52 protein-coding genes and 2 pseudogenes (1 of these 54 cut by a window edge) are annotated in these 55,498 nt (G+C 62.8%); 24 read left to right on the forward strand and 30 right to left on the reverse strand.

Annotation, left to right across the window (positions count from 1 at the left end):
* The first annotated feature begins 404 nt into the window (after positions 1–404).
* Both rhtA and AC3WLP_RS21140 read left to right on the forward strand, forming a co-directional pair.
* On the forward strand, positions 405–1,292 hold the full coding sequence (rhtA, locus tag AC3WLP_RS21135; protein ID WP_012053090.1) for a threonine/homoserine exporter RhtA: 888 nt from the start codon (positions 405–407) through the stop codon (positions 1,290–1,292).
* Positions 1,293–1,484: 192 nt separating this feature from the next.
* On the forward strand, positions 1,485–1,766 hold the full coding sequence (locus tag AC3WLP_RS21140; protein WP_012053092.1) for a hypothetical protein: 282 nt from the start codon (positions 1,485–1,487) through the stop codon (positions 1,764–1,766).
* Between the two features lie 39 nt (positions 1,767–1,805).
* On the opposite strand, the gene AC3WLP_RS21145 is transcribed toward AC3WLP_RS21140, so the two are convergent.
* Entirely contained in the window at positions 1,806–3,614 is a 1,809-nt protein-coding gene (locus tag AC3WLP_RS21145) for an aminopeptidase P family protein (protein WP_017147782.1), read from the reverse strand.
* A 220-nt stretch (positions 3,615–3,834) separates the two neighbouring features.
* Between AC3WLP_RS21145 and AC3WLP_RS21150 the strand changes: the two genes are divergently transcribed.
* On the forward strand, positions 3,835–4,953 hold the full coding sequence (locus AC3WLP_RS21150) for a DUF3182 family protein (protein ID WP_014753862.1): 1,119 nt from the start codon (positions 3,835–3,837) through the stop codon (positions 4,951–4,953).
* A complete protein-coding gene (locus AC3WLP_RS21155; RefSeq protein WP_012053095.1) occupies positions 4,937–5,707 on the forward strand; it encodes an alpha/beta hydrolase family protein in 771 nt (256 codons plus the stop codon). The genes AC3WLP_RS21150 and AC3WLP_RS21155 overlap by 17 nt, the downstream gene beginning before the upstream one ends.
* Here the strand turns inward: AC3WLP_RS21155 and AC3WLP_RS21160 are convergent.
* Positions 5,686–6,066: an antibiotic biosynthesis monooxygenase gene (locus AC3WLP_RS21160; protein WP_014753863.1), complete on the reverse strand. Its 381-nt coding sequence runs from the start codon at positions 6,064–6,066 to the stop codon at positions 5,686–5,688. The two genes, AC3WLP_RS21155 and AC3WLP_RS21160, sit on opposite strands and share 22 nt — an antisense overlap.
* Positions 6,067–6,147: 81 nt before the next feature.
* Positions 6,148–7,137, reverse strand: a complete 990-nt coding sequence (locus AC3WLP_RS21165) for a GlxA family transcriptional regulator (RefSeq protein ID WP_017147783.1) — start codon at positions 7,135–7,137, stop codon at positions 6,148–6,150.
* A gap of 82 nt (positions 7,138–7,219) precedes the next feature.
* On the opposite strand from AC3WLP_RS21165, the gene AC3WLP_RS21170 reads away from it, so the two are divergent.
* Positions 7,220–7,768 carry a cysteine hydrolase family protein gene (locus tag AC3WLP_RS21170; RefSeq protein WP_003250137.1) on the forward strand — a complete coding sequence of 183 codons (549 nt, stop codon included), beginning with the start codon at positions 7,220–7,222 and terminating at the stop codon, positions 7,766–7,768.
* A gap of 48 nt (positions 7,769–7,816) precedes the next feature.
* On the opposite strand, the gene AC3WLP_RS21175 is transcribed toward AC3WLP_RS21170, so the two are convergent.
* Positions 7,817–8,380 carry a helix-turn-helix domain-containing protein gene (locus AC3WLP_RS21175; protein ID WP_088513369.1) on the reverse strand — a complete coding sequence of 188 codons (564 nt, stop codon included), beginning with the start codon at positions 8,378–8,380 and terminating at the stop codon, positions 7,817–7,819.
* An 84-nt stretch (positions 8,381–8,464) separates the two neighbouring features.
* Between AC3WLP_RS21175 and AC3WLP_RS21180 the strand changes: the two genes are divergently transcribed.
* From AC3WLP_RS21180 to AC3WLP_RS21210, 7 genes are all read left to right on the forward strand, one after another.
* Positions 8,465–9,415, forward strand: a complete 951-nt coding sequence (locus AC3WLP_RS21180; RefSeq protein ID WP_017147785.1) for a DMT family transporter — start codon at positions 8,465–8,467, stop codon at positions 9,413–9,415.
* 150 nt (positions 9,416–9,565) lie between these two features.
* Positions 9,566–12,481, forward strand: coding sequence for a monovalent cation/H+ antiporter subunit A (locus tag AC3WLP_RS21185; protein ID WP_012053099.1), 2,916 nt, complete (start codon positions 9,566–9,568; stop codon positions 12,479–12,481).
* Positions 12,481–12,825 carry a Na+/H+ antiporter subunit C gene (locus AC3WLP_RS21190; protein ID WP_003250128.1) on the forward strand — a complete coding sequence of 115 codons (345 nt, stop codon included), beginning with the start codon at positions 12,481–12,483 and terminating at the stop codon, positions 12,823–12,825. Before AC3WLP_RS21185 ends, AC3WLP_RS21190 begins: the two co-directional genes overlap by 1 nt.
* Positions 12,822–14,501, forward strand: a complete 1,680-nt coding sequence (locus tag AC3WLP_RS21195) for a monovalent cation/H+ antiporter subunit D (RefSeq protein WP_088513370.1) — start codon at positions 12,822–12,824, stop codon at positions 14,499–14,501. Before AC3WLP_RS21190 ends, AC3WLP_RS21195 begins: the two co-directional genes overlap by 4 nt.
* Positions 14,498–14,986, forward strand: a complete 489-nt coding sequence (locus tag AC3WLP_RS21200; RefSeq protein WP_014753869.1) for a Na+/H+ antiporter subunit E — start codon at positions 14,498–14,500, stop codon at positions 14,984–14,986. The genes AC3WLP_RS21195 and AC3WLP_RS21200 overlap by 4 nt, the downstream gene beginning before the upstream one ends.
* Positions 14,983–15,261, forward strand: coding sequence for a K+/H+ antiporter subunit F (locus AC3WLP_RS21205; RefSeq protein WP_003250109.1), 279 nt, complete (start codon positions 14,983–14,985; stop codon positions 15,259–15,261). Before AC3WLP_RS21200 ends, AC3WLP_RS21205 begins: the two co-directional genes overlap by 4 nt.
* Positions 15,258–15,623, forward strand: a complete 366-nt coding sequence (locus tag AC3WLP_RS21210) for a Na+/H+ antiporter subunit G (RefSeq protein ID WP_012053102.1) — start codon at positions 15,258–15,260, stop codon at positions 15,621–15,623. Before AC3WLP_RS21205 ends, AC3WLP_RS21210 begins: the two co-directional genes overlap by 4 nt.
* A gap of 12 nt (positions 15,624–15,635) precedes the next feature.
* On the opposite strand, the gene AC3WLP_RS21215 is transcribed toward AC3WLP_RS21210, so the two are convergent.
* The 4 genes from AC3WLP_RS21215 to AC3WLP_RS21230 all read right to left on the reverse strand — a co-directional run bounded on the left by AC3WLP_RS21215 (position 15,636) and on the right by AC3WLP_RS21230 (position 17,438).
* Positions 15,636–15,848: a hypothetical protein gene (locus tag AC3WLP_RS21215; protein WP_014753870.1), complete on the reverse strand. Its 213-nt coding sequence runs from the start codon at positions 15,846–15,848 to the stop codon at positions 15,636–15,638.
* Positions 15,845–16,315 (reverse strand): hypothetical protein, encoded by a 471-nt coding sequence (locus tag AC3WLP_RS21220; RefSeq protein WP_014591718.1) that lies wholly within the window; start codon positions 16,313–16,315, stop codon positions 15,845–15,847. The genes AC3WLP_RS21215 and AC3WLP_RS21220 overlap by 4 nt, the downstream gene beginning before the upstream one ends.
* 346 nt (positions 16,316–16,661) lie before the next feature.
* A complete protein-coding gene (locus AC3WLP_RS21225) occupies positions 16,662–16,856 on the reverse strand; it encodes a hypothetical protein (RefSeq protein ID WP_003250100.1) in 195 nt (64 codons plus the stop codon).
* A 177-nt stretch (positions 16,857–17,033) separates the two neighbouring features.
* Positions 17,034–17,438 carry a TraR/DksA family transcriptional regulator gene (locus AC3WLP_RS21230; protein WP_003250099.1) on the reverse strand — a complete coding sequence of 135 codons (405 nt, stop codon included), beginning with the start codon at positions 17,436–17,438 and terminating at the stop codon, positions 17,034–17,036.
* Positions 17,439–17,673: 235 nt separating this feature from the next.
* Between AC3WLP_RS21230 and AC3WLP_RS21235 the strand changes: the two genes are divergently transcribed.
* On the forward strand, positions 17,674–17,901 hold the full coding sequence (locus tag AC3WLP_RS21235) for a hypothetical protein (RefSeq protein WP_088513371.1): 228 nt from the start codon (positions 17,674–17,676) through the stop codon (positions 17,899–17,901).
* Between the two features lie 555 nt (positions 17,902–18,456).
* Here the strand turns inward: AC3WLP_RS21235 and AC3WLP_RS21240 are convergent.
* From AC3WLP_RS21240 to AC3WLP_RS21275, 8 genes are all read right to left on the reverse strand, one after another.
* Complete coding sequence (locus tag AC3WLP_RS21240) at positions 18,457–19,230, reverse strand: enoyl-CoA hydratase (RefSeq protein WP_003250095.1); 774 nt, start codon at positions 19,228–19,230, stop codon at positions 18,457–18,459.
* A gap of 13 nt (positions 19,231–19,243) precedes the next feature.
* Positions 19,244–20,371 (reverse strand): acyl-CoA dehydrogenase, encoded by a 1,128-nt coding sequence (locus AC3WLP_RS21245; protein ID WP_047603533.1) that lies wholly within the window; start codon positions 20,369–20,371, stop codon positions 19,244–19,246.
* Positions 20,372–20,379: 8 nt separating this feature from the next.
* Positions 20,380–21,573, reverse strand: a complete 1,194-nt coding sequence (locus tag AC3WLP_RS21250) for an acetyl-CoA C-acyltransferase (RefSeq protein ID WP_012053108.1) — start codon at positions 21,571–21,573, stop codon at positions 20,380–20,382.
* An 11-nt stretch (positions 21,574–21,584) separates the two neighbouring features.
* Entirely contained in the window at positions 21,585–22,352 is a 768-nt protein-coding gene (locus AC3WLP_RS21255; RefSeq protein WP_014753875.1) for an SDR family NAD(P)-dependent oxidoreductase, read from the reverse strand.
* Positions 22,353–22,365: 13 nt separating this feature from the next.
* Positions 22,366–24,012, reverse strand: coding sequence for an AMP-binding protein (locus AC3WLP_RS21260; protein WP_088513727.1), 1,647 nt, complete (start codon positions 24,010–24,012; stop codon positions 22,366–22,368).
* A gap of 122 nt (positions 24,013–24,134) precedes the next feature.
* The gene (locus tag AC3WLP_RS21265) at positions 24,135–28,580 is read right to left on the reverse strand and encodes an NEL-type E3 ubiquitin ligase domain-containing protein (protein ID WP_088513726.1); all 4,446 of its coding nucleotides are present in this window, start codon (positions 28,578–28,580) and stop codon (positions 24,135–24,137) included.
* Positions 28,581–28,726: 146 nt separating this feature from the next.
* On the reverse strand, positions 28,727–29,749 hold the full coding sequence (locus AC3WLP_RS21270; RefSeq protein WP_012053111.1) for an AraC family transcriptional regulator: 1,023 nt from the start codon (positions 29,747–29,749) through the stop codon (positions 28,727–28,729).
* A 200-nt stretch (positions 29,750–29,949) separates the two neighbouring features.
* The gene (locus AC3WLP_RS21275; protein WP_014753878.1) at positions 29,950–30,813 is read right to left on the reverse strand and encodes a LysR substrate-binding domain-containing protein; all 864 of its coding nucleotides are present in this window, start codon (positions 30,811–30,813) and stop codon (positions 29,950–29,952) included.
* Positions 30,814–30,925: 112 nt separating this feature from the next.
* On the opposite strand from AC3WLP_RS21275, the gene AC3WLP_RS21280 reads away from it, so the two are divergent.
* Both AC3WLP_RS21280 and phnX read left to right on the forward strand, forming a co-directional pair.
* A complete protein-coding gene (locus AC3WLP_RS21280; protein WP_014753879.1) occupies positions 30,926–32,032 on the forward strand; it encodes a 2-aminoethylphosphonate--pyruvate transaminase in 1,107 nt (368 codons plus the stop codon).
* A 34-nt stretch (positions 32,033–32,066) separates the two neighbouring features.
* A complete protein-coding gene (phnX, locus tag AC3WLP_RS21285; RefSeq protein ID WP_003250077.1) occupies positions 32,067–32,894 on the forward strand; it encodes a phosphonoacetaldehyde hydrolase in 828 nt (275 codons plus the stop codon).
* 426 nt (positions 32,895–33,320) lie between these two features.
* Here the strand turns inward: phnX and AC3WLP_RS21290 are convergent, their stop codons facing one another.
* Positions 33,321–34,385, reverse strand: a complete 1,065-nt coding sequence (locus AC3WLP_RS21290; RefSeq protein ID WP_004576775.1) for an AI-2E family transporter — start codon at positions 34,383–34,385, stop codon at positions 33,321–33,323.
* Positions 34,386–34,518: 133 nt separating this feature from the next.
* Here AC3WLP_RS21290 and trhP point away from each other — a divergent pair, with 133 nt between their 5' ends.
* The 5 genes and pseudogenes from trhP (at position 34,519) to AC3WLP_RS21315 (ending at position 38,250) form a co-directional block, all read left to right on the forward strand.
* Entirely contained in the window at positions 34,519–35,853 is a 1,335-nt protein-coding gene (gene trhP / locus AC3WLP_RS21295) for a prephenate-dependent tRNA uridine(34) hydroxylase TrhP (RefSeq protein ID WP_012053113.1), read from the forward strand.
* 144 nt (positions 35,854–35,997) lie between these two features.
* Positions 35,998–36,296 (forward strand): annotated as a pseudogene (locus tag AC3WLP_RS21300) (copper resistance protein B); the annotation flags it as partial.
* A gap of 14 nt (positions 36,297–36,310) precedes the next feature.
* Positions 36,311–36,739 (forward strand): DUF411 domain-containing protein, encoded by a 429-nt coding sequence (locus AC3WLP_RS21305; protein ID WP_003248913.1) that lies wholly within the window; start codon positions 36,311–36,313, stop codon positions 36,737–36,739.
* Positions 36,739–37,176: a YqaA family protein gene (locus tag AC3WLP_RS21310; protein WP_003248912.1), complete on the forward strand. Its 438-nt coding sequence runs from the start codon at positions 36,739–36,741 to the stop codon at positions 37,174–37,176. The genes AC3WLP_RS21305 and AC3WLP_RS21310 overlap by 1 nt, the downstream gene beginning before the upstream one ends.
* Before the next feature lie 75 nt (positions 37,177–37,251).
* Entirely contained in the window at positions 37,252–38,250 is a 999-nt protein-coding gene (locus tag AC3WLP_RS21315; RefSeq protein WP_014753884.1) for an alpha/beta fold hydrolase, read from the forward strand.
* Between the two features lie 74 nt (positions 38,251–38,324).
* On the opposite strand, the gene AC3WLP_RS21320 is transcribed toward AC3WLP_RS21315, so the two are convergent.
* The 6 genes from AC3WLP_RS21320 to AC3WLP_RS21345 all read right to left on the reverse strand — a co-directional run bounded on the left by AC3WLP_RS21320 (position 38,325) and on the right by AC3WLP_RS21345 (position 43,780).
* The gene (locus AC3WLP_RS21320) at positions 38,325–38,906 is read right to left on the reverse strand and encodes a DinB family protein (protein WP_014753885.1); all 582 of its coding nucleotides are present in this window, start codon (positions 38,904–38,906) and stop codon (positions 38,325–38,327) included.
* Positions 38,907–38,919: 13 nt separating this feature from the next.
* The gene (zapE, locus tag AC3WLP_RS21325; RefSeq protein WP_088513725.1) at positions 38,920–40,026 is read right to left on the reverse strand and encodes a cell division protein ZapE; all 1,107 of its coding nucleotides are present in this window, start codon (positions 40,024–40,026) and stop codon (positions 38,920–38,922) included.
* A gap of 42 nt (positions 40,027–40,068) precedes the next feature.
* Positions 40,069–41,214: a PQQ-dependent sugar dehydrogenase gene (locus AC3WLP_RS21330; protein ID WP_088513724.1), complete on the reverse strand. Its 1,146-nt coding sequence runs from the start codon at positions 41,212–41,214 to the stop codon at positions 40,069–40,071.
* A gap of 22 nt (positions 41,215–41,236) precedes the next feature.
* Positions 41,237–41,554, reverse strand: coding sequence for a hypothetical protein (locus AC3WLP_RS21335; RefSeq protein WP_012053118.1), 318 nt, complete (start codon positions 41,552–41,554; stop codon positions 41,237–41,239).
* 155 nt (positions 41,555–41,709) lie between these two features.
* Entirely contained in the window at positions 41,710–42,675 is a 966-nt protein-coding gene (speB, locus tag AC3WLP_RS21340) for an agmatinase (protein ID WP_004576768.1), read from the reverse strand.
* Between the two features lie 25 nt (positions 42,676–42,700).
* The gene (locus AC3WLP_RS21345; protein ID WP_004576767.1) at positions 42,701–43,780 is read right to left on the reverse strand and encodes an extracellular solute-binding protein; all 1,080 of its coding nucleotides are present in this window, start codon (positions 43,778–43,780) and stop codon (positions 42,701–42,703) included.
* 102 nt (positions 43,781–43,882) lie between these two features.
* On the opposite strand from AC3WLP_RS21345, the pseudogene AC3WLP_RS21350 reads away from it, so the two are divergent.
* Positions 43,883–44,770 (forward strand): annotated as a pseudogene (locus AC3WLP_RS21350) (LysR family transcriptional regulator); the annotation flags it as partial.
* A 131-nt stretch (positions 44,771–44,901) separates the two neighbouring features.
* Here the strand turns inward: AC3WLP_RS21350 and AC3WLP_RS21355 are convergent.
* Positions 44,902–47,328, reverse strand: a complete 2,427-nt coding sequence (locus AC3WLP_RS21355) for a TonB-dependent receptor (protein WP_088513723.1) — start codon at positions 47,326–47,328, stop codon at positions 44,902–44,904.
* Positions 47,329–47,555: 227 nt separating this feature from the next.
* Positions 47,556–48,680, reverse strand: coding sequence for a sigma-70 family RNA polymerase sigma factor (locus AC3WLP_RS21360; RefSeq protein WP_014753891.1), 1,125 nt, complete (start codon positions 48,678–48,680; stop codon positions 47,556–47,558).
* A 131-nt stretch (positions 48,681–48,811) separates the two neighbouring features.
* Here AC3WLP_RS21360 and AC3WLP_RS21365 point away from each other — a divergent pair, with 131 nt between their 5' ends.
* On the forward strand, positions 48,812–49,291 hold the full coding sequence (locus AC3WLP_RS21365) for an LEA/WHy family protein (RefSeq protein WP_014753892.1): 480 nt from the start codon (positions 48,812–48,814) through the stop codon (positions 49,289–49,291).
* 20 nt (positions 49,292–49,311) lie between these two features.
* Here AC3WLP_RS21365 and AC3WLP_RS21370 read toward each other — a convergent pair whose 3' ends face one another.
* Positions 49,312–49,575 (reverse strand): hypothetical protein, encoded by a 264-nt coding sequence (locus AC3WLP_RS21370; protein WP_003248880.1) that lies wholly within the window; start codon positions 49,573–49,575, stop codon positions 49,312–49,314.
* A gap of 127 nt (positions 49,576–49,702) precedes the next feature.
* Between AC3WLP_RS21370 and AC3WLP_RS21375 the strand changes: the two genes are divergently transcribed.
* On the forward strand, positions 49,703–50,023 hold the full coding sequence (locus tag AC3WLP_RS21375; protein WP_003248878.1) for an ElaB/YgaM/YqjD family protein: 321 nt from the start codon (positions 49,703–49,705) through the stop codon (positions 50,021–50,023).
* Positions 50,024–50,045: 22 nt separating this feature from the next.
* Here AC3WLP_RS21375 and AC3WLP_RS21380 read toward each other — a convergent pair whose 3' ends face one another.
* On the reverse strand, positions 50,046–50,663 hold the full coding sequence (locus AC3WLP_RS21380; protein WP_003248869.1) for a MiaE family protein: 618 nt from the start codon (positions 50,661–50,663) through the stop codon (positions 50,046–50,048).
* A 154-nt stretch (positions 50,664–50,817) separates the two neighbouring features.
* On the opposite strand from AC3WLP_RS21380, the gene AC3WLP_RS21385 reads away from it, so the two are divergent.
* Entirely contained in the window at positions 50,818–51,681 is an 864-nt protein-coding gene (locus AC3WLP_RS21385; RefSeq protein WP_014753894.1) for a universal stress protein, read from the forward strand.
* Between the two features lie 113 nt (positions 51,682–51,794).
* On the opposite strand, the gene AC3WLP_RS21390 is transcribed toward AC3WLP_RS21385, so the two are convergent.
* The 3 genes in view from AC3WLP_RS21390 to AC3WLP_RS21400 are tightly spaced (each overlapping or abutting the next) and all read right to left on the reverse strand, a layout consistent with a single transcriptional unit that may run on beyond the window.
* The gene (locus AC3WLP_RS21390; RefSeq protein ID WP_088513722.1) at positions 51,795–51,998 is read right to left on the reverse strand and encodes a formate dehydrogenase subunit delta; all 204 of its coding nucleotides are present in this window, start codon (positions 51,996–51,998) and stop codon (positions 51,795–51,797) included.
* On the reverse strand, positions 51,995–54,877 hold the full coding sequence (fdhF, locus tag AC3WLP_RS21395) for a formate dehydrogenase subunit alpha (protein WP_088513721.1): 2,883 nt from the start codon (positions 54,875–54,877) through the stop codon (positions 51,995–51,997). The genes AC3WLP_RS21390 and fdhF overlap by 4 nt, the downstream gene beginning before the upstream one ends.
* A protein-coding gene (locus AC3WLP_RS21400; RefSeq protein ID WP_088513720.1) for a formate dehydrogenase beta subunit crosses the window boundary here: on the reverse strand, positions 54,874–55,498 show its 3' end. 935 nt of this gene lie beyond the right edge of the window; the window shows 625 of its 1,560 coding nt (coding positions 936–1,560); the start codon falls outside the window, past its right edge — the gene reads right to left on this strand; the stop codon is at positions 54,874–54,876. The genes fdhF and AC3WLP_RS21400 overlap by 4 nt, the downstream gene beginning before the upstream one ends.

The raw sequence follows: 55,498 nt of genomic DNA on the forward strand, positions 1-55,498 counted from the left end.
CATGGTCACTTGTGATGCTGATAATCTTTTTGACTATCAGTCCGTACTCACAAGCACCCACACGAATTGCTTGATTCGATTTGTTAAAGAGCGTTTGGTTAAGAGCTTTTCGCCTCAACCGAGGCGCGCATTCTACGCTTTCCTCAGAACCTGTCAAGCGTTTATTTTGAAGTTTTTGCGAGAAACTCGTTTAGCTTCAAACACTTGACTCAACACAGTGGCTAGCTTTGCTTCGCTACCGCGTTGGAGTGGTGCGCATTATAGGGAGGTCATCGAGAAGGTCAACCTTTAATTTCAATGATTTGAAATATTTCTGGCAAAGCCACTTGAGGGCTACCACCCACCCCACCAATTGCGCACTATATTGCTCACCACCTCCCTCGCCAAAGGATTGCCGCACCTAAATGAACACCCAGCCCCGCAGCCTGGCCGCCACCCTCTTCCCGATCGGCCTACTGCTTATCGCCATGGCATCGATTCAGTCCGGCGCCTCTCTGGCCAAAAGCATGTTCCCCATCATCGGCGCACAAGGCACCACCACCCTGCGCCTGATCTTCGCCAGCATCATCATGCTGCTTATATTGCGCCCGTGGCGGGTACGCATGACCGCCAACACGTTGCGCAACGTGGTCATCTACGGCATGGCACTGGGCGGCATGAACTTCCTCTTCTATATGGCCCTGCAAACGGTACCCATCGGTATCGCCGTGGCCCTGGAATTCACCGGCCCGTTGGCCGTGGCGATCTTCTCCTCGCGCCGACCGATCGATTTCCTGTGGATTGCCCTCGCCATCGCTGGGCTGCTGCTGTTGCTGCCAGCAGGTCACAGCGGCCAGGCACTCGACCCAGTGGGCGCCGCCTATGCGCTGGGGGCGGGTGTGTGCTGGGCGCTGTACATCCTGTTCGGACAACGTGCAGGGGCCGAACACGGCATCCAGAGCGCAGCCCTGGGGGTAGTAGTCGCGGCCCTGTTCGTCGCCCCCATCGGTATCGCCCACGCCGGTAGCGCTCTGCTCACACCTGCCGTAATCCCCATGGCGTTGGCCGTTGCAATACTGTCCACCGCCCTGCCATACAGCCTGGAAATGGTTGCCCTCACGCGAATCCCGGCGCGCACGTTCGGCACCCTGATGAGCATCGAACCGGCATTTGGGGCACTGTCAGGCCTGCTTTTCCTCGGCGAGGTGCTGACGCTTACTCAATGGCTGGCGATTCTGGCAATCATTACCGCCTCGGTCGGCACCACCCTGTCCATGCGCAAGGCACCCAGCCCGGCCATCGCAGCAGACTGATATGAGAAATATTTTCATTTGAGAAAGGATTAGTGATTGTAGCAGCCCGCCTCGCTGATTAAGCTGTCACAGAATCATCATCTTTACGCTATCTACTGGGCCGAACACGGACGCTGGGGGAAGGTTCAGGAAGAACCGAAGCGACAACGACAGGGTCGTGACAACTGATTTGCCCTGCATTTAAGGACAGGAATGAAACAAATTTTTCTCATCCTGGCCATCTTGGCTATTGCTGGATGTGCCGCCACAGCCAAGACCGAGGTCAAAAGGGGCAAGAAGGGCCTGCATATCAATTGCTCCGGCCTTTCTTCCTCGTGGGACAATTGCTACAGCAAGGCCGCAAGTTCCTGCAGCACGCGTGGCTACCGGGTTGTTGCGCGCTCGGGCGATAGCGATGAAGAAGCCGGTGACTACTTGTTCGGCATCAACCCGGCGGGTTATACCAGCCGTAGCATGATCGTCATCTGTAAATAGAGAAAAGGGCAGCTCGTTAACTGCCCTTTTTCATCTGCGTTACAGTGGTGCAGTACGCACCTCCAACCAGGCTCGCGCATCCCCTTTGAGCAAGGGCGCCAGGCGCTCACGTACGCGGGCGTGATAGCCGTTCAGCCACTCCACCTCTTCCTTGGTCAGCAACTCGGGCAACAGACAGCGGGTGTCGATAGGGCACAGCGTCAAGGTCTCGAATTGCAGGAAGTCACCAAAGGCACTCCTCCCCGCTTCGCGGTTGACCACCAGGTTCTCGATGCGAACGCCCCACTGCCCCGGGCGGTACGTACCCGGCTCGATCGAGCTGATCATGCCCGCTTGCATGGCCGTCTGCGGTGCGGGTGCCGCCTGGTAGGCGATCACTTGAGGCCCCTCGTGCACGTTCATGAAGTAGCCCACCCCGTGGCCGGTACCATGGCCGTAGTCGACCTGGTCAGCCCAGATCGGCGCCCGGGCAATGGCGTCGAGCAACGGCGACAGTACCCCTCGCGGGAACGTGGCACGGGACAGGGCAATCATGCCCTTGAGTACACGGGTGCAGTCCTGCTTCTGTGCCAGACTGGGGTTACCGACCGGCACCATGCGGGTGATGTCGGTAGTGCCGCCCAGGTATTGACCGCCCGAGTCGATCAGCAGCAAGCCATTGCCCTCGATGAGCGCATGCGACTGCTCGGTGGCACGGTAGTGTGGCATCGCGCCATTGCCATTGAAGGCGGCAATGGTAGAAAAGCTCAGTGACACGAAATCAGGGCGTCGAGCACGCGCGGCACTCAATTGCTCGTCAACCGTCAGCTCCGTAATGACCTCCCGGCCGAGGTTCGCCTCGAACCAGGCGAAAAACTCGCACAAGGCTGCGCCGTCCTGCTCCATGACGTGGCGAATATGCACCAGGTCGTCGTCACCCTTGCAGGACTTGCTCAGCGTGGAGGGGTTGAGCCCCTCGACAACCACCACCTCTGCCGCCAGGTTGTCCAGCAGGCCGCAGGTGACCCGGGCCGGGTCCACCAGCAGCCGCGCCCCCGCAGGAACGGTGCCAAGCGCCTTGCCTGCTTCGCTGTAGTCGCGCACCTCGATGCCGTCGACCTCCAGCACATGACGCAGGTGCTCGTCCACCTTGTCCTGGCCCACGAACAGGATGGCCTGCTGCTGATTGATCAGGGCAAAGGCCAGGAAAACCGGATTGTAGGAGACATCGCTGCCGCGCAGGTTGAACAGCCAGGCAATGTCATCCAGGGTAGCGATGAAGTGCCAGTCGGCACCCTTGGCCTGGATGCCCTGGCGCAATTGCGCGAGCTTTTCCGCCCGGCTCACCGTGGCGTGGGGCGGCAGGTGCTGGTACACCGGGTTACCTGGCAGCGCCGGGCGCCCGTCCCAGACCTGACCCAGCAGGTCCATGTCTGTTACCAGCTGCGCTCCACGCGCCTTCAGCCGCTCGGCCAGCTGGCGCGCCGAAGCCAGGGCCATGACCGCACCATCCACTGCCACGCGACCGTTGGGCTCGACGTTTTCGGCCAACCATTCCAACGCTCCGGGTTTACCCGGCAACAGTTTCATCAGTTCGATGCCGCTGCCCTCCAGCTCCTGAGCTGCCTGCTCCCAGTAGCGGCTATCGACCCACAGCCCGGCAAACCCAGGCGTCACCACCAGCGTGCCGACCGAGCCCTGGAACCCCGAAAGCCACTGGCGCCCCTGCCAGTAACCGGGCAGGTATTCGGAAAGATGGGGGTCGGCCGAAGGTACCAGCAAGGCATCGATGCCCGCTGCCGCCATGGCTTGGCGCACGTGCACCAGTCGCTGCGGCACGCTTTGCTCAAGGGTGGTCTGGACGTTCATGCGCTCTCCTGCGACTTCATAACGGTTGATCCAATAGGCCGATAATGGAACAGCCACCAAGGCGCTGCAATCGCGACGACCAAGATACGGCATGCATTGCCCACCACGCCCTGTGCCAATAGGACGCTTCCTACAACAGGACCAGGACCACCGATCAAGTTCACCTGAACTTACCCAAGACACCGGCTTCACACACAGTACACTCATTGCACACAGGCAAATGACCATGCCCAGTGCCATCGAACCGAAAGCCGGCGTGGTGTTGCTTGACACCCGCGACCACACGCCGGAACACGAGCACGGCGTTCATCTCAAGCTTGCCGAAGGCCTGGCACGTTTGCTGGGCTGCCCACTTATACAGCCCATGCGGCCGCCAGATGCTGCCGATGCCTACTATTATCTGCCAACCGAGACCCTGATCGACCCCAGGCGATATGCCGCCTTGGGTATTTGCAGCGAACAGGACCTATTTGGCGGCATGGTGCCGCACCCCTACATGGCAACCAAGGCGATCTCTCACCCGTTACCCGCCGAGGCCAGCTTCCCGCCGGGCTGGACCGACGCCTTTGCCCGACAGGCCAGCGATGCGCTGCTGCGCGGCTACACCGTGTTCAGCAAAGCCGACGCTCGCACTGCCGCACAGTTGCTGCTGCTCGACGGCCCGCTGAGGGTCAAACCGGTACTGGCTTGCGCAGGACGTGGGCAACAGGTCATCACCACTGCAGACGCCCTGGAGCCTCTGCTGGCCGGTATGGATGACCAAACGTTGGCGCTGTGGGGCCTGGTGCTCGAAGAAGACCTGAGCCAGGTGCAAACCTTCAGCGTCGGCCAGGTGCGCGTCGCCGGCTTGACCTGCAGCTACTATGGCACCCAGCAACTGACACGTGACCATCAGGGCACCGAGGTCTACGGCGGTTCTGACCTGGTGGTGGTACGTGGCGACTATCAGGCGTTGCTACAGCTCCCACTGGAAGACCACCTGCGCCTTGCCATCAACCAGGCCATGGTTTACGAACAAGCCGCCGAGCAACACTTCCCGGGCTTCGTCGCCTCTCGTCGCAACTATGACATCGCCCGCGGCATCAGCCCTTCGGGCCACCTGTGCAGCGGGGTGCTCGAACAATCCTGGCGCCTGGGTGGTGCCAGCACTGCCGAACTGTTGGCCCTGCAGGCATTTGCCGATGACCCCGCATTGCAACGGGTGCGTGCCTCCACCCACGAAGTATTCGGCAACCCCGACCTGCCCACTGACGCCACCCTCTTTTACCAAGGAAACGACAGTGAACTCGGACAACTCAGTAAATTTGCGCGGATTCGCGAACATGGCCATTCAGAGTGAAACCGTTGAACTGCAGGTCGAGAATGACCGCATCGCCGGCACCTTGGTCAGCCCGGGCACCAAAATGCCGGGCATTCTCTTCGTACACGGCTGGGGCGGCAGCCAGCAACGTGACCTGGCCCGCGCCCGGCATATCACCGGATTGGGATGCGTGTGCATGACCTTCGACCTGCGCGGTCACGAAAAGACCGAAAGCCAACGCCTCACGGTCACCCGTGAACAAAACCTGCAGGACTTGCTGGTGGCTTACGATCGACTGGTCAGCCACCCGGCTGTCGACAGCAGCGCCATCGCCATTATCGGCAGCAGCTATGGCGGTTACCTGGCGACTCTGCTGACCCGCGAACGGCCGGTCAGATGGCTGGCCCTGCGGGTACCTGCCATGTACTGGGATGACGAATGGGGCACCCCGAAGCAAACCCTTGACCGTCAACGCCTGAATGCCTATCGCCAACGCCACCTGGGCCCGGCCGACAACCGCGCGCTGGCCGCGTGCGCCGAATTCGGCGGGGATGTGCTGCTGGTTGAGTCAGAGCAGGATGACTACGTGCCGCACAGTACCTTGATGAACTACCGCTCGGCGTTCGTCAACGCCCACTCGCTCACCCATCGCATCGTCGACGGCGCCGACCACGCACTGTCCAGCGAAGAGAGCCAGAAAGCGTACAGCTCGCTCCTGGCGGCATGGATCAGCGAAATGGTCATAGGTGCCCGCCTGGATCGCTACCCGCACTACGCACCTTGGTATGCCTGAGGACCGCCCACCTGGCAATGCAGGACGCCATCGTCGCCGCGCACCAGGCTGCGCAGGGCCTGGTAGGCGGCGAAGTTGACGCCGCGTGCCTGATGCTGGCCCAGCAGGTCAAGAAAGGATTCCTCGATGAAGTGCACGGCCGCCGCCGCCCAGGCCTGGCGTGACTGCCATTGCAAGTACTGCAACACCCGGCTGCCATCGTCGCTGGCCTGGATGCTCACACCCTGCAGCCCTTCGCAACGCGCAGCCAACGCTTCACTACGCGCCACCAGGGCCTGAGCCAACGCTTGCTGGCACATACTGGGCACTTCGTATTCGATCATCTGGGTAAACCACAAGGCATGAGGTGATGCCAACATCGACAGTCTCCTGGCTACGTACGCATGCAGCGCGATGCCGAGCAGGGTAAAACCTCAAGCAAAGTCAAGGTCAAGTGGTTTCTATCCCTGGCCGGATACCGCAAACCGCCGCCGATAGTCACTCGGGGTAAGGCCGGTGACACGCTGGAATACCTTGCGAAACGCGCCCGGATCCTGATAGCCGACACCCCACGCGATCTGTTCGACGTTGCGCCGGGTAAACTCCAGCAAGCGGCATGCACGCCCCACCCTCACCTGCTGGCAATACTCGGTCGGGCGCAGCCCGGTAGCGGCACGAAAGCGCCGCAAGAAAGTGCGCGCCTCCAGCCCCGCGCAGGCCGCCATCGTGGCCAGGTCAGCATCCTGCCCGCCATTGCCCTGCAACCAGTGCTGCACCTTCAACACGGCCTCGTCGCCGTGGTCCAGGCGCGGGTTGAACACAGCGCCGGGCAGCGGCGCCGCGACCGGATCGACGGCCAGATAGCGAGCGGTCTCCTGAGCCACCGTCGCCCCCAAAAAGCGCTCCAGCAAGCGCAAGCCGAGGTCCGTCCAGGCCATCAACCCTGCCGAGGTCACGATGTCGCCGTCATCCAGCAACGGCTGCTGGGCCTCTACCCGCACCCTGGGGAAGCGCTGGGCAAGCGCATGCACATAATTCCAGTGCGTGCAGGCCGGGCGCCCGTCGAGCAAACCGCTGGCGGCAATGAAAAATACACCGATGCATACCGACGCCAGCACCGTACCACGCCCGTGCAGCAGGCACAGCGGCGCGCGATGACGTTCGAGCAACTCGGCTTGCGGAGCTGACTCCAGGCTTGGCGGAATGATCAGGACGCGCAGGCCCGGCACGGTGACAGCTGAGTTATCCGGCGCAGGCAACAACTGCCCCGCCTCATCTGCCTGCCAGCAACTGACGCGAATGTGCGGCAGCTCGACGGCCCCCAGCTCGGCCGCAACCCGGTTGGCCACCAGGAACAGGTCGGCCAGGCCATGCACAGCGGCGCGCTGCACGCCGGGGTATAGCAGCAAGCCGATATCCAGGTTAGCGCCGGTGTCAGTTTTTGCCCGCATAGTGTCGTTCGCGCCAATCCTCAGGTGAGTGAACACAGCCTATAACTAACGTCTCTCGACGACTACTGCCACAGGAGGCAGCATGAGCAAGCAGGCACTGATCATCATCGACATCCAGAACGACTACTTCCCGGGCGGCAAGTGGCCCCTCGATGGCGCCGACCAGGCGGCCGACAACGCCGCCCGCCTGCTGGCAGCCGCACGCCAGCGCGGCGACCTGGTGGTCCATGTACGGCATGAGTTCGACACTGCCGATGCACCCTTCTTTGCCCCCGGCTCGCAGGGTGCGGCCATCCACGCCAAGGTCGAGCCATTGCCGAGCGAGCCGGTGGTGCTCAAGCACAAGGTCAACGCCTTCCTCGGTACCGATCTAGAGCACACGCTGGACCGGCATGGCGTCGAGGCGCTGACCATCGTCGGCAGCATGAGCCACATGTGCATTGACGCCGCCACCCGGGCTGCAGCCGACCTGGGCTATCAAGTGACTGTGGCGCACGATGCCTGCGCAACCCTGCCCCTGGCGTTCGACGGCAAGCAGGTGCCGGCGGCTCATGTGCACGATTCGGCGATGGCGGCGTTGGCGTTTGCCTATGCCAATGTGGTGAAGACCGACGAGCTGCTGAAAAGCTGATCGGCTTGAGACCTTTGGGGCTGCACAGCAGCCCCAAAGCCTGCAGCCTCAAATCGCCACATTGCGCACAAACCGAACAGCCACCACGCCATCGTTACGGTAGGCATACCGGCAGTTGCTGGGGAACACATGGAACTGCCCCACCTGCAAGCGATGCTCGACCTCTTCGATGATCAGCGTCAGCTGCCCATCGACCACATAAATCTGCTCGCTCCAGCCTTCGGCATCGGCCTCACTGTGATAGCACTCCCCCGGTGCCAGGGTCCATTCCCAAAGTTCCACCTCGCGCCTTGCCGGGCTGGTGCCCAGCAACACCGCTCGGCTCTGCGGGTGTTCGCCAGCCCACGCCAGCTCTTCAATGCGCCCGGGGTCGCGCAGGTCTGGCGCCTGGATCAGGGTACTGAAAGCCACGCCCAAGGCTTCGGCAATCAGGTCCAATGTGGTCAGGCTGACATTCTTCTCGCCCGCCTCGATCGCGACCAGCATGCGCCGGCTGACCCCTGAACGCTCGGCCAGCGCCGCCTGACTCAAGCCGGCGGCGTTGCGCAGACTGCGCACATTGAGGCTGACATGTTGCAGCACCGATGCCCGGTGCGAAGAATCCTTGTGCACTATATTGCTCACTGGTCAAGATTGCGCAGTATACTGCCCACTTTTGCGGCGATTGTGCGCCGCCCTTTCCGAGTGTGCAAGACCATGAATCAGCCCAGCAGCAAGCCTACCCCTGCCGTCACCTTCCGCCTGAGCAAGGCCGAACTGGTGCTGGTATTCATCACCATGTTGTGGGGCGGCACTTTCCTGTTGGTGCATAACGTAATGACCGTCAGCGGCCCGATGTTCTTCGTCGGCCTGCGTTTTGCGGCAGCCGCGCTGTTCGTTGGTGTGGTCTCGGCGCGAGCGCTGCCCGGCCTGACCTTCACCGAACTGAAGGCCGGCATGCTGATCGGCGTGTCGATCATGCTCGGCTATGGCCTGCAGACCATGGGCCTGCAAACCATCAGCAGCAGCCAGTCAGCGTTCATCACTGCGCTGTACGTCCCGTTCGTGCCGCTGCTGCAGTGGCTGGTGCTGGGGCGGCGGCCTGGCCTGATGCCCAGCATGGGTATCTGCCTGGCATTCATCGGCCTGATGCTGCTGGCCGGGCCGGAAGGCGGCAGCCTGCGTTTCAGCGAGGGCGAACTGGTCACCCTGATCAGCGCCGTGGCCATCGCCGGTGAAATCATTCTGATCAGCCGCTACGCCGGTCAGGTCGATGTGCGCCGGGTTACGGTGGTACAACTTGCGACCGCATCGCTGCTGGCGTTTCTCATGATCGTGCCGACCCAGGAGCGCCTCCCCGACTTCTCCTGGCTGTTGCTTGCCAGCGCAGTGGGCCTGGGCGCAATGAGTGCGGTGATCCAAGTGGCAATGAACTGGGCACAGAAGTCGGTCTCGCCTACCCGCGCCACACTCATCTATGCCGGTGAACCGGTGTGGGCCGGCATCGTCGGGCGTCTGGCTGGCGAGCGCCTGCCTGGCGTGGCGCTACTCGGCGGCCTGCTGATCGTGGTTGCCGTGGTGGTCAGTGAACTCAAGGTGCGGCGCCCTCTCGAAACCGTCGAAACACGTGATGTGCAGAACCCTGGCGAAGGCCAGGCGGGGCTGTAAAACAGTCAACAGCGGCTATTCTTTGTAAAAAACTGTTATAAAAAAACCGCTTGTCACAGCCGGTTTGTAGGATTCTGCGACAGCTTGCGTGTTGGTGATAAACACCTCGGCACGTATGATTCTTTGCAAACTTCTCCAGAATAGGCCGCTATGTCCTTGATAGTGCTATTGCTTCTGCCGTTCGTGGGCAGTTGCCTGGCAGCTGTGCTGCCGCACAACGCACGTAACGCCGAGTCCATTCTTGCCGGGCTCGTAGCCCTGGTCGGCACCGTCCAGGTAGCACTTCTGTACCCTCAGATTGCCCATGGTGGCGTCATTCGCGAAGAGTTCCTGTGGTTACCCAGCCTGGGGCTGAACCTGGTGTTGCGCATGGACGGCTTTGCCTGGCTGTTCTCGTTGCTGGTACTGGGCATTGGCACGCTGGTATCGCTGTATGCGCGCTACTACATGTCACCGCAAGACCCGGTACCACGCTTCTTCGCGTTCTTCCTGGCCTTCATGGGCGCCATGCTCGGCCTGGTCATCTCCGGCAACCTGATCCAACTGGTGTTCTTCTGGGAACTGACCAGCCTGTTCTCCTTCCTGCTGATCGGCTACTGGCACCACCGCGCCGACGCCCGTCGCGGCGCCTACATGGCGCTGATGGTAACCGGTGCAGGCGGCTTGTGCCTGCTGGTAGGGGCCCTGCTGCTCGGCCATGTGGTCGGCAGCTATGACCTGGACAAGGTCCTGGCTGCCGGGCATACCATCCGCCAGCATGCGCTTTACCCGGTGCTGCTGCCCCTGATACTCATCGGCGCCCTGACCAAGAGCGCACAGTTTCCCTTCCAGTTCTGGCTGCCCCACGCCATGGCAGCGCCCACACCGGTGTCGGCCTATTTGCATTCGGCCACCATGGTCAAGGCCGGGGTGTTCCTGCTGGCACGCCTGTGGCCGGTACTCTCCGGTAGCGAGGAGTGGTTCTGGATCGTCGGCGGTGCCGGCGCCCTCACCCTGCTGCTCGGCGCTTTCGCCGCCATGTTCCAAAATGACCTCAAGGGCCTGCTGGCCTATTCGACCATCAGCCACCTGGGCCTGATTACCCTGCTGCTGGGCCTTAACAGCCCGCTGGCTGCCGTCGCCGCGGTATTCCACATTCTCAACCATGCCACCTTCAAGGCCTCGCTGTTCATGGCCGCCGGCATCATCGACCACGAGAGCGGCACCCGTGACATTCGCCGCCTCAGCGGCCTGATCCGCCTGGTGCCCTACACCGCGACCCTGGCCATGGTCGCCAGCGCCTCGATGGCCGGCGTGCCGCTGATGAACGGCTTCCTGTCGAAGGAAATGTTCTTCGCCGAAACGGTATTCATCAGCTCCACCGCCTGGGTCGAGGCCACGCTGCCGGTGATCGCCACCCTGGCCGGCACCTTCAGCGTGGCGTATGCCCTGCGCTTTACCGTCGATGTGTTCTTCGGGCCGACGGCCCAGGACCTGCCCCATACCCCGCACGAGCCGCCACGCTGGATGCGTGCTCCGGTGGAACTGCTGGTGCTCACGTGCCTGGTCGTGGGCATCTTCCCCACACAGTCGGTCGGCCCCCTGTTGGCCGCTGCGGCCCTGCCGGTGGTTGGCGGCACCCTGCCGGAATACAGCCTGGCCATCTGGCATGGCTGGAACGCGCCGATGATCATGAGCCTGGTCGCCATGAGCGGCGGCATCGTCCTGTACCTGTTGCTGCGCAAACAACTGCGCCTGGGTCGCTTCCCCTACCCGCCCGTGATCGAGCGCTTCAATGGCAAGCGGCTGTTCGAGCACGGCCAGGTTCACCTGATGTTGCTGGCGCGTCGCATCGAACGCCTGTTCACCACCCGGCGGCTGCAGTCGCAGCTGTTCATGCTGGTATTCGCCGCGTTCCTCGCGGGCCTCACGCCGATGCTCCATAGCGGCCTGAGCTGGGGTGATCGCCCGAAGATTCCGGGTTCCGGTGTATTCGTCGCCCTGTGGCTGATCGCCATTGCCTGCGCCATCGGCGCCGCCTACCAGGCCAAGTACCACCGCCTGGCGGCACTGATCATGGTCAGCGTCTGCGGCCTGATGACCTGCATCACCTTCGTCTGGTTCTCTGCGCCCGACCTGGCACTGACCCAGTTGGTGGTGGAAGTGGTCACCACCGTGCTGATCCTGCTCGGCCTGCGCTGGCTGCCACGGCGTATCGAAGGCGTGTCACCGCTGCCGGGTAGCCTGGAGCGCGCGCGCATGCGCCGCCTGCGCGACTTGCTGCTGGCCGTGCTGGTGGGTGGCGGCATGGCCGTGCTGTCGTACGCCATGCTGACCCGACCCACGCCCAACGACATTTCCTCGTTCTATTTGAGCCGTGCGTTGCCTCAGGGCGGCGGCACCAATGTGGTCAATGTCATGCTGGTCGACTTCCGCGGCTTCGATACCCTCGGTGAAATCACCGTGTTGGTGGCTGTGGCACTGACGGTGTTCGCCCTGCTACGGCGCTTCCGTCCTCCAAAAGAGAGCATGCAGCTGCCGGCGCAACAACGCCAGCTGGCGCCGGACGTAGTCACCGACCTGATCAACCCGCGGCATGCCACCGATACCGCGCTGGGCTTCATGATGGTGCCGGCAGCGCTGGTGCGCCTGCTGCTGCCGATCGCCTTGCTGGTGTCGATGTACCTGTTCATGCGCGGGCACAACCAGCCCGGTGGCGGGTTTGTCGCTGGCTTGGTCATGTCGGTGGCGTTCATCCTCCAGTACATGGTGGCCGGCACCCAGTGGGTCGAGGCGCAGATGAGCCTGCGGCCGCTGCGCTGGATGGGTACCGGGCTGCTGTGCGCGACCCTGACCGGCGTCGGCGCCATGCTGCTGGGTTACCCGTTCCTCACCACCCATACCGCCCACTTGCACCTGCCGTTGCTGGGTGATGTGCACGTGGCCAGCGCGCTGTTCTTCGATATTGGCGTATACACCGTCGTGGTCGGCTCGACCCTGCTGATCCTCACGGCCCTGGCGCACCAGTCGGTGCGCGCCTACCGCCCGGGCAACCCGGCAAAAACCAGCCAAGCAGGAGCCGCCTGATGGAAGAAGTGATTGCAGTCGCCATCGGCGTGCTGGCTGCCTCCGGAGTGTGGCTGATCCTGCGCCCGCGTACCTACCAGGTGATCATGGGCCTGTGCCTGCTTTCTTACGGGGTCAACCTGTTCATCTTCAGCATGGGCAGCCTGTTCATCGGCAAGGAGCCAATCATCAAGGATGGTGTTACCCAGGACCTGTTGCATTACACCGACCCGCTGCCACAGGCACTGGTGCTCACCGCCATCGTCATCAGTTTCGCCATGACCGCGCTGTTCCTGGTGGTGCTGCTGGCCTCGCGAGGGCTGACCGGTACCGACCACGTGGATGGCCGGGAGCGTGACGAATGAGTGATATCAGTCAACTGATTGTCGCCCCCATCCTGCTGCCGCTGATTACGGCGGCGATGATGTTGTTGCTGGGTGAAAAGCACAGACACATCAAGGCCAGGCTGAACCTGCTGTCTACCTTCTCCGGCCTGTTGATCGCGGTCTGTCTGCTGCTGTGGGTGCGCACCCAGGGCCAGGCAGCGTCGATCGGCGTGTACCTGCCAGGCAACTGGCCGGCGCCATTCGGCATCGTGCTGGTGGTGGACCACCTGTCCGCGCTCTTGCTGACCCTGACCGGGGTCATCGGTTTCAGCGCGCTGCTATTTGCCCGTGCCCGCTGGGACGGCGCGGGGGCCAGCTTCCATGCGCTTTTCCAGATCCAGCTGATGGGGCTGTACGGCGCCTTCCTCACCGCCGACCTGTTCAACCTGTTCGTCTTCTTCGAAGTGCTGCTGGCCGCCTCCTATGGCCTGCTGCTGCATGGTTCGGGGCGTGCGCGGGTGCGCGCCGGCCTGCACTACATCGCTATCAACCTGTTCGCCTCGTCGCTGTTCCTGATCGGCGCAGCGATGCTGTATGGCGTGACCGGCACCCTGAACATGGCGGACCTGGCGCTGAAGATTCCACTGGTACCGGAGGCCGACCGTGGCCTGCTGCATGCCGGCGCGGCAATCCTGGCCATGGCCTTCCTGGTCAAGGCCGGTATCTGGCCGCTGAACTTCTGGCTGGTGCCAGCTTACGCGTCTGCCAGCGCGCCGGTGGCTGCACTGTTCGCCATCATGACCAAAGTCGGCCTGTACGCCGTGCTGCGCCTGTGGACGTTACTGTTCTCCGGGCAGGCCGGGGCCTCGGCACATTTCGGCGGCGAATGGCTGGTTTACGGCGGCCTGGTTACCCTGGCGGTGGCAGCGGTATCAATCCTGGCGGCACAGCGCCTGGAGCGTATGGCGGCACTCAGTATCCTGGTCTCGGCCGGCACGCTGCTGGGTGCGGTGGGTTTTGCCCAGGCGGCTCTGACCGGCGCGGCGCTGTTCTATCTGGTCAACTCGACCCTTGCGCTGTGCGCACTGTTCCTGCTCGCCGAACTGGTCGAACGCTCGCGCTCGGCCAATGAAGCGCCGCTGGACGAAGAAGAAGACGCCATGCCGCCGCCACTGGAATCGCTGCACCCGCCCAAGGGCATCAACCTCGACGATGAACAGCAGGTGGTAATCGGCCAGATCATCCCGTGGACCATGGCCTTCCTCGGCCTCAGCTTCATCGCCTGTGCACTACTGATCATCGGCATGCCGCCGCTGTCGGGCTTTGTCGGCAAGCTCAACCTGATCAGTGCGCTGTTCAATCCACTGGGCCTCGGCGTACCGGCCAAGCAGCCCCTGAGTGCCGCCGGCTGGGGCCTGGTGGTGTTGCTGATCCTATCCGGCATGGCCTCGCTGATCGCCTTCGGCCGCGTCGGCATCCAGCGTTTCTGGAAGCCCGAAGAGCGTCCGTCCCCGGTCCTGCGGCGCTATGAATGCCTGCCCATTGTCATCCTGCTCGGCCTGTGCCTCATCCTCAGCCTCAAGGCCGAGCCGTTGCTGCGCTACACCCAGGACACTGCCGCCAGCCTGCAGGCCCCCGATGCCTATATCGACGCTGTGATGGCCGCCCGGCCGATTCCTGGCCCCACCTCGCGCGACGCACAGGTGCAGCCATGAACCGACTGTTCCCCGCCCCACTGCTATCGGTCTCGCTGTTCGGCCTGTGGCTGCTGCTGAACCTCTCGGTCAGCCCTGGCAACCTGCTGCTGGGCGCCGCACTTGGCATACTGGCGCCACTGTTGATGGCGCCCCTGCGCCCGCAGCATGCACACGTACGGCGCCCCCTGGCCATCGCCCGCCTGATTGGCCGGGTCGGCATCGATGTGATCACCTCCAACCTGCTGGTAGCCCGTGGTGTGCTGCGGGCCGGCAAGCAGCCGCCACGCTCTGCGTTCGTTCACATACCACTGTCATTGCGTGACCCTCACGGCCTGGCAGCGCTGTCGATGATCACCACGGTGGTGCCTGGCACCGTCTGGTCCGAACTGGCACTGGACCGCAGTGTGCTGTTGCTGCATGTGTTTGAGCTGGACGATGAAGCGGCCTTCATACAGCACTTCAAGGACACTTACGAACGCCCGCTTATGGAGATTTTCCAATGACAGGCCTGCTCGCCAATGCCGTCCTCGCCAGCCTGTTCATCTTCGCCCTGGCCATGGGCCTGGCGCTGATCCGGCTGTTCCGTGGCCCGTCCGCCCAAGACCGCGTGCTGGCCCTGGACTACCTGTACATCCTGGCCATGCTCACCATGTTGGTGCTGGGTATCCGTTATGCCAGTGACACCTACTTCGAAGGGGCCCTGCTGATTGCACTGTTTGGTTTCGTCGGCTCGTTTGCCTTGGCCAAGTTTCTGCTGCGCGGTGAGGTGATCGAATGACTGAAGCCCTGGTACTGCCACTCTGGCTGGAGTTGGTCACCGCCGCGCTACTGCTTACCGGCAGCCTGTTCGCCCTGGTCGGTGCTATAGGCCTGGTACGCCTGAAAGACTACTTCCAGCGCATGCACCCGCCAGCGCTGGCCTCGACCCTTGGTGCCTGGTGCGTTGCACTGGCCTCGATCATCTACTTTTCGTGGCTCAAGGGCACCCCTGTGCTACACGCGTGGCTGATTCCGATCCTGCTGTCGATCACCGTGCCGATAACCACGCTGTTGCTGGCGCGGGCGGCGCTGTTTCGCAAACGCATGTCGAAAGAGCCGGTGCCTGAAGAGGTCAGCAGCGGCCGAGACCGTGGCAATTGAAGGTCTGCCGTCTCAACCTTGGCTGAGGCGCTGCAACTCGCGCCGGACCATGGCGGCATATGGCGGCGGGCTGAGGCGATAGAGCTCAGCCGCTACCCAAGTCAACCAGGCGCCTTGCAGCTTCTCACGCCCGGCCAGCAAACGTTCTGCCTCAGCCACGGCATCTGCCTGGTGCTGCCGATGAAACTCGGCCCGCGAGGCTGGTGCGTCGTGACTGTCGGTCATTCACTGGCCTTGAAGGTGGTCAGTTCACCCTTGCGCCATTTGGCGACTTTGCCAGTCACTGCTTTAAGCAACTTGCCCAGGCCTTCCTGCACTTGCTGCTGCGCGGCGAATACCAGCATCACGCCATGGCCTTCACGAAATACGATGCCCTCGCCTTCCGGCACAGAAACGAAGGCGTAATCACCCACGCCATACACATTCAACTTGATGTCGCGAAAGCGCATTTCCAGCTTGCCACCTTCGCGGCTGGGCAATACGGCAGCACGAAAGTGGTCGCCGACTTTCAGTTCAAGGCGCTGCTTGTCATCGACCACCAGTGCACTCTCGGTGTCGATTTCGGCCATGTACAGGCCTTCAGGACTCTGTTCGGTGACATAGATGAAGCGGCCCTGAAACAGTTGGGCCAATTTACCGCGCAAGTCGCCCAGGGCGAACAACGCATGCGTATCAAGTGTGCTGACTGCCAATGAAGTAATCCTCAATCGGTTACAACCCGCCCTCACCCCAAGCTCGGGGAGGCACGGCCATTTCTTATCGATAGGCAAAAAGAGTAATAAAGCGATATGCGAAATGTCTGTGCTCGCTGACGATGCAGCGTGCAGGAATCTTTACTCTGGTTTGCCAGACTCGCCCTCAACCGAAGGCGTTTGGCTCATTCCCGGCTTGGGAAGCGTGATGCCTGAAATCACTCGCCAGAAATCGCAACCAATGGCGTGAGCCTGCAAGAAGACAAGCCCTAGCATCCATGTGCGCATTACTGTAGGACAAATATGCCCGAAAACACCGAAACCCGTCGAGAGGCAATAAACATTTTCAGGCAGCCAGGCCTTTCTTCAGTTGCAGTTGCCAGGCAGCCTGACACTCAAGCGCTTCTTCGCGCGTGGCGAAGGCGGTGCCGCGGCGCTCGCCATTGACCAGCACGACCCAGCAAATGCGCTTGCCCAGCGCCTGCAAGGTGGCCGGCACACCCGACCCTATCATCACAGCCACATCGACTCGGCTATTCATCATTCCCTCCGGAATTTAATTAGCACCCTAACGATAAAGCTATGATACGCCCGACAGTGACGCGGAAACAGCGCATCCCGGTACATCAGTGTTTCGTAAGGCGTAACAAAAACGGTATCGACAAGAAACGCAAAAAGCCCCAGGAATTGCTTCGAGGGGCTTGCACCACGCGCGGGGTTATACCTGACGCTGGTGGCGGTCGAGCTGCTCGTGGCGCTCCTGGGCTTCGATGCAGTATTTGGTGGTCGGGCTGATCAGCAAGCGCTTCAGGCCGATAGGCTCACCACTGTCATCGCACCAGCCGAAGCTTTCGTCGGCAATACGGTCCAGGGCCATTTCCAGCTGTGGCAGCAGGCGCTGGTCGCGGTCGATGGCATTTACCAGCCAGCTACGTTCTTCTTCGACCGAAGCCACGTCGGCGGGGTCTGACGGGGTGTCCAGGCCTTCGATGGTGGTGCGGCTGAGTTCGATGCGTTCATGGGTTTCGACTTTCATCGCCTGCAGCAGCTCAGTAAAGAAGGCAAGCTGGTCGGCGTTCATGTAGTCATCGGCCGACATGGCCAGCAACTGTTCCTTGGTCATCGATTTCTCTATGAAAAAATGTGCATTTGGGCGATTCATGTGCCGTCGATGCCTATGCATCGCCAGCGGAATTCTTCAAGCGCCAACCGGCACTCTTTTACAGGGGGCGGCAGTCTAAGGCGCCACGCCGCGTGGAGCAACTGCAAATGGGTGCGAATTTGCTTCCACTGCTCACAATCCGCCGGTCGGCACCCCAGCTCAGCTGCTGGGCCAGCAGTAAACTGAGATTCTGGCAGTGCCCATCCGCCTGCTGTTGCTGTTGCTGTTGCTGTTGCTGTTGCTGTTGCTGTTGCTGTTGCTGTTGCTGTTGATCTTGATCTTGATCTTGATCTTGATCTTCGCGACTTCAGGAGGCCGAACGCAGGCCTTGCGGAGGCAGGTGACGGGCATGGATGCCCGTCAAGCGCTGAGGCCCCAGGATGGGGCCTTCGGCGCGGTCCTGCCGGGAGCAAGGCCGGAGTGAGGGGACCCCGGAGCGTAGCGCAGGGGCCGGATGATGGGAGCGCAGCGTTTTTTGGTTACTTTTTGTCGCGTTTGACAAAAAGTGACTCGCCGTAAGGGCGAAAAGGTGAGTCAGCGTCGCCATCGCAAATGGACTGTTCGCTGAGTCAAAACAGACGAGTTCGCTTCTTGCTTCTTGCTTCTTGCTTCTTGGATGTGGGCATTCACATCGAGTAGGTATTCATTCACGCAGGTGGCGCACAGTCACCTTTCCGCCCTTACGGCGGGTCACTTTTTGTCAAACGCGACAAAAAGTAACCAAAAAACGCTGGCTCCTATCATCCGGCCCCTGCGCTACGCTCCGGGGTTCCCTCGCTACGGTCTTGCTCCCGGGAGTACGCGCTGCAGGCCCCATCCATGGGGCCTCAGCGCTTGACGGGCATCCATGCCCGTCACCTCCCTTCGCAAGCCCTACGCTCGGCCTCCTGAAGTCGCAACCCGCGTCGTCTGAACTATCGCGCACTTAGAAGCAAAAGCCACAGCCACGGCAACGGCAACGGCAACGAACCGAGTCTGATCAACGGTCCTTGAACTGTGCCTCACGCTTGGCGATGAATGCGGCCATGCCTTCTTTCTGGTCTTCGGTGGAGAACGCCGCATGGAAGACCCGACGCTCAAAACGAACCCCCTCGCTGAGGGTGACTTCAAATGCTCGGTTGACGCTCTCCTTGACCATCATGCTCACCGGAATCGACTTGCTGGCAATGGTCGCCGCCACCTTCAGCGCCTCTTCCACCAGCTCTGCCTGCGGCACGATCCGCGCCACCAAACCTGCACGCTCGGCTTCTTCCGCCCCCATCAGGCGGCCGGTCAGGCAAAGCTCCATGGCCTTCGCCTTGCCCACCGCACGCGTCAGGCGCTGGGTACCGCCCATGCCCGGCAGCACGCCCAGGTTGATTTCCGGTTGACCAAATTTGGCATTGTCCGCCGCGAGGATAAAGTCGCACATCATCGCCAACTCACAGCCGCCGCCCAGGGCAAATCCAGACACTGCAGCAATGATCGGCTTACGGCGATTGGCAATGCGGTCGGCGTCGCTGAACAGGTCGTCGACGTAGATCTGCGGGTATTGCAGCTCAGCCATTTCCTTGATGTCGGCGCCAGCGGCAAAGGCTTTGGCCGAGCCTGTCAGCACCACGCAGCCGATGTTCGGGTCGCGCTCAAGCTGGTCCAAGGCCTGGTTGATCTCACCGACAATCTGCGCGTTCAGCGCATTGAGCGCCTGCGGCCGGTTGAGGGTGATCAGGCCGACCTTGCCGTGGATGTCCAACAGGATGGTTTCGAATGCCATGCAGTCTGCTCCTTCAAAGATTGCGCGCAATGACCATGCGCTGAATGTCGCTGGTGCCTTCGTAGATCTGGCAAACCCGAACGTCGCGGTAGATCCGCTCCAGCGGGAAGTCACTCAGATAGCCATAACCACCCAGGGTCTGCAAGGCATCCGAACAGACCTTTTCGGCCATTTCCGAGGCGAACAGCTTGGCCATCGACGCTTCCACCAGTGCCGGACGCCCCGCATCACGAAGGGCAGCGGCGTGCAATACCATCTGCCGGGCAACGGAAATTTTCGTTGCCATGTCAGCCAGGCGAAACGCCACGGCCTGGTGCTCGATCAGCGGTTTGCCAAAGCTTTGGCGCTCGTTGGCATAGTCGCGCGCCACTTCGAACGCCGCGCGGGCCATACCCACCGCTTGCGAGGCGATGCCGATACGGCCGCCTTCAAGATTGGCCAGGGCGATCTTGTAGCCTTCACCCTCCGCACCCAGCCGGTTGGCCACTGGCACGTGCACATTGTCGAAAACGATCTGGCAGGTGTCGGAGGCGTGCTGGCCGAGTTTGTCCTCGACCCGCGCTACCTGGTAGCCCGGCGAATCGGTCGGCACGATGAAGGCGCTGATGCCACGCTTGCCAGCCTCCGGGTCGGTGACTGCAAACACGATCACGACGCCGGCGTTCTGCCCCGAGGTAATGAACTGTTTGCTGCCATTGAGCACGTAATGGTCGCCCTCCAGGCGTGCACGGGTCTTCAGGCTGCTGGCATCGGAGCCAGCCTGCGGCTCGGTCAGGGCGAAAGCACCGAGCATCGCACCTGTCGCCAGCGGGGTGAGGAATTGCTCTTTCTGCTGCTCGTTGCCGAAGCGCAGGATCGGCACGCAACCCACCGAGTTGTGCACGCTCATGATGGTCGAGCAGGCACCATCACCCGCAGCGATTTCCTCCAGCGCCATGGCATAGGCCACATAACCCGTGTCGCTGCCGCCCCACTGCTCCGGCACCAGCATGCCGAACAGGCCCAGTTCGGCCATTTCGTCGATGGCCTCTTTCGGAAAGCGATGGTCCTTGTCCCATTGCTCGGCAAACGGCTTCAGGCGTTCCTGGGCGAACGCACGTACCGCGTCGGCGATCTGTTGTTGCTCGTCATTTACCAGCATGGTTCACCTCAGTACAGGCATTCAACAGCCATGGCCGTGGCCTCGCCACCGCCGATGCAGATGGCCGCCACACCCCGACGCAGATTGTTCTGGCGCAAGGCCGACAACAGGGTGACCAGAATACGTGCGCCAGAAGCGCCGATCGGGTGACCGAGGGCGCAGGCGCCGCCGTGGATATTGACCTTGTCGTGTGGCAGGTCGAGGTGTTTCATGGCCGCCAGGGTGACCACGGCGAAGGCCTCGTTGATCTCGAACAGGTCGACTTCGGCCAGGTTCCAGCCGGTGCGCTTCATCAGTTTGTCGATCGCGCCGATCGGGGCGGTCGGGAACAACGCCGGGGTGTCGGCAAAGGCGGCGTGACCGTGGATGACGGCCAATGGCTTGAGGCCACGTTTGTCGGCCTCGGAGCGGCGCATCAGCACCAGCGCCGCAGCGCCGTCGGAAATCGAACTGGCGTTGGCCGCCGTCACGGTGCCGCCTTCACGAAACGCCGGTTTGAGCTGCGCTATCTTGTCCAGGCGTGCCTTGGGCGGCTGCTCGTCATCCTTGATGACGCGCTTTTCCTTGCCCTCGGTGACTTCCACCGGCACGATCTCGGCGGCAAAACGGCCGCTGCTGATGGCTTCCTGCGCTCGGGTCAGCGAGGCGATGGCGAACTGGTCCTGGGCCTCGCGACTGAAAGAATTGGCCTGGGCACAGTCCTCGGCAAAGGTGCCCATCAGGCGGCCTTTGTCGTAGGCGTCTTCGAGGCCGTCCATGAACATGTGGTCGATGATCTTGCCGTGGCCCATGCGGTAGCCGCCACGGGCTTTGTCCAGCAGGTACGGCGCGTTGGTCATGCTTTCCATGCCACCCGCCACTACCACATCTGCGGTGCCGACCAGCAGCAGATCATGGGCCATGATCGCGGCTTGCATACCCGAGCCGCACATCTTGTTCAGGGTGGTGCAGGTGGTGTGTTTGTCCAGCCCGGCGCCCAGCGCGGCCTGGCGTGCCGGCGCCTGGCCCTGGCCGGCCGGCAGCACGCAGCCGAACAGTACCTGCTCGACACAGGCGGCATCGATGCCGGCACGTTCCACGGCAGCACGAATGGCGGCGCTGCCCAGTTGCGGCGCAGTCAGGCTCTTGAGGTCGCCCTGCAACCCGCCCATGGGCGTGCGCACGGCGCTGACGATAACGATGGGGTCATTGGCGAGGGTCATGTTCGCTCTCCTTACTTGGCAGCCATGCGCAGCGCACCGTCGAGGCGGATGACCTCACCGTTGAGCATGCTGTTCTCGATGATGTGGCGGGCCAGCGCGGCGTATTCCTGCGGGCGGCCCAAGCGGGGCGGGAACGGCACGCCGGCAGCCAGTGAAGCACGCACCTCATCGCTCATGCCGGCCATCATAGGGGTTTCAAAGATACCCGGAGCGATGGTCATCACACGGATGCCGAAGCGTGCCAGTTCGCGCGCGGCCGGCAAGGTCAGGCTGGCAATGGCACCCTTGGAGGCGGCGTAGGCGGCCTGACCAATCTGGCCGTCATAGGCGGCAATGGAGGCCGTGTTGATGATGACCCCACGCTCGCCGCTCTCATCGGCAGCCCCTTCGGCCATGGCCGCCGCAGCCAGACGCAACAGGTTGAAGCTGCCGATCAGGTTGACGTTGATGACCTTGGTGAAGCTGGCCAGGCCATGCGGGCCCTGCTTGCCCAGCACCTTCTCGGCACCGACGATACCGGCACAATTGACCAACCCATGCAAGCTGCCAAAGGCGCTGACAGCTGCATCGACAGCCGACTGGGCCGCCTGCTCGTCACTGATATCGGCCACGGCGAAACGGGCGTTGTCGCCCAGTTCGCGGGCCTTGGCTTCGACAGCCTGGGCATTGAGGTCGACCAGCATGACCTTGGCGCCAGCCTCGACCAGCATCTGTGCAGTCGCGGCACCCAGCCCGGAAGCGGCGCCACTGACGATGAAATGTTTATTGGCTATGTGCATGAGTACTTTCCTTTCAGACGCTGACAGGGGTGGCCTGTTGCGCTTGTTGTTTGGCGACTTCCTGGTTGCGCAGGATGAAGCGTTGGAGCTTGCCGCTCGGGGTCTTGGGCAGCTCGCTGACGAATTCGATTTCCCTGGGGTAGGCATGCGCGTAGAGGCGCTGGCGCACGTACTGGCGCAAGGTTTCTTCCAGCTCGACGCTGCCGGCGTAGCCGCTGGCCAATACCACGAACGCCTTGATCAGCTCGGTGCGCTCCGGGTCGGGCTTGCCGATCACCGCGGCTTCGATCACCGCCGGGTGCTCGATCAACGCGCTTTCCACATCGAACGGCCCCACCCGGTAACCGGAGGTGGTGATCACGTCGTCGCTACGGCCAACGAAGCTGATGCTGCCATCCGGGTTCAGCTCGACAGTGTCGCCGCTGAGGTAGTACTTGCCGACGAAGGCTTTGGTCGGCAGGCCGTGGTAACCACCGAACCAGCATAGCGGCGACTGCTCGCGGTCAACGGCGAGGATGCCTGGCTGGCCGGCTGGCCGCTCGTTGCCCTGCTCGTCCAGCACCACGATGCGGTGGCCGGGGATGGCATAGCCGGCAGAGCCCAGGTGCACCGGGTGCTGCAGACCATGGTGATTGCACAGCACCATGCCCAGTTCGGTCTGGCCGTAGTGATCGTGAATGGTCACGCCCAGCTCGTCGGCGAACCAGCGGATCACCTCGGGGTTAAGCGGTTCGCCGGCACTGCTGACCACCCGCAGGCGGCCCTTGATCGGTACCGAAAAATCTTTGCCCGCCGCAATCAGCAAGCGATACGCGGTCGGCGAGCCGGCCAGGTTGGTGATACCCAGCTTGTCGATCACCCGGGCGCAGCTCTCGACACTGAACGGGCCATCGTAGAACGTGGTGGCATGCCCCAGCGACAATGGGCCGGTAACGGCGTAATACAAGCCGTACGCCCAACCCGGGTCGGCCAGGTTCCAGAAGTTGTCCTCGGGCAGCAGCTCGATGGCATCACGCATGTAGCCCTGAAACGCGACGATCGCACGCAGTGGCACTTCCAGGGGTTTTGCCGGGCCAGTGGTTCCAGAAGTGAACATCAGCAGGAATGGATCGTTGCCTGAGCGCATCACCGGCTCACATACGTCCGCTGCGCGCTCCAGGCATTGCTGGAAGTCCAGCTCACCACTGCGGGCCTTGACAGTGATGATGGTCGGGCAGGCGTGCACGTCGTCCAGCTTGGCGCGGTTGTGGCTATCGGTGACCACCACTCGGGCATGGGATTGCTCAAGCCGGTGCTCGATGGCCTTGGGGCCGAACGCGGTGAACAAGGGCTGGTAAACCGCCCCGAGGCGCCAGGTAGCGAGGATGGCCACCAACAGTTCGGGGGTGCGCGGCATCAAGCCGGCAACCCGGTCGCCTGCGCCTACCCCCTGCGCCTTTAGCACATTGGCGAACCGGGCAGCCTGCACCTGAAGCTGATCGAAGCTATAGCGCGCGCTGTTACCATCGCGGTCTTCATGAATCAGTGCCAGCTTGCCGTCACCGGCATGGCGGTCACAGCATTCGACACAGGCATTAAGGGCTTCAAGGTTGCCGTGCAATGCCGCCACAACGGCCTGGTCATGGTCAAACGTGCGAGCGGCCTCGGCGTAATCGCGCATCATCGGACTCCTGGTTTCTTGTTTTTGGAGTTGAAGCATCGGTCCGACGATGTTCGCGCCGCTCATGCGCGGCGGCAATGGCCAAAGCTGTCAATCTGGATGACTGGTTTGGCCGCCGCCCGTCACCCCTCCGCGCGCTCGGCTGCACGCAGGTAGGACTGGGTGAGCCCTGCGACCAGGCGTTCGATGTCGAGGTCCTGCTGTGCCTGCAGCCCGTGTAGTTGCTGCTCGAAGGCCGCCGGCGCCAAGGCAGGACGTTGAGCCTGCAGCTCAAGCGTGCGTCGCGTGTAGTCCGCACTGAGGGCATCGAACATCTGGTCATGTTGCTGGCGCAGGTAACGTCGCCAGAACGCGCGCTGGCTCAGGCTATCGGTCAGGCCCTCGATGGTCTGCGCGCGCGTAACCCGCAGGAACGCATCCTCTATCTGGGCCTGTGTCAGCGCGACAGCTTCGGGATAGCGCATGGCATATGGCTGGTTGGGCAGCTGCAACCGGCTACGAAGTTGCACCCTGTAAGCCAGCCCCAATGCCAACTGGTCAATATGTTCACTGGCAGCCAGACGCTGCCGGCCATCCTGGTAGGCAATCCCTTCCAGTTGATCCAGCCGGAACAGTTGCCTACCCAGTTCGAGCAACTCACCCCTGCTTTCAGGGTTGGCTGCGGCGGTTTCTGCCTGCGCCTGCCTCAGCGATACTTGCAGTGCACTGAAGTGACTGGCAACGGCGTCCGAACATGACAGTGGCAGGCCGGCCTGCTCAAAGATCCGCCGGCACAGCACCGGGTCGCCGTCCAGCGTAGCCAGCAGTGTCCATACGCCGTCAACCAGCGCATCCCGCCCTTCACCCGCTTCGCTGTAGTCCGCTGTCATCTCCAGGCGAGCCAACAACCTGAACAACCCGCTGCTACCCGCTTGCTCCAGCAACCGCAGCCACACGTCCTCCCGCTCGGCCTGAACCGTCGCATCCGTATGGCCTACCCAACGCGTACGGGCCCTGACCAGGTCAACTGACCCCAACTGCTCAGGTGAGTGCCGGTGCTCTTCGATCACATCGAGTGCATACAACCCTCTTTGCTGCATGACCGACAAGGGGTTGTTTTCTATCAGAATGGCGCGTCGAAATGCATAAGGCATCAGCTGGATCTCGGTGGGCACTTCGCGGAGTTGATTGTTGCGCAGGTCAGCACACTCGAGTAGACCACAGAGCTCCAGGCGACGCGGCCAACTGCCCAGGCGACAATGACGCAGGTTCAGGCTAGTCAGCCGAGAAAGTTGATGAAAGCTCATGTCCAGCGCTTCCAGCCGGTTATGGCTGAGATCAAGATGCGCAAGGTTGGACAAACCATGCAAAACGCCGATCGCCTGGGCATCGAGGCGTATCTCGTTATGCGCCAACCGAAGCGATTGAAGATTCGGTAAATGGGCAATGCCTGTTGGTAGACGCATCAACGCGTTGTTGTTGAGGTTCAGGTGCGTCAGGGCAGTGAAGGGGCGAAGGAAGTCGACCGGTATGTCAGTAATCCGGGTGTCGTTCACGCTCAGCAGGGTAATACGATGGAAATCGATGTTCGGCGGCAGTGCCGGCAGTGTGCGCAAACTCAAACCGCTCATCGACAAGCGCTGCCCTTGTGTTTGCCCCTCGCCGGCCGAACCAGGCTCGCCCTGCAGTCGCCAGGCTCGCAGGATGCTATCGGCCGTCAACCTGCGGGCGGCGCGTCGACCCTCCTGCAACTCGGCACCGACCCAGCGATTCAGGTACAGCACCAGTTGGTCATGGGCTTCCTGCAGTTCTACCAGGCGCTCGAAGACTGGCTGCGGGCCTTGTTGCACACGCGCCAGCTCCACATCGAGCGCGGCCTCGTCCAGGCCAGGATAAAGCGACCGTAGCTGGTCACGAATGATCGCCCGCTCATCTCTGGGTGCAGCGCCAGGGCGGCCACTGAGCGGGTATCCTACGCGCCCATCGTCCATGCGACGCCCTGGATTGAGCCAGGCCTGCTCCTCTGGCCAGCCGAGCATGCGCGCGATATCCCAATGGGAAGCGGGTAACCGCGCCAGAAGTTTCTCACGCAATTGGCTCGCCGCAGCACTGCCCACCCGTTGCATCGCTGCCCGCTGCTCTGATGTCAGTGCGGCAAAAAGCGCCTCGAAGATACATCCCGGCTCGTCAGCAATAAGCACGTGTGGCACACCTGACCCGTTGTAGATCAGAAACCTGCCTTCATGCCGGACCACTATTCTTCTTGCCTCGGTTTGCCCGCCGCTACCGAGGCGCCTGATAGACCGCCCATCCAGCCCGCTGTCACGCAAGTCAAGGTCAAGGTGCTCGAGTTCGAAGCTATCCAGCAACGCAAGGGCCAACTCGCCGGTGACATCACTGTACGCTGTGCTCAGATACAATCCCGCCAGCCCCCGGCTCAGGCGAGCCAGACGCAAGAGCGAACGGGCGTTGTTCGCGCACGGCAATGGCAGCCGCCGCTCGACCCGCGCCATTTGGTGCTCAAGCTCATGCGCTTGGTCGGTTACTTCATTTATGTAGGCCGAAGGCAAACCCGGAAAGTCCCGCTTTACCAACATGCTCAGCGGGTCTGCTGCAAGTGGCTGCTCTGTCAGGTGGGCAAACAATTGCGGCCGCAACCCGGCCTCATGCACCCGGATCTGCTCCAGTCCGGCGCCCACGTCTGGCCTTGCTTCACACCAGGCCAGCAGTTCACTGTCCGATGGCACCAACGCCTTCAGCCGAACACGCTCGAAAAACGTTTGAATGCGTGCATGCGCCTGGAAGGCGCGCAAGGTTTGGCCAAGGCTCACCGGCGCCGGGCGATTTTCCACGAGAACGCCGCGCAACAAATCTGCATCGATACCTGCCACCCGCATGATCTGCTCGGCCTGATGTGCGTCGACAGGGGGATGCTGAGGCCATAATGCATCCAGCATGCGAGCAGGCGCCTGCCAGCTGAGTGGTTGCTCACGCATCAGCTGCCAGCCACGCTCACCATTGTGCAACACGACCGGCCCGTAGCCGCCCTCACTCGCTACATGGCGCAGGCGATAGGGGCCATCGGCGATAGGCTGATGCACTTCGAAGTTGCGCCCATCGATACGGACCCAGCGGCGGCCCACCTCGCCATAGCGTCCCTCTTCAAACAGGTCGATAGCGCCCGGCAGTGATCGATAATTCCTGGCGTTGAACTGCCACAGGCGACCGCGCCCATTCCCAAGGCTTACCGGCTCCAGGCCCGCGACAAACGCACTGCGCACAAAACTGACACCCGCCACCGTCGCAGCGGTAGCCGCCAAGGTTTCGGCAACCCCCAGCAGATGCTGCAGCGCTTCGTGTTGGTGCCCTCTCGACCAATCCCGTGTCCCTTCGAACACTTCAGCGCACGTCTGGGCAACCACCTGACCCAGCAGCACGCCGCCCACAGCCGGGATGAACAAGCCGGCGAGGTTTACCAGGTCCAGACCTGCCGCTTTCCACTCAGCGTGTCTGGCGCTTACCGCCAGGCTATCAGCGTCGGCAGTCGGTACCAGCAGCAACCGGGCATCTTCCTTGGCCCGTTGCACTTGCCGAGTCGCCAGTTGCGTGAAGATCCCTCCTTCAGGAGTTTCACCCTCAAGCTCCAGGTCCGGCAGCTTGTCTTTCAAGCGCTTGCCCAGGGTACTGACAAAACCTGCACGGTGCTCAAGGCTGATGAGCTGTGTGAAGTACTGCCAGTAACCGGGATCTGGCAACAACATCGCCACGGTACTGTTCATGGAGGCGGCATTATCGAAGAACCGCAATGCCTGCCGGGGATCACCAGGCAGGTAAAGTACGATGCCCCGTTCATTTCCCGTCTTGTCTTGCAGGTGGATCAGCAAGCCATCGACCACAGGTTTCCCTAGTGCCCTCAGCAGCATGGGTTTGCCTTCAAGCCCTTGTTGTCGCTGCTCCTGACCGTGGTCCACGAGCTCGCGCAGTGCAAGCTGCACATCGACGCTTATGTTTCCCTGCAAAGCCGCAAGCTCGGTCGCCAGCTTCAGCCCCGAACGTTTGTCTTCAGCCAGCACCGCCTGGGTAGCTGGCTGGAAGATCCTTTGCAACGCGTCCTGATAGCACTGACCAACGTCCAGATTGCGACAGGCCGTAATCAATGCTTCCAGCGATGCATTCAATGGTTTATCGCTGCCTGGCAAAACCAGCCCCGTGCCCTCGTAGTAGCGGGTATTCGCAGCAAAGTTGCGCATCAGCCGCAGTAACCCGTTTTCACGCGTCTGGCTGTACCCGTATGTCTGTTGCAAGGTACCTGGCAGTGTGCCGAAGCGCGGCGCTACCCGCAGCCATTCGAGCTGGGCAAATACCTGCCCGTCCGGCAACGGTGCATCCAGCAAAGCCGCCAGGTGCTTCTCGGCAAACTGCTGGAGCGGCAGTAACTCAAGCGTCAGGCCACTCAAGCGTGCCTGGCTGGCGTGGTGCGCGTTCAGGCTGGTGCGCAGGGTGTTGATCTGGCCCCGTGACGCGCGTTTGAGCCACTCAGGTAATCGGGCACCGATGAATGGGTCATGGCCCGTCGCGTTGATAATCATGGTGGGTTCCCCCCGCTATTTGACGAAGCCAACCATGTTGTTCAAATGCCGGGCCAGGATGCAGAGGGAACGGGTTCGATCGGCGCCTGCTCGGTAAGCCTTCTGGGCCCGCGCGGTAATGCACTACGACGGGAAGTGTTCGCCCTTCAGTGCCCTGCCCCTCGCGCCTGGATCAATGCCCGATAATGCCCTGGGTTGCAGCCAAACCACTTGCGAAATGCCTTATAGAACGAGCTGCTGTCGGCGAACCCCAAGCGCTCGGCAAGCTCGCCCATGGCCAGGTCTTCCTGGCTGAGCCAGGCGATCGCCAGCTCCCGTCGTACGCTGTCCTTCAAGCCCTGGTAGTTCTGCCCCTCTTCTGCCAGGCGCCGCCGCAGGGTCGATGGCGACAGGCACAGCTGCCGGGCCAGGCGGTCAGCATCGGGCCACTGCGCAGGGGCCAGGCGCAGCAGGTCGGTGCGGATACGCCGCCCGAGGCTGGCCGGGTCACGGTATTTGACCAGGATATTGCCCGGCGCTTCGGCCAGAAAACGCTGCAGTTCCTCTTCACTGCGCCGCAGGGGCAAGTCGAGGCATTGCGAAGCGATGATCATGCGTGTGCGTGGACGCTCAAAATGCAGGTTTTCCGAAAACATGACCCGGTAGTCGTCGCAAAAGGGTGGTTCGGTACACCGCAGATCAATGCTCAGAATCGGGATACGCCGTCCGGCCAGCCAGCAGGTCACGCCATGCACGATCATCCAGAACGTGAAATAGGTGAACGCGCGGCGCGGTTCGTCACGCGGCTCATTGATGACAATTTCGGCCAGGCCTTGCTGGCGCACCAGGCTGGGCTGCATGTCTTGAAGCATCAGCGACAGAAATGCCAGCGAGGTTTCCAGGCCTGCACCCAGAGTTGGTTGGCCCATGCTGGCACGGCACATGAATGCCAGGCTGCCACTGCGCAGACCGCGCGGGTCCATCGCGAAAAATTCGTCGTTGCAGCGCCGGGCCAGCAAGCGCCACAGGCGGGCATAGGACTCGGCACTGACCCTTGCCTCTGGCAGGTGCAATTGTTCAACGGCGATGCCCGCCCTGGCCAGCAAGCCACTGTCAGGCTCACCGGCAGGGCAGGTCTGCAACAGCGCTTCGCGCACCAGCTGCATGGAAATGGTGTCTTTGTCGCTCATCGACGGTCCTGTCGGCTGATTGCCGGCCATATTAGGGTCTGTATGAAAAGCCTCGAGACGAAGGTCAGGCAAGGCGAAAACAGCCGAGGAAGCGGAGTTTACGGGTTGTAAATGAGCATTCCGAGGCTGTTTTCAACGCAGCATCACCGAGTATCAAGGCTTTTCATACAGAGCCTAGGGTGCCCCGCAGCAAACAGCCATCATAGCCCCGCTGCCAGGCTCAGGAATGCCTGAATCAGGCGCAGTTCGCGACGGCGTTCCAGGCAGCCGATCACGTGTTGGTTGACAAGGCCCTCGCCGGCCAAGGGTCGTGCCACCACACGGGGATCATTGGCCACTTCAGTGGAAGAAACAACGCCAATACCCAGCTGCGAGGCCACTGCCTCGGTTACCGCCTCCCGGCTGTCCAGCTCCAGCAATACACGCGGTTGCACGCCCGCCTTCATGCAGGCCTTGTCGAAGGTGCGCCGGGTGGTGGAGCTGGGTTCGCGCAGCACCATGATCTGCTGGTGCAGCTCGGCCAACGGCAAGTCCTCCTGCTCGCTGGCCCAGGCGTGCCCCACGGGTAACAACGCACACAGGCGCGACTCACAGAGATTTTGCAGGTGCAGCCCTTTGCGCGGCTCGATTTCGGTCAGCACTGCCACGTCGGCATGCTCGCCGAGCAGCGCAGCCAACGTCTCCTGTGCATTGCCCAGACGCAAGTTGACGGTGACGCCAGGGTACCGCTCACGCAGCAGCGCCAGCATCGGCATGACCCGGTGCGGGCCGTCGGCGGCTACCTCCAGGCGCCCGGTCAGCAACTGGCGGTTGGCCTCGAGCATGGCCTGCGCTTCTTCAGCCAGGCCGAACATGGCGCGCGTGATGGCCGCCAGGCGCGTGCCCTCTTCGGTCAGTTCCACGCGCCGTGCAGTACGCCGCAGCAAGGTGATCTGGTAGTGCTCCTCCAGAGCCTTGACGTGCCCGGTCACCGCCGGCTGGCTGATGAAGAGGCGCTCGGCAGCACGGGTAAAGCTGCCCTCACGGGCCACGGCGTCGAAGGCGCGTAGCTGGAACAGGTTCATATTTATCGGCCTGACTTATAGCTGAGATAACAACAAACAATTTGATTGATGGCAGCGCGAATTGCAACCTAGGCCTCGTAGTTTCAGCCCACCGCTTGTGAGGAATAACGGAATGAGCAACGCCCCGATTCTGCTGACCCCAGGTCCCCTGACCACATCAATCCGCACCCGCCAAGCCATGCTGGTGGACTGGGGCTCCTGGGACCGTGACTTCAACCAATTGACTGCCAGCGTCTGCGAACAACTGCTGGCCATCATCGACGGCGCCAGCAGCCACCACTGCGTGCCCCTGCAAGGCAGCGGCACCTTCGCCGTGGAAGCGGCCATCGGCACCTTGGTGCCACGCGATGGCAAGGTTCTGGTACTGATCAACGGCGCGTACGGCCAGCGCCTGGCGAAGATCTGCAAAGTGCTGGGTCGCACTTACAGCACCTTCGAAACGGCAGAAGACCAGCCGACCACCGCCGCCGACGTCGACCGGCTGCTGGCCGAAGACTCGGCCATCACCCATGTGGCGCTGATCCACTGTGAAACCAGCACCGGCATCCTGAACCCGCTGCCCGAAATCGCCCAGGTGATCAAACACCATGGCAAGCGCCTGATCATCGATGCCATGAGCTCGTTCGGTGCGCTGCCGATCGATGCCCGCGAAATCCCCTTCGAAGCGCTGATCGCAGCCTCCGGCAAGTGCCTGGAAGGCGTACCCGGCATGGGCTTCGTCTTCGCCGAAAAAAACGCCCTGGCGTCCGCCGAAGGCAATGCCCACTCGCTGGCCATGGACCTGCACGACCAGCACGCCTACATGGCCAAGACCGGGCAATGGCGCTTCACCCCGCCTACCCACGTGGTCGCGGCCCTGCACGAAGCACTGCAGCAATACAACGAGGAAGGTGGCCTTCCGGCCCGCCACCAGCGCTACGCAGACAACTGCAAGACGCTGCTCGACGGCATGGCAGCCATCGGCCTGCGCAGTTTCCTGCCTGCTGAGATCCAGGCGCCAATCATCGTCACCTTCCACGCCCCCACCGATGCCCGCTACCAGTTCAAGGACTTCTACGAGCGGGTCAAGGCCAAGGGTTTCATTCTCTACCCGGGCAAGTTGACCCAGGTCGAAACCTTCCGCGTCGGCTGCATCGGCGTGGTCGGGGCGGACGGCATGCAGGCCGCCGTGAATGCCGTGGCCGAGGTGCTGCGGGAAATGGAAGTGCTGGACATCTGACGCTTTGCCCACCCGAATTCAGGAGTTAGCGCACATGAACTACAACAACCCCACCCAACTGCAAGCCGCCATCCTCGACTGGGCTGGCACCGTGGTCGATTTCGGCTCATTCGCCCCCACCCAGATCTTTGTCGAGGCCTTTGCCGAGTTCGACGTGCAGGTGTCCATCGAAGAAGCCCGAGGCCCGATGGGCATGGGCAAATGGGACCATATCCGCACCCTGTGCGACGTACCGGAAATTGCCGAGCGCTACCGCAAGGTGTTCGGCCGTACCCCGACCGATGATGACGTCACCGCCATCTACAACCGCTTCATGCCGCTGCAGATCGAGAAGATCGCCGTGCACTCGGCACTGATCCCCGGTGCGCTGGACACCCTCACCGGTCTACGCCAGGACGGCCTGAAGATCGGCTCGTGCTCGGGTTACCCGAAAGTGGTGATGGACAAGGTGGTGGAACTGGCGGCGCAGAACGGCTACGTAGCCGACCATGTCGTGGCCACCGACGAAACCCCGAACGGCCGACCATGGCCGGCCCAGGCCTTGGCCAACGTGATTGCGCTGGGGATTGACGATGTAGCGGCCTGCGTGAAGGTGGACGACACCGTGCCAGGCATTCTTGAAGGCCGCCGTGCCGGCATGTGGACCGTGGCGCTGGTCTGCTCGGGTAATGCCTTGGGCCTGACCTGGGAAGGCTTCCGGGCGTTGAGTGCCGAGAAACTGGAAAGCGAGCGCCAGCGCATCCATGCACTGTTTGCCGGCTCCCGCCCGCACTACCTGATCGACACCATCAACGACCTGCCCGAAGTGATTGCCGATATCAACCGGCGCCTGGCCAAGGGCGAGATGCCGCAAGCCTTCTGACCCTTGCGTTTTCGCAGTGGTAGCGGCCCTTGCGCGACACAAGGCCGCGCCTACGGCGGCCTGCGCCCAATCACCGACCTGTGTCCACCCTCGATCCGGTGTAGGCGCGGGTTTACCCGCGAATACGCTAGCGGCGGCAACGGTGAACGGCGGGTGGAGATTGGCCAGCAGGCCCGGCCCTTTCGCGGGTAAACCCGCTCCTACACGCGGCCTGTGCCCAACCACCGACCTGTGTCCACCCCCGATCCGGCGTAGGCGCGGGTTTACCCGCGAATACGGTAGCGGCGGCAACGGTGAACGGCGGGTGGAGATTGGCCAGCAGGCCCGGCCCTTTCGCGGGTGAACCCGCTCCTACACGCGGCCTGCGCCCAACCACCGACCTGTGTCCACCCCCGCTCCTACGGCCGACAAACCTGAGCTAGAACGTTATTGTGGCAATTGCACCCGCGGTTTGGTCGCGGCAAAGATCGCCCAGCTGGAGACGAACAGCGCCGCGATCAACGGACCGATCACGAAGCCGTTTAGGCCGAACACCGCCAGCCCGCCAAGGGTCGACACCAGGATCAGGTAGTCCGGCATGCGCGTATCCTTGCCCACCAGGATTGGCCGCAACACATTATCCACCAGGCCGATCACCAGCACCCCGAACGCGGTAAGCACCACCCCTGGCAGTATCGCCCCAGTCAGCAGGAAATACGCCGCTACCGGCGCCCAGATAATGCCCGCGCCCACCGCCGGCAGCAGCGACAGAAACGCCATCAGCACCGCCCACACCAACGCACTCGGGATATCCAGCACCCAGAAAATAAAGCCTCCCAACGCACCTTGGGTAATGGCCACCAGCACGTTGCCCTTCACCGTCGCCCTCACCACACGATTGAACTTCAACTGCAAACGACGCTTCTGGTGCTCGGGCAGCGGGACGGCCATCCGCACCCGGCGCGCGACTTCCGGACCATCACGCAGGAAAAAGAACAGCAAGTACATCATGATGCCAAAACTGATCAGGAACTCGAATGTGCCCTGCCCAAAGCTGAACGCCTGGCTGGCCAATACCTGGCTACCCTGGGTTGCCCACTTGGCGATCTTGTCACGCAACCCGTCGAGGTTACCCATGCCCATGTTGTCCAGGCCACGCTGGGCGAATGCCGGGAGCATGTCCTTGCCGCGCTCGACGTAACCGGCGATGTCCAGTTGCCCGCTTTCGATGCGCTGGTACAGCGTGGCGCCCTCTTGAACCAGCAGCGCGCTGGTGATGATCACCGGCAGGATCGCCACAAGCAGGCACACCAGCGTAGACGTGGCCGCGGCAAGGTTACGCCGCCGACCGCAGCGGATCAGCAAGTGACGCTGCAGCGGGGCGAACAAAATGCCGAGAATCACCGCCCAGAAGATTGCGCCGTAATACGGCAGAAGGATCCAGAAGAAGGCAATGGTCACCAACGCCAAGAGTACTGCCAGGGCTTTGTTCTGTAGCGCGGTTTCGTTCATCGCAGTTCCTCAAATGGCTTATGAGTGATTAGTGCACCGCACCTGGACAAAAGTGCCGCGCTCACTTGACGCAAATCAATACGCGCCTTGTCCATCGCCCCTAGCATCCCGGCCTTTTTGCCCCGGTGCGCACATGAACCCTACTGCCAAGCCCGAACTGCTGGCCCCCGCCGGCACCCTCAAGACCATGCGCTACGCGTTTGCCTACGGCGCCGATGCGGTCTACGCCGGCCAGCCGCGTTACAGCTTGCGGGTGCGCAACAACGCGTTCGATCACGCCAACCTGGCACTGGGGATCGAGGAGGCGCACGCCTTGGGCAAGCGCTTCTACGTGGTGGTCAACATCGCCCCGCACAATGCCAAGCTCAAGACCTTCCTCAAGGACCTGGCACCCGTGATCGAGATGGCGCCGGACGCGCTGATCATGTCCGACCCCGGGCTGATCATGCTGGTGCGCCAGCACTTCCCACAGATGCCGGTGCACCTGTCGGTGCAGGCCAACACCGTCAACTGGGCCAGCGTGCAGTTCTGGCAGCAACTTGGCCTGAGCCGGGTGATCCTGTCACGGGAGCTGTCGCTGGACGAAATCGAGGAAATCCGCCAGCAGGTGCCGGGCATGGAACTGGAAGTGTTCGTGCACGGCGCCCTGTGCATGGCCTATTCCGGCCGTTGCCTGCTGTCGGGCTACCTCAACAAGCGTGACGCCAACCAGGGTACCTGCACCAATGCCTGCCGCTGGAAGTACGACGCCACGCCGGCCACCGAGAACGCCACCGGTGACATCGTGCGCCAAGTGCAGCCCACCCTGGGCCTGGGTGCGCCCACCGACCAAGTGTTCCTGCTGCAGGAAAGCAACCGCCCCGGCACTGAAATGCCGGCGTTCGAGGATGAGCACGGCACCTACATCATGAACGCCAAGGACCTGCGCGCCATTCAGCACGTCGAGCGCCTGGCCTTGATGGGCGTGCATTCGCTGAAGATCGAAGGCCGTACCAAATCGCACTTCTACTGTGCCCGCGCGGTACAGTCGTATCGCCAGGCGATCGACGACGCGGTGGCCGGGCGACCATTCGACCGCGCCCTGATGGGCAACCTCGAATCCCTGGCGCAACGCGGTTACACCGAAGGTTTCCTGCGCCGCCACGTGCACGACGAGTACCAGAACTACCAGCGCGGCAACTCGGTGTCCGAGCGCCAACAATTCGTTGGCGAGCTGACCGGCGTGCGCGTCGACGGCCTGGCCGAGGTCAAGGTGAAGAACCGCTTCGCCGTGGGCGACCATCTGGAGCTGATGACCCCGCGCGGTAACTACCACTTCGACCTGCACCGCCTGTGCAACCGCCAGCAGCACGCCATCGAGGTAGCACCGGGCGATGGCCACGTGGTGTATCTGCCGATCCCGGAACAGGTTGCCCTCGACTACGGCCTGCTGATGCGCGACCTCCGCATCGACGAAGCAGCAAGCTGACAACACTGTAATGTGCACATCAGCTACCTGACAGCCGGCGGCAGCGAACATCGTGGCGCTTCTGCATGAGGCCACGCCATGTTGCGCCCCCCTCGCGCCGTACGTTTGCCAAAGGCCTGGGCGCCGCCAGCACGCCGGCAGGGGCAACAAACCGCGCTGCGCCTGGAAGCCGCTTACGCTATGCTGCTGACCAACCGCTGGATACTGGAGCCGACCTGGAGGCCAACCTCTAAGGGCGCACCGACGCCGGGCGCGAACAAGGCGTGGGGCTGGCCGACAGCGAGGTGGGCCTGCGCCTGCGCGACAAGATCACGCGCGGCTTCGCCCCCTACGTCGGGCTCAGTTTCAACCGCCTGCACGGCTCGCGCGCCAACCAGGCCCTGGAAGACGGCGAAGAGCTGGGCCAGACCCGCCTTGCCGCCGGTATCCGCCTGCGTTTTTAAAGGAGTGCTTCACCATGCTGCGCAAACACCTGCTGACCCTGAGCCTGCTGGCCGTCACCGGCCTGGCCCAGGCCGCCGAGACCATCGACGTCTACCGCGACCCCAACTGCGGCTGCTGCAAGGCCTGGATCAGCCACCTGCGTGACAACGGTTTTACCGTCAACGACCACGTCGAGCCAAACATGAGCGCCGTCAAGCAACGCCTCGGCGTGGCACCACGCCTTGCGTCGTGCCATACCGGGGTGATCGACGGCAAGTTCGTCGAAGGCCACGTGCCGGCCGAGCAGGTGCGCCTGCTGGCCAAGCGCAACGACCTCAAGGGCCTGGCGGTGCCGGGCATGCCCATGGGCTCGCCCGGCATGGAAATGGGTGACCACAAGGATGCCTACCAGGTCATCGGGGTGACCCAGGATGGCCAGGACACCGTGGTCGCCAACTACTGATGCTCAGCCTGGGGGCGCTGTTTCTCAGCGCCTTTGGTGCCGCCACCCTGCTGCCGCTGCAATCAGAGGCCGTGCTGGTCGGTCTGTTGCTGCGCCAGCCCGAGGCATGGGCGATCCTGCTGCTGGTAGCCACCCTGGGCAACGTGCTCGGCTCGGTGGTCAACTGGCTGCTGGGCCGGGCCATCGAGCACCTGCGCGACAAACGCTGGTTCCCTTTCAGCGCTGCCCAGCTGGCGCGTGCGCAGCAGCGCTACCAACGCTGGGGGCAATGGTCGCTGCTGCTCAGCTGGATGCCGGTGATCGGTGACCCGCTTACGCTGATCGCCGGGATCATGCGTGAGCCGTTCTGGCGCTTCCTGTTGCTGGTGACCCTGGCCAAGGCTGGCCGCTATGCCGTGCTTGCCATGATCACCCTGGGCTGGTTTCACGCCTGGTAACACCTTTCAGGTTTCGCGTGGTCCACTGCCTGTTACAGTCGCCCCATTCAACCTGGCCCTACACGGAGTGCCCCCATGCTGCGCGCAACCGCCCTCGCCCTGGCCTGCCTTGCCAGCAGTTCGGCCATCGCTGCCGAGTCGCCTACCTACGGCCCCCAGCTTGAAGGCTTCAGCTACCCGCACCCCCTCAAGCATTTCAACTTCAAGTCCCAGGGCCAGGCCCTGCAGATGGGCTACATGGACGTGCCCGCCCAGGGCCAGGCCAACGGCCACAACGTGGTGCTGATGCACGGCAAGAACTTCTGCGCCGCCACCTGGGAAACCACCATCGACGCCTTGAGCAAGGCCGGCTACCGGGTCATCGCGCCCGACCAGGTCGGCTTCTGTACATCAAGCAAACCGGCGCATTACCAGTACAGCTTTCAGCAACTGGCCGACAACACCCATGCCCTGCTCGAACAGCTGGGTGTGAAGCAAACCATTGTGCTCGGCCACTCCACCGGCGGCATGCTCGCCACCCGCTATGCGCTGATGTACCCCCAGCAGGTGGAACGCCTGGCAATGGTCAACCCGATCGGTCTGGAAGACTGGAAAGCGCTGGGGGTGCCCTACCGCACCGTGGACCAGTGGTATGCCCGCGAACTCAAGCTGGATGCCGAAGGCGTACGTGCATATGAACGCAAGACCTATTACGCCGGGCGCTGGAAGCCTGAGTACGAACGCTGGGTGCAGATGCTGGTGGGCTTGAACAAAGGGCCGGGGCATGAAGCGGTGGCGTGGAACTCGGCGCTGATCTACGACATGATCTTCACCCAGCCGGTGTACCACGAGTTCAAGCACCTGCAGATGCCGACCCTGCTGTTGATCGGCGACCAGGACACCACGGCCATCGGCAGCGATATCGCGCCGCCGGAGGTAAAGGCCAAGCTGGGCAACTATGCAGAGCTGGGGCCGCAGGTGGCCAAGCTGATACCCAAAGGTGAGCTGATCACGTTCGAAGGCATGGGGCACGCGCCGCAAATCGAGGAACCGGTGCGGTTCAATCGCACCCTGGTCGAATGGCTGGGCAAGTGAGCCAATGATTGGCCCCTGTGGGAGCACGCAGGCTTTGGGATTTTGCGCACGCCCGCTGCTGCCACAGGGTTCCTTTACACGTTCCAGACCTGCGTTTCTGTCCAGCCCAGCTCGGCAAAGTCGTCCGCCCGCAACTCAGCCTCTTCTTCGCAGAAAAACTCATCCAGCTGTGGTGGTCTGACCGCTGTATCACTGAGCATTGCGTGCACCTGCCCACGGTGATGCACCTGATGTTCGAACAGATGCGCCAGCAACCGCAGCCGCTGCTCGCGCTGCACCCGATCGGGCCGTACGACGCTCACATAGCGGCCAAGGTCGCCATCACTCAGCCCCCGGCAGTAGGCGATCAAACGGTGGTCAGCCTGGGCCTGCTCGGCATGCAGATCGGTACAGGTGGCAAACGGCTGCTCCGGGTCGAAAAAGCGTTCGCCGTCGGCATCGGGCTGCTCGCCGCGCTGCTCGCACTCGAGCATATGCAGGTAAAACCAATCCACCGTCAGCAAGTGGTTGAGGGTGGCCTTGATCGACGGGAAGAAGCTGCAACGCGGGGCGACGAACTCGTCCTGGGTCAGTTGCAGGCAGGCCTTGTACAGGCGATGGTTGGCCCAGCCATTGTTATAGGCCTGGGTCAGCAGATGATGCGATAGCGGCTGCATGGTCGGCTCCTTTTCAGGCGAAGCGTTGCAGTTGCATCTCCCGTAGCCGGCTCAGGGTGCGCTGGTACGGGAACGCCAGATACCCTTGAGTGTAGAGGGCATCGAGCGGCACCTGTGCCTCCAGGTACAACGCCACCCGACGGTCATAGCATTCGTCGACCAGGGCAATGAAGCGGCGAACCGCATCGTCCTTGGGCGACAGCGCCGGCAGTTCACGGTCACCCGCCACGACCCTCGCCGCGCCATCTTCGGTGCCTCGGGCAATACGCCCCGCCCGCTGTTCCCCGCCCAGCGCCGGAATGCCGGAGACCAGAATCGAGGGAAAACGGTCGCACAAGGCCATGAACTCCATGGCCGCCAAGGGTTGATCGCACAGATCGGTGAAACGACACCAGATAGCCTGCTCACTACGCCGCACGACGTGAATGTGCCTTGAGCCAATAACCAAGGGCTGATTCGTGCCGGCGTCTTCGGGGCTGAGCTGGCGAAACACCTCGGCCAACTGGCTGGCCTGCCCTGCCTCCGCTACCCAATAGCGCTGCCGCGCTTCACCGGGGTGCAGGCGGTGATCCTGCTCGCCCGCTACCGGCAGGACCTGCATGTGACGACCAATGGCGGCGATGGCCGGCAGGAACCGCTCGCGGTTGAAACCATCGCGGTAGAGCTGCTCGGGCGGCTGGTTGGAAGTGGCAACAATCACCACGCCCTGATCGAACAATACCTGGAACAGGCGGCCGAGGATGATCGCATCACCGATGTCGTTGACGAACAGTTCATCAAAGCACAGCACACGGATTTGCCGCGCCAGCTCCGCCGCCAGGGCCAATAGCGGGTCGGCGGTGCCGTTGAGCTGAAACAGGCGTTGATGCACCCAGGCCATGAAGTGGTGAAAGTGCTGGCGCCGCCCAGGTATGCGCAGACACTGGTGGAACTGGTCCATCAGCCAGGTCTTGCCGCGCCCGACCGGGCCCCAGAGGTAAAGGCCCTGGGTGGGGCGGCCCTGCTCGAGGGACTGGAAGCAGGCTTGCAAGGCCTCGACGACGCGGGCCTGGGCGGGGTCAGCGACGTAGCCCCGAGTGCTCAGGGCTTGCTGGTAGAGGGTTTGGGGGTCGAGGGCCATGGCCGCATTCTACCCGACTGTCACCCTCGGTGCAGGCGCGCGTCAGTCGGCCAGGCCGACCTTGAGTAGCGCGCCGTCCTTGTCATCGGTCAGTACATACAGGTAACCATCTGGTCCCACCCGCACATCACGGATACGTGCCTTCAGGTCACCGAGCAACCGCTCTTCGTGCACCACCTTGTCACCCTCCAGTTGCAAGCGGATCAATTCCTGCGTGGCCAGCGCCCCTATGAACAGATTGTGGTCCCAGGCCTTGAACGTTGGGCTGTCGTAGAACGCCATACCGCTGATACCCGGTGACTTTTCCCATACATGGTGCGGGTCGACCATGCCGTCCACATGCTCGCCCTTGGCCTCGGGGATGGGCAGCAGCGAGTAGTTGATGCCGTGGGTCGCAATCGGCCAACCATAGTTCTTGCCAGGCTTTGGGATGTTGATTTCATCCCCGCCGCGCGGGCCGTGTTCGTGGGTCCACAACTGGCCGGTCCAGGGGTTGAGCGCGGCGCCTTGCTGATTACGGTGGCCGTACGACCAGATCTCCGGACGCACGTTGTCCTTGCCGACGAAGGGGTTGTCTTTGGGCACTTCGCCGTCCGGCAGAACACGCACGACCTTGCCTTGCAACTTGTCCAGGTCCTGAGCAGTGGGACGTTGGTTGTTCTCGCCCAGGGCGATGAACAGGTAGCCGTCGCGGTCGAACACCAGCCGCGAGCCGAAGTGGTTACCCACCGACAGCTTGGGCTGCTGGCGGAAGATCACGGTGAAATGCTCCAGCCGGGCGCGGTCCTCGGACAGCTGCCCGCGGCCGACCGCAGTACCGGCCTTGCCGTCACTGCCCTCCTCGGCATAGGACAGGTAGACGGTGCGGTCCTTGCCGAACTCCGGTGACAGTGCCACATCCAGCAAGCCGCCCTGGCCTTCGGCCCAGACTTTGGGTACACCGCTGATCGGCGGGCCGACCTTGCCTTCGGCATTGACCAGCCGCAGGTTGCCGGCGCGCTCGGTCACCAGCATGTCCTTGCCACCAGGCAGGAAGGCCAGGGCCCAGGGGTTGCGCAGGCCATCGGCAAGCGTGTCGACGATCAAGGTGCCTTCTTCGCTGGGAAACCGCTGTTCGGCCGCGGCATGCGCCCACAGTGGCAGTAGCGCGGCGGCGGTCAGGGTGACTAGCCAGGGTGCTCGAAGCATGCCGGATTCCTTTCAAGTGGGCTTAAGGCGCACGAGGGTTGTCGCGCGGTGGCCGGGTGGGTTCCAGGTTCGGGGTTTGCTGCTGACGGCGCAGGTTGTCGCCATTGCCGATGCCGCGGTTGTCCAGGGTGGGTGGGCGCTGGTACGGGTCGGTGGACGGGCCACGTACCGGTGGCGCAGCCGGCATGCTGCCTTGACGGCTGTTGGGGTTGGCCCGCTGGATCGGGCTGTTGTAAGGGTTGTTGTTGCCGGCAGCACGTTGCACGGGCTGCTGCGCAGCCGCGTGCGTGGGCAGGCACAAGGCCAGGCCGAGGGCCAGGATGGGCAATGTCGGGGTCATGCTTCACCTCCTGTACGAAAATGCCGCGCCTGGTGGGTTTGATAGCCTAAGGCGCGAGGGGTTCGTGGCAAAAGTGTGAATGCGGGTGGAGTTGATTCCTGATGTTTCAGTATGGGCCGCGGAGGGCTGCTTCGCCCTCCCATGGCCGCAACCTTCTACTGGCCGTTATCCACCTTGTGCCGCGCCGCATACAGGCACAGCATCTCCATGGCCAGGGTCGCCCCGGCCAATGCGGTGATATCGGCATGGTCATAGGCTGGCGCCACTTCCACCAAGTCCATGCCTACCAGGTTGATGCCACGCAGCCCACCCAAAATCTCCAGCGCCTGCACCGTGCTCAGCCCGCCACACACCGGCGTTCCGGTACCGGGCGCGTAGGCCGGGTCGAGGCAGTCGATGTCGAAGGTCAGGTACACCGGCCGCTCGCCCACCCGCTGGCGAATCGCTGCAATCACCGCCTCTGTGCCCTGGCGGTGCACCTGCCTGGCGTCGAGAATGGCAAAGCCCTGGCTGTCGTCATTGGTCGTGCGCAGGCCAATCTGCACCGAGTGGGCCGGGTCAACCAGGCCTTCGCGGGCGGCATGCCAGAACATGGTGCCGTGGTCGATGCGCTTACCCGCCTCGTCCGGCCAGGTGTCACTGTGCGCATCGAAATGGATCAGCGCCAGCGGGCCATGGCGGCGGGCGTGAGCCTTGAGCAGCGGGTAGCTGATGAAGTGGTCGCCACCAAGGGTCAGCATGGCGCAACCCGCCTGCAGAATGTGCTCGGCATGGGCCTCGATGCTGTCCGGTACCGACTGCGGCGTGCCGCTGTCGAAGGGGCAGTCGCCATAGTCGATGACCGCCAGGTGGTCGAACGGGTCGAACGCCCACGGCCAGTGGCGGGCCCAGGCCTGCTGGACCGAGGCAGCACGGATCGCCCGCGGGCCGAAGCGCGCGCCGGGGCGGTTACTGGTGGCCGTGTCGAACGGCACACCGCTGACCACCACATCCACACCGCGCAAGTCGCGGCTGTAGCGGCGGCGGGAAAAACTGACAACACCGGCGTAGGTGCTTTCTGCGGCGGTACCATACAGGCTATCGCGGGTCATGGCCTGGTCATTGCTTGCGGCTTGGTCCACGGTCGGGCTCCTTGATTGTCATGGGCTACTGCCGGCTGCGGAAGGCGGTCCACAGACGGTTGCGTTGTCGCAGGTCGGCCAAGGCCATGCTGCGGTCGGCATACAGGCGCTGACGCACCTCGGCCGACGGATAGATATCCGGGTCGTTGCGCACCGCTTCGTCCACCAGCGGCGTGGCAGCCTGGTTGGCATTGGCGAAGAACAGCGTGTTGGTCAGCGCTGCCACCGACTCTGGCTTGAGCATGAAGGCGATGAACGCCCGTGCGGCCTCGGGGTGCGGGGCGTCCTTGGGGATGACCAGGTTGTCCTGCCATACCAGCGTGCCTTCGCGGGGGATGCGGTAGATCACCTCGAACGGCTTGCCGGCACGGCGGGCCTGGTCGGCAGCCATCGCGGCATCACCGTTGTAGGTCAACGCCAGGCACACGCTGCCATTGGCCAGGTCGTTGATCTGCCGGCCGTTGGCAACGTAGCTGACCGACGGCTGCAACTGGCTGAGCAGGTTCTGCGCGGCAGCCAGGTCATCCTTGTTCTGGCTGTAAGGGTCCTTGCCCAGGTAGTTCAGGGCTACGCCGATCACCTCCTGGGGCGAGTCAGGCAAAGCGATGCCGCAACCCTTCAGGCGGGTGGCGTACTCGGGCTTGAACAACAGGTCGAGGCTGTCCAGCGGTACATCGCCAAGGCGCTGGCGTACGGCCTCCACATTTACCCCCAGGCCCAGCGTGCCCCAGGTGTACGGCACCGCATGGCGGTTGCCGGGGTCAACCTCGGCCAGTTTGCCCAGCAGGTCCTTGTCGAGGTTGCCATAGCCAGGCATGGCCTGAGCGTTCAGCGGTTGCAGGGCATTGGCCTTGAGCGCCCGGGCCAGCACGGTGGATGACGGCACCACCACGTCGTAGCCGCTACCACCGGTCAACAGCTTGGTTTCCAGCACCTCGGGGGTGTCAAAGGTGTCGTAACGCACCTTGTAGCCCGTTTCCTGTTCGAAGCGCTGCAGGGTTTGCGGGGCGACATAATCGGCCCAGCTGTAGAGATTGACGACCTTTTCTTCGGCCTGCAGCGGCAGGGCCAGAACCAGAGACAAAAGGCACAACGATCGACGCATGGCGGACACCTCGGTAAATGGGTGGATGCCGCGAGCATGCCAGCCGGGTTACATTGCACAAATGGCAAGTTTGCAAAGCTGACATTCATCAGGAGCAATGTAATGCTCGGACAAGTGCACGACCCCGACCTGCACCTGCTGCGGCTGTTCGTCACTGTAGTCGAGGCGGGTGGCTTCAGCGCCGCTCAAGGCGTGCTGGGCCTGAGCCAGCCCACCATCAGCCAGCGCATGGCGCAACTGGAGGCACGCTTGGGTTACCGCCTGTGCAGCCGCGGCAAGGGTGGTTTTCGCCTGACGGAAAAAGGTGAATTGCTATTGGAGGCGGCGCGTGGGCTGCTGCTGAACATCGAGCAGTTTCGCCAGCAGGCCAACGGCGTTGCCGGGCGCCTGCTGGGAACTGTGCGCATAGGCATGGCGGAAAATCAGGACAAGGCGGTGAGCCTGAAACTGGCGGCGGCCATTGCGGCATTTCGCAGGCGAGAAGAATCGGTGCAACTGGAGCTTGTCAGTGCACCGCCGGCGGAGCTGGAACGGCTGTTGCTGGAGCAGCGACTGGACTATGCCATCAGCTACTTTTCCGGCAACCAGGCGGCCTTTGATTACCAGCCCTTGTTCGCGGAGCGCCAGCGGCTGTATTGCGGCAAGGGGCATGTGCTGTATGGCGAGACGGATGTTGGGCTTGAGCGGTTGCTGGACATGGACCAGGTGCGCCATCCGTACCGTTTTCTCAAAGGGGGCGAACCGTTCCAGAGCAGACGCAGCACGGCAGTGGCGGAGCAGATCGAAAGCGTGCTGACGTTCATTCTGTCTGGTCGGCATATTGGCTACTTGCCATGCCATTGTGCACAGGCCTGGGAGGCCGAGGGGCTGTTATGGGCGCTGGACCCTGAGCTTGATTTTGGGGTGCCGTTCACCCTGGCCCGGCACCGGGCACAGGGGGTTGGCGAGGCAGCCCATGTATTTGCGCAGGATTTGCTGGCGGCGTTTGCCTGCACCGGCCCCTTCGCGGGTAAACCCGCGCCTACACCGGATCGGTGGTGGACACCTGTCGGTGGCTGGGCACAGGCACCGTCGTGTAGGAGCGGGTTCACCCGCGAAAGGGCCGGTTCAGGCAACCACAATCAGTAAGCCATGCTCCAGGTCAGGGTGTAGGTCCGCCCGCGCCCCTGGTAGTCATACAGATACGCCGGCCCGTAGGTCGGCGAATAGAACAACGTCGCACGCTGTCCCCATACCGTGCTGTACTGTTTGTCCAGCACGTTCTGGATACCGGCACTGACGGTGCCGAAACCGGTGTCTTGGCTGCCCAGCAGGTCAAAGGTGGTGTAACCGTCAATCTCGTGATCGGCATCGTCCTTCAGGCTGAAGGCATGGTTGGCCTGCAACCGTACACTGCGGCCATCGCCCTTCCAGCCGACAAATGCGGTGGCCTTGGACAACGAGGCATAACGGGCATCGCGCTTGATCCAGCCGCCATCCTCGGCCTCTTCCTCGGAGCGTGTCATGTGCAATGTGCCGCCAGTTTCCCAGCCGGTCTGGAAGTGCCGGGTCAGTGCACCTTCAAAGCCAAAGTCGCGGCTTTTCTGCTCTTCCACGTCGATGGTCAGCGTTTGCGAATCGACGTTGATGATCTTGTCCGACCAGATGTAGTACAGCGCTGCCTGTGCATCCCAATCCAGGTCGGCATAGCGCCAGCCCACTTCCACCTGGCGGCTCTTGATACCGGCCAACGGGTTATCGGCCACGCTCAGGCCCGGCTTGCCGTAGTACTTGGCCGGGTCAGGCAGGTCGAAGCCTTCGCCATAGTTGCTCCACACCTGGTGGCCGTTCTTGAAGTCGTAGATGGCACCGACGTTGAACAGGTTGACCTGATAGTCGTTACTGCCGCCGGGCACGCCCTTGAAGTCGCTGACATCCACGTCCATCTGCTGGCGCCGGGCGCCACCGGACAACGTCAGGTTGTCGGTGGCATGCCAGTCCAGCTGGGCATACACCGACACACCATCCACCCGGTAGCTGGGGTAGCGTGCGGCCTTGCTGTCTTTTTCCAGCTCAAGGCCACCCGACTCGGACGAGGTCTGGGCGTTGAAGGTGGTCTGCTCGGCGTTGAAGCGCTCGCGGTCCAGGTCAACGCCGTAGGTCAGCTTTAGCGTATCCCACTGTTTGGCAAACAGGCCCTTGAGGCTGGTGACTTCGAAGTTTTGCTGCGAGGCCGCAAAGTACACCCCGCGCGAGCCGGTGGGCGTGGCACGGTTGTAGTACGGGAACGGGTAGAAGTTGTCGTCTTCCTTGCGGTACGAGGCCTGCAGGTAGAAGTCCTGGCCCAGCACGTCGGTGTGGTGGTAATTGGCGTTGAGCAGCAAGCGCCGCGTACGCGGCTCCAGGTCCGATGAATAACCGCTGCGCAGTTCGGCGTCTTCCAGGTCGGATGGCGCGTTGTAGTTCAGGTTGGGGAAGTAGATACCCGTGCTGCCGTGGTTGCCCGAGTCGTAGTACTGGGCCAACAGGTCGAGGCTCTGCTGGTCGTTCAGCTGCAGGCCCAAGGTACCGAGTACGTCGATGGTGCGGTTGTACTGCAGGTCGGTCTGGGTGTTGTCGATGAAAATCTGGTCACCAGCACCATCGTAGAAGGCTTCGTTCTGCTCACCGGAAACGCCCAACCGGGCATTGACCCGGTCGTTGCCGCCGCTGACCGACTGGGCGAAGCGGGTGGCCAGGTCGTCGCTGTTGTTGAAACCGCTGCTGGCCCCCAACTGGGTCTCGAAGCGCGCCGGGCCAGGCTCGCCCTTTTTGGTCACGATGTTGATGATGCCGCCAGTGGCGCCACCGCCGTAGATGGCGCTGGCGCCAGACAGCACTTCGACGCGCTCGACGTTGAACGGCGAAATGCTGTCGAACTGGCGCGACAGGCCGCGGGAGCTGTTCTGGCTGACCCCGTCGATCATCACCAGCACGTTGCGCCCACGCATGTTCTGGCCGTAATTGGTGCGCCCTTCCGGCGCCAGGTCAAGGCCCGGTACCAGCTTGCCAATGGCTTCCTTCAGGCTGACGCCGCTGTCGATCTGCTCGCGCAATTGCTGTTGGTCGACCACCCAGACGGTCCCAGGGATTTCGCTGATGGCGGTGCTGGTGCGCGAGGCTACGCTGACTTCGATCGGCTTGAGGTTGACCGCCTGCGGCGCGGCCTCGGCCTTGCGCAGGGTGACGGTGCGAGCCTCGCTGAACTGCCAGCTCATGCCGCTGCCGGCCAACAACTGCTGCAGGGCCTGCTCGACACTGTAGTTGCCCTGCAACGCCGGGCTGACCTGGCCGGCGACATCGCCTGTGGTGTACAGCAGGTGCAGGCCGGCTTGGTCGGCGAAGGTGGTCAGCGCCTGGTCCAGCGGCTGGGCTGGCAGGTCGAGCTGGACCTGGCGAGCTTGCATCTGGGTCTGTTCGGCAGTCGTCGCGGCCCCTGCGTGCAGGGGGCCGAGCAACAGGGCCATGGCACTGCAAGACATCAAGGCATGGTGAAAAGGACCGCGACGGCGGTGCAAGGGCTTGAGCATCAGAGGCACGAATGAGCTTCCTGACAAGTCGTAAATGAGAATGGGTTGCTGATCAGTCTCACTACGACGATCTGGCTTGCAGGAACTTGCAGTGCCAAATGGAAAATATTTTTATTTCTGTCCGGCCTCTTCGCGGGCAAGCCCGCTCCTACAACGACTGCGCCCGCCTGAAGATTGTGCGATCTGTGCAGGAACGGGCTTGCCGCTAAGAGGCCGGCACAGGCTGATCAATGCACCACGGCCAACCACGGCAGGTAAGTCACCTTCAGGCCATACCGCTGCTCCAACGTGCGCAACAGGGCCTCAGGTTCATCCAGGTCAAACACCCCGCTCACTTCCATCGCAGCCAGCTTGCTGTCGGACAACACAATGCGCCCATGCCGGTATCGCTCAAGCTCCGTCAGCACCTGCCCCAGCGGTTTGCCGTTGAAGATCAGCTTGCCACGCTGCCAGGCCATCTGCGTGCCGGCATCGGCCGCCACCGCCAGTTCATGTTCACCCACCTTGGCTTCACCGCGTGCCAACACGACGTGGCCATCGCGCTGCACGCTGAAGGTGGCGGCATTGCCCTGCACCCGCGCACCGGCCGTTTCGACCACAAACGGACGTGAATCATCGGCGGTCTCGAACAGCGCCTCACCCGCATCGAGTACCACACGCCGCTCATGCTCGCTGAACGCCACGCTCAAGGCACTGGCGCTGTTCAGCGTCACCCGTGTGCCATCTGCCAGGGTAATGACCTGCCGCTCGCCCACGGCGGTGTGGTAATCGGCCAGCAGCATCGGGGCTTGCTGCCAACCCGCCACGGCGGCGACCAGCAACACCACCGATGCCGCCACACCCGCCTGCTTCAGCCGGCCGCGGCAATGGCGCAAGGCCTGGCCGATATACTTTGCCACCATGCTCTCGGAAACCCCCAGGCGTTGAGCGACCTGCTTCTGGGTCAGGCCCTCGACACGGTTGAGCAACAGCGCCTGGCGGGCATTGTCGGGCAACTGCAACAGCGCCTGGTCAAGAATCTGCAAGCGCTCGCGGGCCAGCAACGCCGCCTCGGGTGCCGGCGCCGGACAGGCCACCTCACAGGCTCCGTCGCTGTCGTCGTGGCTGGCGGCGATGCGTTGCTCACGGCGCAAGGCGTCAATCGCCAGGTTGCCGGCCACACGGAAGATGAAACTGCGCGCGTGCACCACCGGCACCGCCTGCTCGTCGATGTTCACCAGCTTCAGGTAGGTTTCCTGCGCCACATCGGCCGCGCGCTGACGGTCGCTCATGCGCCGCGTCAGAAACTGCAGCAGGTCGTCGTAGTGCTCCTGGAAGCTTGCCAGCAGGCCCGACATGGGTGAAGTCAGCATGATTGGGGAACAGCCAGTAAGAGAGGTTATCGAGCGTTAATGAGAAACAGTATCTTTCATATGAACCGATACTTTCAACGCCGACGCGCATTTGCCACACTGCCAGCTCCACTCCGGCAAGGTCACAGCCCATGACTGCCCGTCTGTACCGCTACACCCGCCTGTTCCTGGTCCTGCTGATGGCCTGTGGTTTGGCGGCCTGTGCGCTGTTCCAGCCACGCGACCCGGTGAACATCAGCGTGATCGGCATCGAACCACTGCCCGGTCAGGAGCTGGAACTGCGCATGGCGGTGAAAATGCGGGTGCAAAACCCCAATGAGGCACCGATCGATTACAACGGCATTGCCTTGAACCTGGAAGTGAACGGCCAGCCGCTGGCCGCTGGTGTCAGTGACCAGCAGGGGCACATTGGCCGCTACGACGAAGCGGTGATCGTGGTGCCGGTAAGCATCACGGCGTTTTCCTTCCTGCGCCAGGCCTATGGGCTGGGCAAGCTGGATTCGCTGCAGGGTCTACCCTACAAGCTGCGCGGCAAACTGGCCGGCGGGCCGCTGGGGACTGTGCGTTTTACCGATGAAGGCAAGCTGGACCTGCCCAAGGGCACCTACTGACAAGCGCCGGGCGGGTGTGCTCAGCGGTTGGCGCTGGCTGCGGCCATCAGCTTGTTGACTTCGCTGCGCACCATGCTGGCGTACTCAGGCGGCGTCATGCCGTCCAGTTCGGCGCGCACCCACTCGGCCCATTTGCCCTTGCGCCGTGGCTTTTCGGCAATCAGCCGGGCGGCTTCGCCCTTGGCTTTGCCCAGGTTGTTCTGCCACATCTCGAACAGCCGGGCCTTCTCTGCCTCGATCTGCGCCCGTTCCTCGAAGCTCATGTTGGCCAGATTGAAACTCATGAAGGTACCTGCAGGTTTGAAAATGGCCGCTATCTTACACCCAGGCAACCCATCATCGGAAAGCCGCCGCAACTTTCCCGACGTGGCGGCATCCATTGTTCACACCCCCATTGACGAGGACGAGTTCATGGCTCGGAAAAACGCCACACTGGCTGACAGCGATCAGATCAAGGACCAGGTATTCAGCGAACTGCAATCGCTGATAGAAGAATCGGAAAAACTGCTGAACGACAGTGCCGCACTGGTCGGCGAAGAAGCAGAGACGTTGCGCGCCCAGGTGAGCCTGAAGCTGCGCCAGGCACGCCAGGCGGCGAGCAACGTGCGCAGCAAGGCGCAACCGGTGGTGGACGCCACTCAGGACTACATCGGCGGCCACCCCTGGCAGACCGTGGCCATTTCCGCCGGCCTCGGGCTGGCGGTAGGCCTGCTACTGGGCCGGCGCAGTTAAGGCCTGCGCCGCCCGGTGCCCATCAGGCGGCCAAAGCCTGCGGGATGCCGCTGTGGAAGCGCAGTTCCTGGTCTGGCGACTGGATCAGCTCCATTTCCGCAGCGCGTACCAGCTCGACACGGCGGGCGATGTCCGCCTCATCACCGTAGTTGTGCGCCAGTTTCAGGTAGCCCTGGTAGTGGCGCGCTTCGCTTTTCAGCAGCCCGTGGTAGAAGCGGCCCAGCTCTTCATCCAGATGCGGCACCAGCGCGGCAAAACGTTCGCAACTGCGCGCCTCGATGAACGCCCCCACCACCAGCGTATCCACCAGCTTGACCGGCTCGTGGGCGCGCACCAGCCGGCGCAACCCCGACGCATAACGCCCTGCCGACACCGGACGCAATGGCACACCGCGGCGTTTCATGAGGCGTAACACCTGTTCGTGGTGCACCAGCTCCTCGCGGGCCAGGCGCGACATCATGTTGATCAGATCCAGGTGAGTGTTGTACTTGGCGATCAGGCTCAAGGCCGTGCTGGCGGCCTTGAACTCGCAGTTCTTGTGGTCGATCAGCAGGGTTTCCTGGTCGGCGAGCGCCGCTTCGATCCAGGCGTCTGGCGTCGGGCAGCCAAGAAAGGCGTCGATTTCGGGGATCAGGGACATAAGCGTGCAACCACACAGAACAGGCAGGGTCGGCGATTATACCGGCGGCGGCTGGCGACGCCAGTGACTATGCTTGATGTACATCAAGCGCTGGCGGGGGAAGCGCCGACTATAGTCAGGCATTGGTCGCCATCATCGAAGGGAGTTAACGCCCATGCAAGCCGTCCGCAGCATCCTCGTCGTCCTCGACCCCGCGCACGCCCACAGCCGGGCGCTTACGCGCGCCAAGCTGATTGCAGGCGTCACGGGCGCACGCCTGCACTTGCTGATGTGTGACAAGCGGCATGATCACAGTGCGCTGCTCAGCCTGCTGAGCAGCCAGTTGCATGATGACGGCTACGACAATGTCACCCATGAAGAGGGCTGGCGCGACAGCCTGCACGACACCATCATCCATGTACAGCAGGCCGAAGGCTGCGAACTGGTGATCAAGGAACACCGCCCGGACAACCCGCTGAAAAAGGCCCTGCTCACCCCCAGCGACTGGAAGCTGCTGCGCCAATGCCCGGGTACCGTGCTGATGGTCAAGAGCGAACGGCCGTGGACCGGGGGCAAGATTTTGGCGGCGGTGGACGTGGGTAACCAGGACGAAGACCACCGCCGCCTGCATGCCAGCATCATCGACCACGGCTTCGAGATTGCCAAACTGGCCAAGGGAGAACTGCATGTCATCAGCGCCCACCCGTCGCCGATGCTGTCAGCGTCGGACCCGGCCTACCAGCTGAGCGATACGATCGAAAAACGCTACCGTGAAGCATGCAAGGCGTTCCAGGCCGAATACGGCATCAGCGATGAGTGCCTGCACGTGGCCGAAGGGCCAGCGGATGTGTTGATTCCACATACCGAAAAGAAGCTCAATGCAGTGGTGACCGTGATAGGCACGGTGTGCCGCACGGGGATTTCCGGGGCGTTGATTGGCAATACCTCGGAAGTGGTGCTGGATGCGCTGGAGGGCGATGTGCTGGTGCTCAAGAGCGAAGAAGCCATCGCCCACCTGGCGGAGCTGGCCCGCGGCTGAGTAGGCAATATGCAGGCCCCTTGTAGGAGCGGGTTCACCCGCGAATGCGTCATTGCTTTCCACGCCGCATTCGCGGGCAAGCCCGTCCTCAAGGTTCTTTGCTGCCCGGGAATCTAAACCAACGCCTCCCGCACTTTTGGATCAAGCCCCTCCCCCGCGTGGGCCTCGCTCCACTCCGCCAATTGCCGGAGCATCGCCGGCGTCCAGAAGCTCTGCAAATGCTGCCGCACCCCTTGCACCGCCAGCGCCGGATCAGGCTCGCTGTCGAAGTAATGGGCAATCTGGTTGGCCATCTTGACCAGGTTTTCACTGCTCATCGGCGAACCTCGGCTTTCTCCGCAGTACGGCGCTCTTTCAGCAGGCGCTGCTGTTCATCACTGAAGTCCTGGTAGCGCTTTTGCCACTGCGATGGCTGGAACACTTTCACCACTTCCACTGCCGTCACCTTGTACTCGGGGCAGTTGGTGGCCCAGTCGGAGTTGTCGGTGGTGATCACGTTGGCCCCCGACTCGGGGAAGTGGAAGGTGGTGTACACCACGCCCGGCGCCACCCGCGCACTGACCTTGGCACGCAGCACAGTCTGCCCGGCGCGGCTGCCGATGCCGACCCAGTCACCGTCGTGGATGCCACGGCTTTCCGCGTCGGTCGGGTGGATCTCCAGGCGGTCGGCATCATGCCAGGCAACGTTGGCAGTGCGCCGGGTCTGGGCGCCGACGTTGTACTGGCTGAGAATGCGCCCGGTGGTCAGCAGCAACGGGTAGCGGTTGTTGACCTTTTCGTCGGTGGGCACGTAGCCGGTGAGCATGAAGCGGCCCTTGCCACGCACGAACTGGTCGATGTGCATGGTCGGCGTGCCGTCTGGCGCAGCGTCGTTGCACGGCCACTGCAGGCTGCCATGGCGGTCGAGTTCAGCGTAGCTGACACGACGGAAGGTCGGCGTCAGGCGGGCGATCTCGTCCATGATCTCGGACGGGTGGCGGTAGTTCATCGGGTAGCCCAGGGCGTTGGCCAGGGCCACGGTAGCTTCCCAGTCGGCCTTGCCTGCCAGCGGCTCCATGACCTTGCGCACCCGCGAAATACGCCGCTCGGCGTTGGTGAAGGTGCCGTCCTTTTCCAGGAACGAACTGCCCGGCAGGAACACATGGGCGAACTTGGCAGTTTCGTTGAGGAAAATGTCCTGCACCACCACGCACTCCATGGCCAGCAAGGCCGCGGTGACGTGCTGGGTGTTGGGGTCGCTCTGGGCGATGTCCTCACCCTGGCAGTACAGCGCCTTGAAGCTGCCATCCAGCGCCGCCTCGAACATGTTGGGAATGCGCAGACCCGGGTCAGGCTGCAAGGTCACACCCCAGGCCCGTTCGAACTCGGCGCGCACGCCCTCGTTGGAGACATGCCGGTAGCCGGGCAGCTCGTGGGGGAACGAGCCCATGTCGCACGAGCCCTGCACGTTGTTCTGCCCGCGCAGCGGGTTCACCCCTACCCCTTCACGGCCGATGTTGCCAGTGGCCATGGCCAGGTTGGCAATGCCCATCACTGCGGTGCTGCCTTGGCTGTGCTCGGTCACACCCAGGCCGTAGTAGATGGCCGCGTTGCCGCCGGTGGCATACAGCCGTGCCGCAGCGCGGATCTGCTCAGGTGGCACGCCACAAATCGGGCCGAGCACCTCGGGAGCGTTGTCTGGCAGGCTGACGAAATCGCGCCAACGGGCAAAGTCTTCGGTTTCGCAGCGGGCATCGATGAAGCTTTGGGCCAGCAGGCCCTCGGTAACGATCACGTGGGCCAGGGCGTTGAGCATGGCCACGTTGGTGCCCGGGCGCAGTTGCAGGTGCAGGTCGGCGCGGGCGTGCGGCGAGTCGACCAGGTCGATGCGCCGTGGGTCGATCACGATCAGCCGCGCCCCCTGGCGCAGGCGGCGCTTGAGTTGCGAGCCGAACACCGGGTGCGCATCGGTAGGGTTGGCACCAATCACCAGCACAACGTCGGCCTGCATCACCGAGTCGAAGCTTTGCGTGCCGGCCGACTCACCCAGGGTCTGCTTCAGGCCATAACCGGTGGGCGAATGGCACACCCGTGCGCAGGTGTCGACGTTGTTGTTACCAAACGCCGTGCGCACCAGTTTTTGCACCAGGTAGGCTTCTTCGTTGGTACAGCGGCTGGAGGTGATACCGCCGATGGAGTCGCGCCCGTATTTGAGCTGGATACGGCGGAACTCGCTGGCGGCATAGGTCACGGCTTCGTCCCAGCTGACTTCCTGCCATGGGTCTTCCAGGCGCTTGCGGATCATCGGTTTGGTGATGCGGTCCGGGTGGGTGGCGTAGCCCCAGGCAAAGCGGCCCTTGACGCAGGCGTGGCCGTGGTTGGCGCCACCGTTCTTGTCCGGGACCATGCGCACCAGTTGGTCACCCTTGATTTCGGCGCGGAACGAGCAACCAACACCGCAGTAGGCGCAGGTGGTAATGACCGAACGCTCAGGCTGGCCAAGCTGCACCAGGCTCTTTTCCGTCAGGGTCGCGGTCGGGCAGGCCTGCACGCAGGCGCCGCACGACACGCATTCGGAAGCCAGGAAGTTTTCGCCCCCCGCGGCCGCCACCCGCGATTCGAAACCGCGCCCGGTAATGGTCAGGGCGAACGTACCCTGGATGTCCTCGCAGGCGCGCACACAGCGGCTGCAGACGATGCACTTGCTCGGCTCGTAGTCGAAATACGGGTTGGAAACGTCTTTTTTCTCGTCCAGGTGGTTGGCGCCGTCATAGCCGTAGCGCACCTCACGCAGGCCCACCTGGCCGGCCACGGTCTGCAGCTCGCAGTTGCCGTTGGCCGAACAGGTCAGGCAGTCCAGGGGGTGGTCGGAAATGTACAGCTCCATGACGTTGCGACGCAGGCCGGCCAGGCGCGGGGTTTCGGTGCGCACCACCATGCCTTCACTGACTGGCGTGGTGCAGGATGCCGGGTAGCCACGCATGCCTTCGATTTCCACCATGCACATGCGGCAGGAGCCGAAGGCTTCGAGGCTGTCGGTGGCGCACAGTTTGGGGATGCTGGTGCCCAGCATGGCGGCGGCGCGCATGACCGAGGTGCCAGCAGGCACGCTGATGGCGCGGCCATCGATGCTCAGGCTGACCTGCACGTCGCTTTCGCGGGCCGGGGTGCCGAGGTCGCTGCTTTTATCAGAAGCGGGGTCGAAGAAATTGATCACTGTGCGGCCTCCGTGGTGGTCAGCCCAAAATCGGCGGGGAAGTACTTGAGCGCGCTGGCCACCGGATAGGCAGTCATACCGCCCATGGCGCACAACGAACCGTACTGCAGGGTGTCGCACAGGTCGCGCAGCAACAGCGCCTGGTCATGGCGTTCGGTGATGTCGCTGCTGGCGATCAACCGGTCGACCACTTCCATGCCCCGGGTGGAGCCGATGCGGCACGGGGTGCACTTGCCGCAGGACTCCTCGGCACAGAACTGCAGGGCGAAACGCGCCATGCTGGCCATGTTCAACGTATCGTCGGCCACCACCACACCGCCGTGGCCGAGCATCGCGCCCACAGCAGCAAACGCTTCATAGTCCAGTGGGGTGTCGAAATGGCTGGGGGGTACCCAGGCACCAAGCGGGCCACCGACCTGCGCGGCCTTCAGCGGCCGGCCACTGGCCGTGCCACCGCCATAGCCTTCCACCAGCTCGCGCAGGGTCAGGCCGAACGCGCGCTCGACCAGGCCACCCTGGCGAATGTTGCCGGCCAGCTGGAACGGCATGGTGCCCAGCGAGCGGCCCATGCCGAAATCGCGGTAGAACGCTGCACCCTTGGCCAGAATGATGGGCACCGAA

Source organism: Pseudomonas sp. FW305-E2, from assembly GCF_058782925.1.

Bases quoted from the DNA above. Each gene is read 5' to 3' on its own strand.
- rhtA (WP_012053090.1), top strand. From the start codon at position 405: ATGAACACCCAGCCCCGCAGCCTGGCCGCCACCCTCTTCCCGATCGGC.
- AC3WLP_RS21140 (WP_012053092.1), top strand. From the start codon at position 1,485: ATGAAACAAATTTTTCTCATCCTGGCCATCTTGGCTATTGCTGGATGT.
- AC3WLP_RS21145 (WP_017147782.1), bottom strand. From the start codon at position 3,614: ATGAACGTCCAGACCACCCTTGAGCAAAGCGTGCCGCAGCGACTGGTG.
- AC3WLP_RS21150 (WP_014753862.1), top strand. From the start codon at position 3,835: ATGACCATGCCCAGTGCCATCGAACCGAAAGCCGGCGTGGTGTTGCTT.
- AC3WLP_RS21155 (WP_012053095.1), top strand. From the start codon at position 4,937: ATGGCCATTCAGAGTGAAACCGTTGAACTGCAGGTCGAGAATGACCGC.
- AC3WLP_RS21160 (WP_014753863.1), bottom strand. From the start codon at position 6,066: ATGTTGGCATCACCTCATGCCTTGTGGTTTACCCAGATGATCGAATAC.
- AC3WLP_RS21165 (WP_017147783.1), bottom strand. From the start codon at position 7,137: ATGCGGGCAAAAACTGACACCGGCGCTAACCTGGATATCGGCTTGCTG.
- AC3WLP_RS21170 (WP_003250137.1), top strand. From the start codon at position 7,220: ATGAGCAAGCAGGCACTGATCATCATCGACATCCAGAACGACTACTTC.
- AC3WLP_RS21180 (WP_017147785.1), top strand. From the start codon at position 8,465: ATGAATCAGCCCAGCAGCAAGCCTACCCCTGCCGTCACCTTCCGCCTG.
- AC3WLP_RS21185 (WP_012053099.1), top strand. From the start codon at position 9,566: ATGTCCTTGATAGTGCTATTGCTTCTGCCGTTCGTGGGCAGTTGCCTG.
- AC3WLP_RS21190 (WP_003250128.1), top strand. From the start codon at position 12,481: ATGGAAGAAGTGATTGCAGTCGCCATCGGCGTGCTGGCTGCCTCCGGA.
- AC3WLP_RS21195 (WP_088513370.1), top strand. From the start codon at position 12,822: ATGAGTGATATCAGTCAACTGATTGTCGCCCCCATCCTGCTGCCGCTG.
- AC3WLP_RS21200 (WP_014753869.1), top strand. From the start codon at position 14,498: ATGAACCGACTGTTCCCCGCCCCACTGCTATCGGTCTCGCTGTTCGGC.
- AC3WLP_RS21205 (WP_003250109.1), top strand. From the start codon at position 14,983: ATGACAGGCCTGCTCGCCAATGCCGTCCTCGCCAGCCTGTTCATCTTC.
- AC3WLP_RS21210 (WP_012053102.1), top strand. From the start codon at position 15,258: ATGACTGAAGCCCTGGTACTGCCACTCTGGCTGGAGTTGGTCACCGCC.
- AC3WLP_RS21215 (WP_014753870.1), bottom strand. From the start codon at position 15,848: ATGACCGACAGTCACGACGCACCAGCCTCGCGGGCCGAGTTTCATCGG.
- AC3WLP_RS21225 (WP_003250100.1), bottom strand. From the start codon at position 16,856: ATGAATAGCCGAGTCGATGTGGCTGTGATGATAGGGTCGGGTGTGCCG.
- AC3WLP_RS21230 (WP_003250099.1), bottom strand. From the start codon at position 17,438: ATGACCAAGGAACAGTTGCTGGCCATGTCGGCCGATGACTACATGAAC.
- AC3WLP_RS21240 (WP_003250095.1), bottom strand. From the start codon at position 19,230: ATGGCATTCGAAACCATCCTGTTGGACATCCACGGCAAGGTCGGCCTG.
- AC3WLP_RS21245 (WP_047603533.1), bottom strand. From the start codon at position 20,371: ATGCTGGTAAATGACGAGCAACAACAGATCGCCGACGCGGTACGTGCG.
- AC3WLP_RS21250 (WP_012053108.1), bottom strand. From the start codon at position 21,573: ATGACCCTCGCCAATGACCCCATCGTTATCGTCAGCGCCGTGCGCACG.
- AC3WLP_RS21255 (WP_014753875.1), bottom strand. From the start codon at position 22,352: ATGCACATAGCCAATAAACATTTCATCGTCAGTGGCGCCGCTTCCGGG.
- AC3WLP_RS21260 (WP_088513727.1), bottom strand. From the start codon at position 24,012: ATGCGCGATTACGCCGAGGCCGCTCGCACGTTTGACCATGACCAGGCC.
- AC3WLP_RS21265 (WP_088513726.1), bottom strand. From the start codon at position 28,580: ATGATTATCAACGCGACGGGCCATGACCCATTCATCGGTGCCCGATTA.
- AC3WLP_RS21270 (WP_012053111.1), bottom strand. From the start codon at position 29,749: ATGAGCGACAAAGACACCATTTCCATGCAGCTGGTGCGCGAAGCGCTG.
- AC3WLP_RS21275 (WP_014753878.1), bottom strand. From the start codon at position 30,813: ATGAACCTGTTCCAGCTACGCGCCTTCGACGCCGTGGCCCGTGAGGGC.
- AC3WLP_RS21280 (WP_014753879.1), top strand. From the start codon at position 30,926: ATGAGCAACGCCCCGATTCTGCTGACCCCAGGTCCCCTGACCACATCA.
- phnX (WP_003250077.1), top strand. From the start codon at position 32,067: ATGAACTACAACAACCCCACCCAACTGCAAGCCGCCATCCTCGACTGG.
- AC3WLP_RS21290 (WP_004576775.1), bottom strand. From the start codon at position 34,385: ATGAACGAAACCGCGCTACAGAACAAAGCCCTGGCAGTACTCTTGGCG.
- trhP (WP_012053113.1), top strand. From the start codon at position 34,519: ATGAACCCTACTGCCAAGCCCGAACTGCTGGCCCCCGCCGGCACCCTC.
- AC3WLP_RS21305 (WP_003248913.1), top strand. From the start codon at position 36,311: ATGCTGCGCAAACACCTGCTGACCCTGAGCCTGCTGGCCGTCACCGGC.
- AC3WLP_RS21310 (WP_003248912.1), top strand. From the start codon at position 36,739: ATGCTCAGCCTGGGGGCGCTGTTTCTCAGCGCCTTTGGTGCCGCCACC.
- AC3WLP_RS21315 (WP_014753884.1), top strand. From the start codon at position 37,252: ATGCTGCGCGCAACCGCCCTCGCCCTGGCCTGCCTTGCCAGCAGTTCG.
- AC3WLP_RS21320 (WP_014753885.1), bottom strand. From the start codon at position 38,906: ATGCAGCCGCTATCGCATCATCTGCTGACCCAGGCCTATAACAATGGC.
- zapE (WP_088513725.1), bottom strand. From the start codon at position 40,026: ATGGCCCTCGACCCCCAAACCCTCTACCAGCAAGCCCTGAGCACTCGG.
- AC3WLP_RS21330 (WP_088513724.1), bottom strand. From the start codon at position 41,214: ATGCTTCGAGCACCCTGGCTAGTCACCCTGACCGCCGCCGCGCTACTG.
- AC3WLP_RS21335 (WP_012053118.1), bottom strand. From the start codon at position 41,554: ATGACCCCGACATTGCCCATCCTGGCCCTCGGCCTGGCCTTGTGCCTG.
- AC3WLP_RS21345 (WP_004576767.1), bottom strand. From the start codon at position 43,780: ATGCGTCGATCGTTGTGCCTTTTGTCTCTGGTTCTGGCCCTGCCGCTG.
- AC3WLP_RS21355 (WP_088513723.1), bottom strand. From the start codon at position 47,328: ATGCTCAAGCCCTTGCACCGCCGTCGCGGTCCTTTTCACCATGCCTTG.
- AC3WLP_RS21360 (WP_014753891.1), bottom strand. From the start codon at position 48,680: ATGCTGACTTCACCCATGTCGGGCCTGCTGGCAAGCTTCCAGGAGCAC.
- AC3WLP_RS21365 (WP_014753892.1), top strand. From the start codon at position 48,812: ATGACTGCCCGTCTGTACCGCTACACCCGCCTGTTCCTGGTCCTGCTG.
- AC3WLP_RS21370 (WP_003248880.1), bottom strand. From the start codon at position 49,575: ATGAGTTTCAATCTGGCCAACATGAGCTTCGAGGAACGGGCGCAGATC.
- AC3WLP_RS21375 (WP_003248878.1), top strand. From the start codon at position 49,703: ATGGCTCGGAAAAACGCCACACTGGCTGACAGCGATCAGATCAAGGAC.
- AC3WLP_RS21380 (WP_003248869.1), bottom strand. From the start codon at position 50,663: ATGTCCCTGATCCCCGAAATCGACGCCTTTCTTGGCTGCCCGACGCCA.
- AC3WLP_RS21385 (WP_014753894.1), top strand. From the start codon at position 50,818: ATGCAAGCCGTCCGCAGCATCCTCGTCGTCCTCGACCCCGCGCACGCC.
- AC3WLP_RS21390 (WP_088513722.1), bottom strand. From the start codon at position 51,998: ATGAGCAGTGAAAACCTGGTCAAGATGGCCAACCAGATTGCCCATTAC.